The organism is Streptomyces sp. NPDC058464 (assembly GCF_042721035.1).
GTDB lineage: Bacteria > Actinomycetota > Actinomycetes > Streptomycetales > Streptomycetaceae > Streptomyces.
This window is the reverse complement of sequence record NZ_JBHXMA010000021.1, coordinates 55,120-111,738: the sequence shown is the minus strand read 5'-3', so window position 1 is coordinate 111,738 and position 56,619 is coordinate 55,120. Positions and strand designations below refer to the sequence as shown.

49 protein-coding genes (2 of these 49 cut by a window edge) are annotated in these 56,619 nt (G+C 72.9%); 21 read left to right on the top strand and 28 right to left on the bottom strand.

The features are described 5' to 3' along the window. Together pcaC and ACFWPQ_RS26660 are read right to left on the bottom strand one after the other, a co-directional pair. On the bottom strand, positions 1-43 hold the beginning of the coding sequence (gene pcaC / locus ACFWPQ_RS26665; protein WP_384039652.1) for a 4-carboxymuconolactone decarboxylase. The gene continues 1,301 nt to the left of window position 1, outside the view; the window shows 43 of its 1,344 coding nt (coding positions 1-43); the start codon lies at positions 41-43; the stop codon falls past the left edge of the window. A 133-nt stretch (positions 44-176) separates the two neighbouring features. After that, positions 177-1,121 (bottom strand): cupin domain-containing protein, encoded by a 945-nt coding sequence (locus tag ACFWPQ_RS26660; RefSeq protein WP_384039650.1) that lies wholly within the window; start codon positions 1,119-1,121, stop codon positions 177-179. A 112-nt stretch (positions 1,122-1,233) separates the two neighbouring features. Between ACFWPQ_RS26660 and ACFWPQ_RS26655 the strand changes: the two genes are divergently transcribed. The 4 genes from ACFWPQ_RS26655 to ACFWPQ_RS26640 all read left to right on the top strand — a co-directional run bounded on the left by ACFWPQ_RS26655 (position 1,234) and on the right by ACFWPQ_RS26640 (position 5,412). Next, positions 1,234-2,088, top strand: coding sequence for an NmrA family NAD(P)-binding protein (locus tag ACFWPQ_RS26655; protein ID WP_384039647.1), 855 nt, complete (start codon positions 1,234-1,236; stop codon positions 2,086-2,088). Positions 2,089-2,090: 2 nt separating this feature from the next. Further along, positions 2,091-2,555 (top strand): nuclear transport factor 2 family protein, encoded by a 465-nt coding sequence (locus ACFWPQ_RS26650; RefSeq protein ID WP_384039877.1) that lies wholly within the window; start codon positions 2,091-2,093, stop codon positions 2,553-2,555. Positions 2,556-2,764: 209 nt separating this feature from the next. Beyond that, on the top strand, positions 2,765-3,823 hold the full coding sequence (locus tag ACFWPQ_RS26645) for a glycoside hydrolase family 19 protein (protein WP_384039644.1): 1,059 nt from the start codon (positions 2,765-2,767) through the stop codon (positions 3,821-3,823). A gap of 134 nt (positions 3,824-3,957) precedes the next feature. Then, positions 3,958-5,412 (top strand): WGR domain-containing protein, encoded by a 1,455-nt coding sequence (locus tag ACFWPQ_RS26640; RefSeq protein WP_384039641.1) that lies wholly within the window; start codon positions 3,958-3,960, stop codon positions 5,410-5,412. Between the two features lie 140 nt (positions 5,413-5,552). On the opposite strand, the gene ACFWPQ_RS26635 is transcribed toward ACFWPQ_RS26640, so the two are convergent. Together ACFWPQ_RS26635 and ACFWPQ_RS26630 are read right to left on the bottom strand one after the other, a co-directional pair. Further along, a complete protein-coding gene (locus ACFWPQ_RS26635) occupies positions 5,553-9,452 on the bottom strand; it encodes a carboxypeptidase regulatory-like domain-containing protein (protein WP_384039638.1) in 3,900 nt (1,299 codons plus the stop codon). Between the two features lie 121 nt (positions 9,453-9,573). Next, a complete protein-coding gene (locus ACFWPQ_RS26630) occupies positions 9,574-9,993 on the bottom strand; it encodes a RidA family protein (protein WP_384039636.1) in 420 nt (139 codons plus the stop codon). Positions 9,994-10,109: 116 nt separating this feature from the next. Here ACFWPQ_RS26630 and ACFWPQ_RS26625 point away from each other — a divergent pair, with 116 nt between their 5' ends. The 7 genes from ACFWPQ_RS26625 (at position 10,110) to ACFWPQ_RS26595 (ending at position 17,754) form a co-directional block, all read left to right on the top strand. Beyond that, positions 10,110-10,934 (top strand): fumarylacetoacetate hydrolase family protein, encoded by an 825-nt coding sequence (locus ACFWPQ_RS26625; RefSeq protein ID WP_384039633.1) that lies wholly within the window; start codon positions 10,110-10,112, stop codon positions 10,932-10,934. Positions 10,935-10,936: 2 nt separating this feature from the next. After that, positions 10,937-11,419 carry a cupin domain-containing protein gene (locus tag ACFWPQ_RS26620; protein WP_361301763.1) on the top strand — a complete coding sequence of 161 codons (483 nt, stop codon included), beginning with the start codon at positions 10,937-10,939 and terminating at the stop codon, positions 11,417-11,419. After that, entirely contained in the window at positions 11,416-12,375 is a 960-nt protein-coding gene (locus ACFWPQ_RS26615) for an acyl-CoA thioesterase (protein ID WP_384039630.1), read from the top strand. The genes ACFWPQ_RS26620 and ACFWPQ_RS26615 overlap by 4 nt, the downstream gene beginning before the upstream one ends. Positions 12,376-12,453: 78 nt before the next feature. After that, the gene (locus ACFWPQ_RS26610) at positions 12,454-14,094 is read left to right on the top strand and encodes an AMP-binding protein (RefSeq protein ID WP_384039627.1); all 1,641 of its coding nucleotides are present in this window, start codon (positions 12,454-12,456) and stop codon (positions 14,092-14,094) included. After that, entirely contained in the window at positions 14,091-16,460 is a 2,370-nt protein-coding gene (locus ACFWPQ_RS26605; RefSeq protein WP_384039624.1) for a bifunctional salicylyl-CoA 5-hydroxylase/oxidoreductase, read from the top strand. The genes ACFWPQ_RS26610 and ACFWPQ_RS26605 overlap by 4 nt, the downstream gene beginning before the upstream one ends. 58 nt (positions 16,461-16,518) lie before the next feature. Beyond that, positions 16,519-17,253: a hypothetical protein gene (locus ACFWPQ_RS26600; protein ID WP_384039621.1), complete on the top strand. Its 735-nt coding sequence runs from the start codon at positions 16,519-16,521 to the stop codon at positions 17,251-17,253. A 72-nt stretch (positions 17,254-17,325) separates the two neighbouring features. After that, entirely contained in the window at positions 17,326-17,754 is a 429-nt protein-coding gene (locus ACFWPQ_RS26595; protein WP_384039618.1) for an OsmC family protein, read from the top strand. 93 nt (positions 17,755-17,847) lie between these two features. On the opposite strand, the gene add is transcribed toward ACFWPQ_RS26595, so the two are convergent. The 8 genes from add to ACFWPQ_RS26555 form a co-directional block, all read right to left on the bottom strand. Further along, the gene (gene add / locus ACFWPQ_RS26590) at positions 17,848-18,852 is read right to left on the bottom strand and encodes an adenosine deaminase (protein ID WP_384039615.1); all 1,005 of its coding nucleotides are present in this window, start codon (positions 18,850-18,852) and stop codon (positions 17,848-17,850) included. Positions 18,853-18,868: 16 nt separating this feature from the next. Further along, positions 18,869-19,225, bottom strand: a complete 357-nt coding sequence (locus tag ACFWPQ_RS26585; protein ID WP_384039612.1) for an ROK family protein — start codon at positions 19,223-19,225, stop codon at positions 18,869-18,871. Positions 19,226-19,459: 234 nt separating this feature from the next. Then, positions 19,460-20,044 (bottom strand): hypothetical protein, encoded by a 585-nt coding sequence (locus tag ACFWPQ_RS26580; RefSeq protein ID WP_384039610.1) that lies wholly within the window; start codon positions 20,042-20,044, stop codon positions 19,460-19,462. 56 nt (positions 20,045-20,100) lie between these two features. After that, a complete protein-coding gene (locus tag ACFWPQ_RS26575) occupies positions 20,101-22,116 on the bottom strand; it encodes an SWIM zinc finger family protein (protein WP_384039607.1) in 2,016 nt (671 codons plus the stop codon). Then, a complete protein-coding gene (locus ACFWPQ_RS26570; RefSeq protein ID WP_384039605.1) occupies positions 22,113-24,923 on the bottom strand; it encodes an SNF2-related protein in 2,811 nt (936 codons plus the stop codon). The genes ACFWPQ_RS26575 and ACFWPQ_RS26570 overlap by 4 nt, the downstream gene beginning before the upstream one ends. Before the next feature lie 95 nt (positions 24,924-25,018). Continuing rightward, positions 25,019-25,600, bottom strand: coding sequence for a sugar kinase (locus ACFWPQ_RS26565; RefSeq protein WP_384039602.1), 582 nt, complete (start codon positions 25,598-25,600; stop codon positions 25,019-25,021). Continuing rightward, complete coding sequence (locus ACFWPQ_RS26560) at positions 25,597-26,742, bottom strand: ROK family glucokinase (protein WP_089106885.1); 1,146 nt, start codon at positions 26,740-26,742, stop codon at positions 25,597-25,599. Before ACFWPQ_RS26560 ends, ACFWPQ_RS26565 begins: the two co-directional genes overlap by 4 nt. 260 nt (positions 26,743-27,002) lie before the next feature. Next, a complete protein-coding gene (locus ACFWPQ_RS26555) occupies positions 27,003-27,740 on the bottom strand; it encodes a GntR family transcriptional regulator (RefSeq protein WP_384039874.1) in 738 nt (245 codons plus the stop codon). A gap of 130 nt (positions 27,741-27,870) precedes the next feature. Here ACFWPQ_RS26555 and ACFWPQ_RS26550 point away from each other — a divergent pair, with 130 nt between their 5' ends. Continuing rightward, complete coding sequence (locus ACFWPQ_RS26550) at positions 27,871-28,881, top strand: Gfo/Idh/MocA family oxidoreductase (RefSeq protein WP_384039598.1); 1,011 nt, start codon at positions 27,871-27,873, stop codon at positions 28,879-28,881. A 73-nt stretch (positions 28,882-28,954) separates the two neighbouring features. Here the strand turns inward: ACFWPQ_RS26550 and ACFWPQ_RS26545 are convergent, their stop codons facing one another. From ACFWPQ_RS26545 to ACFWPQ_RS26535, 3 genes are all read right to left on the bottom strand, one after another. Continuing rightward, the gene (locus tag ACFWPQ_RS26545) at positions 28,955-30,136 is read right to left on the bottom strand and encodes a cytochrome P450 (RefSeq protein ID WP_384039595.1); all 1,182 of its coding nucleotides are present in this window, start codon (positions 30,134-30,136) and stop codon (positions 28,955-28,957) included. A gap of 85 nt (positions 30,137-30,221) precedes the next feature. Then, positions 30,222-30,884 (bottom strand): response regulator, encoded by a 663-nt coding sequence (locus tag ACFWPQ_RS26540; protein ID WP_384039592.1) that lies wholly within the window; start codon positions 30,882-30,884, stop codon positions 30,222-30,224. 58 nt (positions 30,885-30,942) lie between these two features. After that, positions 30,943-32,202 (bottom strand): histidine kinase, encoded by a 1,260-nt coding sequence (locus tag ACFWPQ_RS26535; RefSeq protein ID WP_384039589.1) that lies wholly within the window; start codon positions 32,200-32,202, stop codon positions 30,943-30,945. Positions 32,203-32,372: 170 nt separating this feature from the next. Here ACFWPQ_RS26535 and ACFWPQ_RS26530 point away from each other — a divergent pair, with 170 nt between their 5' ends. After that, on the top strand, positions 32,373-32,573 hold the full coding sequence (locus ACFWPQ_RS26530; RefSeq protein ID WP_384039587.1) for a hypothetical protein: 201 nt from the start codon (positions 32,373-32,375) through the stop codon (positions 32,571-32,573). Positions 32,574-32,681: 108 nt separating this feature from the next. Here ACFWPQ_RS26530 and ACFWPQ_RS26525 read toward each other — a convergent pair whose 3' ends face one another. The 5 genes from ACFWPQ_RS26525 to allB form a co-directional block, all read right to left on the bottom strand. Continuing rightward, positions 32,682-33,077, bottom strand: coding sequence for a ribonuclease domain-containing protein (locus tag ACFWPQ_RS26525; RefSeq protein WP_384039584.1), 396 nt, complete (start codon positions 33,075-33,077; stop codon positions 32,682-32,684). Between the two features lie 165 nt (positions 33,078-33,242). Further along, entirely contained in the window at positions 33,243-33,869 is a 627-nt protein-coding gene (locus tag ACFWPQ_RS26520) for a dihydrofolate reductase family protein (protein ID WP_384039582.1), read from the bottom strand. A gap of 95 nt (positions 33,870-33,964) precedes the next feature. Further along, positions 33,965-34,774 (bottom strand): AIM24 family protein, encoded by an 810-nt coding sequence (locus ACFWPQ_RS26515; protein ID WP_384039579.1) that lies wholly within the window; start codon positions 34,772-34,774, stop codon positions 33,965-33,967. A 316-nt stretch (positions 34,775-35,090) separates the two neighbouring features. Then, positions 35,091-36,203 carry an allantoicase gene (alc, locus tag ACFWPQ_RS26510; protein WP_384039576.1) on the bottom strand — a complete coding sequence of 371 codons (1,113 nt, stop codon included), beginning with the start codon at positions 36,201-36,203 and terminating at the stop codon, positions 35,091-35,093. A gap of 49 nt (positions 36,204-36,252) precedes the next feature. Continuing rightward, positions 36,253-37,593, bottom strand: a complete 1,341-nt coding sequence (gene allB, locus ACFWPQ_RS26505) for an allantoinase AllB (protein ID WP_384039574.1) — start codon at positions 37,591-37,593, stop codon at positions 36,253-36,255. A 272-nt stretch (positions 37,594-37,865) separates the two neighbouring features. Between allB and ACFWPQ_RS26500 the strand changes: the two genes are divergently transcribed. Further along, complete coding sequence (locus ACFWPQ_RS26500) at positions 37,866-38,654, top strand: IclR family transcriptional regulator (protein WP_361293676.1); 789 nt, start codon at positions 37,866-37,868, stop codon at positions 38,652-38,654. A gap of 94 nt (positions 38,655-38,748) precedes the next feature. On the opposite strand, the gene ACFWPQ_RS26495 is transcribed toward ACFWPQ_RS26500, so the two are convergent. After that, a complete protein-coding gene (locus ACFWPQ_RS26495) occupies positions 38,749-39,060 on the bottom strand; it encodes a DUF5955 family protein (protein ID WP_384039570.1) in 312 nt (103 codons plus the stop codon). 155 nt (positions 39,061-39,215) lie between these two features. On the opposite strand from ACFWPQ_RS26495, the gene ACFWPQ_RS26490 reads away from it, so the two are divergent. Together ACFWPQ_RS26490 and aceB are read left to right on the top strand one after the other, a co-directional pair. After that, positions 39,216-39,815 carry an NTP transferase domain-containing protein gene (locus tag ACFWPQ_RS26490; protein ID WP_384039567.1) on the top strand — a complete coding sequence of 200 codons (600 nt, stop codon included), beginning with the start codon at positions 39,216-39,218 and terminating at the stop codon, positions 39,813-39,815. 184 nt (positions 39,816-39,999) lie between these two features. Then, a complete protein-coding gene (gene aceB, locus ACFWPQ_RS26485) occupies positions 40,000-41,622 on the top strand; it encodes a malate synthase A (RefSeq protein ID WP_384039564.1) in 1,623 nt (540 codons plus the stop codon). A gap of 1 nt (position 41,623) precedes the next feature. Here the strand turns inward: aceB and ACFWPQ_RS26480 are convergent, their stop codons facing one another. The 4 genes from ACFWPQ_RS26480 to ACFWPQ_RS26465 all read right to left on the bottom strand — a co-directional run bounded on the left by ACFWPQ_RS26480 (position 41,624) and on the right by ACFWPQ_RS26465 (position 43,737). Beyond that, positions 41,624-41,911: a SelT/SelW/SelH family protein gene (locus tag ACFWPQ_RS26480; protein WP_384039561.1), complete on the bottom strand. Its 288-nt coding sequence runs from the start codon at positions 41,909-41,911 to the stop codon at positions 41,624-41,626. A 23-nt stretch (positions 41,912-41,934) separates the two neighbouring features. Beyond that, positions 41,935-42,174: an oligopeptide/dipeptide ABC transporter ATP-binding protein gene (locus ACFWPQ_RS26475; protein WP_384039558.1), complete on the bottom strand. Its 240-nt coding sequence runs from the start codon at positions 42,172-42,174 to the stop codon at positions 41,935-41,937. A 21-nt stretch (positions 42,175-42,195) separates the two neighbouring features. Continuing rightward, positions 42,196-43,101 (bottom strand): HipA family kinase, encoded by a 906-nt coding sequence (locus tag ACFWPQ_RS26470; RefSeq protein ID WP_384039871.1) that lies wholly within the window; start codon positions 43,099-43,101, stop codon positions 42,196-42,198. 186 nt (positions 43,102-43,287) lie between these two features. After that, positions 43,288-43,737, bottom strand: a complete 450-nt coding sequence (locus ACFWPQ_RS26465) for a hypothetical protein (protein WP_384039868.1) — start codon at positions 43,735-43,737, stop codon at positions 43,288-43,290. A 278-nt stretch (positions 43,738-44,015) separates the two neighbouring features. On the opposite strand from ACFWPQ_RS26465, the gene ACFWPQ_RS26460 reads away from it, so the two are divergent. The 4 genes from ACFWPQ_RS26460 to ACFWPQ_RS26445 all read left to right on the top strand — a co-directional run bounded on the left by ACFWPQ_RS26460 (position 44,016) and on the right by ACFWPQ_RS26445 (position 51,511). Continuing rightward, complete coding sequence (locus ACFWPQ_RS26460) at positions 44,016-45,341, top strand: glycosyltransferase (protein WP_384039555.1); 1,326 nt, start codon at positions 44,016-44,018, stop codon at positions 45,339-45,341. 144 nt (positions 45,342-45,485) lie between these two features. Next, on the top strand, positions 45,486-47,423 hold the full coding sequence (locus ACFWPQ_RS26455) for a BTAD domain-containing putative transcriptional regulator (RefSeq protein WP_384039553.1): 1,938 nt from the start codon (positions 45,486-45,488) through the stop codon (positions 47,421-47,423). Between the two features lie 155 nt (positions 47,424-47,578). Beyond that, positions 47,579-48,415, top strand: coding sequence for an alpha/beta fold hydrolase (locus ACFWPQ_RS26450; protein ID WP_384039550.1), 837 nt, complete (start codon positions 47,579-47,581; stop codon positions 48,413-48,415). 87 nt (positions 48,416-48,502) lie between these two features. Beyond that, positions 48,503-51,511 carry a BTAD domain-containing putative transcriptional regulator gene (locus ACFWPQ_RS26445; RefSeq protein WP_384039547.1) on the top strand — a complete coding sequence of 1,003 codons (3,009 nt, stop codon included), beginning with the start codon at positions 48,503-48,505 and terminating at the stop codon, positions 51,509-51,511. Positions 51,512-51,583: 72 nt separating this feature from the next. On the opposite strand, the gene ACFWPQ_RS26440 is transcribed toward ACFWPQ_RS26445, so the two are convergent. The 3 genes from ACFWPQ_RS26440 to ACFWPQ_RS26430 all read right to left on the bottom strand — a co-directional run bounded on the left by ACFWPQ_RS26440 (position 51,584) and on the right by ACFWPQ_RS26430 (position 55,574). Then, positions 51,584-52,354 (bottom strand): SDR family NAD(P)-dependent oxidoreductase, encoded by a 771-nt coding sequence (locus ACFWPQ_RS26440; RefSeq protein WP_384039545.1) that lies wholly within the window; start codon positions 52,352-52,354, stop codon positions 51,584-51,586. Positions 52,355-52,484: 130 nt separating this feature from the next. Beyond that, the gene (locus ACFWPQ_RS26435) at positions 52,485-53,921 is read right to left on the bottom strand and encodes an MFS transporter (protein WP_384039543.1); all 1,437 of its coding nucleotides are present in this window, start codon (positions 53,919-53,921) and stop codon (positions 52,485-52,487) included. A 141-nt stretch (positions 53,922-54,062) separates the two neighbouring features. Further along, positions 54,063-55,574: an IucA/IucC family protein gene (locus ACFWPQ_RS26430; protein WP_384039540.1), complete on the bottom strand. Its 1,512-nt coding sequence runs from the start codon at positions 55,572-55,574 to the stop codon at positions 54,063-54,065. Positions 55,575-55,681: 107 nt separating this feature from the next. On the opposite strand from ACFWPQ_RS26430, the gene ACFWPQ_RS26425 reads away from it, so the two are divergent. Continuing rightward, positions 55,682-56,619: the 5' portion of an IucA/IucC family protein gene (locus ACFWPQ_RS26425; protein WP_384039537.1), read on the top strand. The gene runs 568 nt beyond the window's last position; 938 of the gene's 1,506 nt are visible here — the first part of the coding sequence; its start codon is at positions 55,682-55,684; its stop codon lies beyond the right edge, outside the window.

Sequence of the window (56,619 nt, the reverse complement as noted above, 5' to 3'; positions counted from 1 at the left end):
CGTCAAAACGGTATTGCAGGGTGTTGGACGTACTCTCACTCACCCGGCTCACGCTCCCACATCTCACGATTTCTCACGTACCCGGGTGCGATCCCCGTGCAAGCCGTCCCCCGTCGTGGCGGCTTCGCGAAGATCCCCTGCACCCGGCTTCACATACGACCGCCGCGTACCGGGGCTCAGTGGAGGTGGGTGCCGCTCTCCTGAAATTCCTTGTCGCGCCCGGATTCTCGTTGCCGCCAGGCGCCGGGGGGCTCGCCGTGGTGGCGGCGGAAGGCGGCTGCGAAGGCGTAGGGCGAGCTGTAGCCGACGCTCCGGGCGATGCCCGCCATGCCGAGGTCGCCCGTACGCAGATGGTCGCGGGCGAGGGTCATGCGCCAGTCCGTCAGGTACTGCATGGGGGTCTGGCCGAGCGCCTCGTGGAAGGTCCGTGCGAAGGCGGCCCGGGACAGGCCGCTGACTGCGGCGAGTTCGGGGACCGTCCAGGGACGGCCCGCGTCCTCGTGCATGGCCTGGAGTGCGGCGCCGAGGCGGGGGTCGGCGGAGGCGCGGTACCAGCGGGGTGCGTTCGGGCTGCGGCGGAACTCGCTGCGGATGGCGAGCACCAGGAGGACGTCGAGGAGTCGGTCGAGCACGGTGGACTGGCCCGGTTCGGGGTGGGCGAGCTCGTGGGAGAGCAGGGCGATCACGTCCCTGAGCGGATCGCCGACGGCTGCCTGCAGGGTCAGGACCCGCGGCAGGGCTGTGAGCAGCCCGTTGCCGATGTCGCCGGAGAACCGGTAGGCGCCGCAGAGGAACACGGTCGCCCCGGGGGTGTCCGACTCCCCGTCGGTGGCGTGCCGGGCCCTGAACTCCTCCGGTCCGAGGCAGTCGGTGCCGGGCTCGTGGCCGATGTAGTGGTCGGTACCGCCGCGTACGAGGGTCACCTCGCCGGGCATGAGTTCCACCGCGCGGCCCGGGTCGTCGGCGTCGAACCACAGCCATCCCCGGCCCCGGACGACGGTGTGCACGGACAGCTGGATCGTGCCGGCCAGCCGCAGCCCCCACGGGGGCTCGGCGACCGTGCGGGCGAACACCGCGCCGCCGGCGCGAGCCCGCGCGAGGTGATCACGCAGTAGGTCCATACGACCAGTATCAGCAGGGCGATCTCCATCGGCAACGATCAGAGCGTTTGACGTAAAAGAACGAGCGATTCGCACATTGATCCGCTCCCACGGTCTCTCCCACGCTTGAGCCATGACTGAATCACCGCAGACCACGCTCGTTCTCGGCGGCACCGGCCGCACCGGCTCGCTCCTGGCGAAGAGGCTCGTCGAGCGGGGGCGCGGCGTCCGTACCGCGGCCCGGCACGGCGCCGACGTGCCGTTCGACTGGGACGACCCGGCGACCCACGCCGACGCCCTGCGCGGCGTCGGCAGCCTCTACCTCGTCACGCCCGTCATGCGGGTCGCGTACGCCGACCAGGCCGCGGCCTTCCTCGACCTCGCCGAGGCCGCCGGGGTACGCCACGTCACCTACCTGAGCACCTACGGCGCCGACGGCGTACCGCCGCAGATCGACATCAAGGCCGTGGAAGCCGACCTGGCCGCCCGGTCGACGCTCACCCACTCCGTCGTGCGCCCGGCCTGGGTGATGCAGAACTTCACCGACGACCACCTGCCCGTCGTCGACGGGGCGATCACGGTCCCCACCGGCAGCGGCAGGGAGGCCTTCGTGGACGCGGCGGACATCGCCGCCGTCGCGGCCGAGACGCTGCTCGCCCCCGAGGTCCACGAGGGCGCCGTGTACGCGCCGACCGGCCCGCAGGCACTCACGGTCGCCGAGGTCGCCGACATCATCACCGCCGTGACCGGACAGTCCGTCACGCATCAGGACCTCGACCCCGAGGCATGGATCGGCGGCGCCGTCGCCGCCGGAATCGTGCCCGCCGACTACGCGGTGATGCTCCGCTGGCTGACCGGCACCATCCTCACCGGCCACGGCTCCACGCCCAACGACGACATCGAGAAGGTCACCGGCCGGAAGCCGACCGCCTTCCGCGAGTTCGCGCGGCGCAACGCCCGCGCCTGGACGGCGACGGCGGCCGTGTGACCATGCCCAGCGAGAACGCCATCGAGAACGCGATCGAGAACCTCGGGGACTTCGCGGCCCTGGACCCGTTCTTCCGGATCGTCCAGGAGGGCCTGGCCGGCCTGGTCGACGGGGAGCACTTCTTCGACCTCCTGGCCGAGGACGTCGTGACCGAGTACGTGGTCTCCGTCCCCGGCTACCCGCGCCGGGTCGAGGGACGGCGCGCCGTCGCCGACCTGTACCGCGGCTACGGCGACGCGATGGTCCTGACCGGAGCGGACGAGCTGCGGGTCCACCACGACACCGGCACGTCCGTGGTCGTCCTGGAGTACGCCGTGCACGGGCGGGCGGTCCACACCGGACGCGCCTACGACAACCACTTCGTCTCCGTGATCACCGTCAAGGACCGCCAGGTGACGCACTGGCGCGACTACCTCGACCCCGTCGCCGTCTTCCAGGCCCTCGGCCGGCCGGCAGCGCCACACTGACGCGACGAACGACGTCCTGCCGATCCTCCTGGCGCGCCCCGCGCTGCCAGGAGGTGGGTCATGTACCGACAAAAGTCGTCACCCGGCCCTTGACTGGTCTGGACCAATCACGCTTTGCTGCTGGGGTCACCACTCACCCCCTACCTCCGGAGTGGCACATGAGCACAACCATGCCCGGCGGGCCCCGCAGGGTCATGCATGGCAGGTGCATGACAGCTCTGCTCGCGGTCCTGGCCTGTCTCCTCGGCGCGTTCACCGTCCTCGGCGCCGCGCGCCCCGCGGCGGCGGCGGACTGCGCCGCCGCCTGGAGCTCCAGCGCGGTCTACACCGGCGGCATGACGGCCTCCTACAACGGCGACAACTGGCAGGCCAAGTGGTGGACACAGGGCGAGACGCCCGGCGTCGCCGCGGTCTGGGCCGATCAGGGAGCCTGCGGCGGCTCCGGCGGAGGAGGCACCGGCAGCAGCTGCAACTACCCCGCCTGGGTGGCCGGACAGTCCTATGCGACCGGCGCCGTCGTGAAGTACAGCCCCAATGGCCAGTACTACATCGCCACCCATGACAACCCGGGATACGACCCCACCATCAGCACCTGGTACTGGTCCCCCTACACCTGCACCGGCGGCTCCGGTGGCGGAGGCACGGGCGGCGGCACCGGCGGATTCGTGGTCAGCGAGGCCCAGTTCAACCAGATGTTCCCGAACCGGAACTCCTTCTACACCTACAGCGGCCTGGTGGCCGCGCTCAGCGCCTACCCCGGGTTCGCCACCACCGGCAGCACCACCGTGCAGAAGCAGGAGGCCGCGGCGTTCCTGGCCAACGTCGACCACGAGACGGGCGGCCTCGTCTACATCAACGAGGTCGACCAGTCCGGGAACTACTGCGCGAGCGAGCCCTACGGCTGCCCCGCCGGCACCTACGCCTACTACGGACGCGGCCCGATGCAGCTCAGCTGGAACTTCAACTACAAGGCCGCCGGCGACGCCCTCGGCGTCGACCTGCTGGACAACCCCGGCCTGGTCGCCTCGGACGCGGCGATCTCCTGGAAGACCGGCCTGTGGTACTGGAACACCCAGACGGGCCCCGGCACGATGACCGGACACAACGCCATGGTCAACGGCGCGGGCTTCGGCGAGACCATCCGCAGCATCAACGGCAGCATCGAGTGCAACGGCGGCAACACCGCCGAGATGCAGGACCGCGTCAACGACTACCTCTCCTTCACCTCCGTCCTCGGCGTCCCCGCAGGCTCCAACCTCACCTGCTGACCGCCCCCACGAGCACGCTCTGCGGGCTGTATCCCTGCAGGTGGAAGCTGGTTGTCAGTGCCCCCGTCTACGGTTTGATCAGTGGGTTCCGCTGGACGGACGGCGGACCCGTATGGGGAGGGGTCTGGTCTGCCATGTCCACCGGTTCTGCCGCAGTGTCGACGACCTATCTGGAGCTGTCCCAGGAGGACGGCGCCGCGCACAAGTTCTACGAGGTGACCGTCGCCGACCTGGTCGTGACAGTGCGGTACGGCCGGATCGGCGCCGGGGGACAGACGCAGACGACGACGTTCGCGACGGCGGAGAAGGCCCGGGCCGCCGCCGCGAAGAAGGTCGGCGAGAAGGTCCGCAAGGGATACGCCCCGGCCGTACAGGGACAGCGCGCGCCGCGTTCGGTGACCCGGCGTCAGGTCGCCTCGGCCCCCTCCACCGCGCGCTCCACCGCGCCCGTGCTGTGGCGTTTCCGCACCGGCTCCGCCGCGTTCGGCATCCACGTCGACGACGACCGCTGCTGGGTCGGCAACCAGTCGGGCGATGTGTACACCCTGGACCACGAGGGCGGCGTGCTGGCCCGCTTCAGCCTGCCGGACGGCGTGAAGTGCCTGGTCGCCGACGATTTCTGGATCTACGCCGGCTGTGACGACGGCAAGGTGTACGACCTGTCCTCGAAGCTGCCTTTCGTGGCCTACGACATCGCGGCGGACGTCGACATCTTCTGGCTGGACATCCACGAGGGCGTGCTGGACGTCTCCGACCGCGACGGCCGGCTCACCGTCATCGACCACGAGGACGAGCACCAGTGGGCCCGCCGCAGCCAGGGCGAGCAGGCCTGGATGGTCCGCGCCGACGAACGGGCCGTCTACCACGGCCACACCAGAGGCGTCACCGCCTACGCCCCCGACGGCGGCCGGGAGTTGTGGCACACGCCCACCAAGGGCGGGGTGCTGTTCGGCTGGCAGGAGGGCGACGTGGTGTACGCGGGCACCGCGCACAAGGCGGTCCAGCGGCTGTCGAAGGCGACCGGCGCGATCGAGGTGACGTACACCTGCGACAGCGCGGTGTACTCGTGCGCGGCCTCGCCCGGCGGGCGGTTCGTGTTCGCGGGTGACGCGGCCTCGTCCGTCTACTGCTTCGACCAGGACGGCACCCGGTTGTGGAAGCTGGGCACGGGCGGCGGTTCGGCGCTGTCGATGCAGTACCACGACGAGCGGCTCTACCTGGTGACCACCGACGGCTCGCTGGTCTGCGTGGACGCGAGCGAGGCGGCCGTCACGGCGGCCCAGCAGGGCACGGTGCCGGTGGCCCGGGACGTCAAGCTGGCCGCGGCGATGCCGGCCTACGCACCGGCCACGACCGTGGGCGCGGTGGCGACGGTCGCGCAGGCGCCCACCGGGTCGATCGTCGTGGAGTGCGTCCAGGAGGCGGGCCGGATCCGGGTGCACGTCGTGTCCGACGGCTACGACCAGGCGCGGAACGTCCAGTTCCCGCGCGCGATACGAGAGCCCGGGGCCCGCTACGTCGTGGACTCCCTGCACACGGCGGCCGGCGGCTTCTACCGGGTGCGCGGTGACATCCGGCGACTGCTCTGACCGGACCCCGGACACCGCTGCGAACGTCGTCGGCACCAGGGCGCGATCCGGTGAGGCCGCGATCCGGTGAAGCGCTGTGCCGTCCGGCCGGACTCGATCGGAGTGCGGCCGGACGGCGGGTGACGGGCCGTCGGCCGATGTCAGTGCACGGTCATCCGCACCGGAACCACCGGGTACGTGTACGGCGTGTCCGTGCCGACCGCCAGCGCGGCCGTGTACGTCCCGGTCCGGTCGGCCGTCGTGACGGACGCGTCCAGCCGGACCGTGACGGTGACGTGGGCGCCCGGACGCAGCCGCAGGGTGACGGGGGCGGCCGTGAGCCAGGGCACGTCGGTGGCCGGGACGCAGTCGTCGAGGCCCGGCAGTTGTTCGACGGCCGGGGTGGCGTCGAAGACGCTGCGGGCGCCGCCGACGTGGAAGAAGCCGCACGCGCTGCCGCCCCGGTAGAGGGCGTTGGCGGAGGGCGGCAGGGCCGTCCAGGTGCGGGCGGCCGGGTCGTAGGCGTAGCCGCCGTCAGTGCGTCCGCTCATCAGGTCACTGGTGCCGCCCGAGACGAGGAACCGGCCGTCGACGGCGGTGTAGGCGGAGCCCCACAGGTCGATCGGCAGATCCGGGATCCGGGTCCAGGCGGCGGTGCCGGGGTCGTACGCGTAGGCGTGGCGCGTGCCGCCGTCCGCGGTGTAGCCGCCCGCGCAGTACAGCTGGCCGGCAACGGCGCCGCAGCCGAGCCAGGAGATGGCCTCGGGATACGGCGTCGTGGCGCTCCAGGTGTCGGCGGCCGGGTCGTAGACCTGGACCGTGGTGGTGCCGCAGCCGACCGCGGCGCAGCCGCCGACGACGTACCACTTGCCGTCCACTGTTGCCGAGGCGGCCGCGGCGTACGGTGTTGCCGCCTCGGCGACGGTGGACCAGGTGTGGAGTTGCGGGTCGTAGACCTCGGTGCCGGCGACGGGGGTGCCGGTGCCGTCCCAGCCGCCGGTGACGTAGAGCTTCCCGTCGAGGAAGGCGGCCTCGGGGGCCTCGCGCGGGGTGGCCGGGCCACCGGGGATCGCCGTCCACGCGCCGGTGACGGGGTCGTAGACGTTTCCTCCGTCCAGGAGGGAGGTGCCGTCGATGCCGCCGACGGAGTAGACCCGGCCGTCCGGACCGGTGGCGACCGCGTTGTCCATGACGGCCGTCGGGTAGTCGGCGACGGCGCTCCAGCGTGCGGCTGCGGGCGTCGCCGACCGCGTGGCCAGGGCGTTCTTGGACTTGACCGCTGTGAGCGGCAGCGGACTGTAGTCGCCGGGCACGAACTGCGCGGCGGGGTCCGCGGCCGTGGCGGTGGGGATGTCGCCGGACCGCTCGGTGAGCGTCACGGACAGCGGCGCCGAGCCGGTGTTGCGCAGGGTGAGCCGTGCGGTCGCCGTGCGTCCCCGGCGCACCGTCTCCGTGACCGACCCCGGGCCGACCGACAACTGTCCGGCGCGCAGCACCGGGTCGAGGCGGGCGGCATGGTCGGCCGTGACCCGTACCTTCCTGGTCGCCGGGGTGTAGTGGTCGGCGGTGGCCGTGATCCGCTGGTGGCCGGTCCGCGGGGAGAAGAGCGCGTAGGTGCCGTCCCCGGCCGTCGTCGCCGAGGCGCCTTCCGGGCCGTCGACCGCGGCTCCTGCCACCGGCGCGCCGGTGTTGCGGTCCGTCACGGTCCCGTAGAGCAGTCCGCCCCGGACCGGGTCACATCTCACGCCCCCGAAGGTGACGTCGTCGAGCTGCCAGTAGTAGGCGTTGCGCGCGGTGTAGCGGAACCGTACGCGTACGGCGGACTTCCCGGCCGCGTCCGGAAGGCTCAGTGCCTGGACGCCGGGTCCGGCGTTGGCAGTGTCCCGGTGCCAGACCGTGGACCAGGTCCGGCCGCCGTCCGTGCTGAGGTCCACGTCCGCCTTGGAGTCGTCGTCGAACTTCTTGTAGAAGGTGGCGAAGCGGACGGCAGCGGTGTCGTAGCCGGTCAGATCGAGTACGGGCGAGACGAGCGAGGTGTTCTCGTCGTCGCCGTAGTGGTCGCTGTCGGCGACGGCGAAGCCGCCCGAGCCGCCGGTGAGGTTGTCACGCCCGCCCGGGTCGTCGAACACCCAGGTGTGTCCGGTGGCGGCGCCGGTGACGGTCCAGCCGGCCGGTGCCGTCGTGCCGTCGAAGGCCTGGGTGGGAGCGCTGAACGTCTGCCGGTAGCCGGGCGCCACGCAGGACGCGGCGTCGACCGGGACGGCGAAGTCCCGATGCCCCGCCCCGGTCCCGGTCGTCACGTCGGCCGTCGTCACCTGGTAGCCGGTGTAGACGGGGTCGATCTGGAGGGTGAAGGCGCTGTCGGCCGGCAGCCGCAGGGTGTAGCGGCCGGTCGCCGGGTCGGTGTACGTCCGGGTCGACGGCTCGCCCGCGACCTGGACGCCCGCGGAGAGCGGCCAGCCGTGCCCGGAACCGTCCCGTACCCGCCCGGTGTAGGTGACGAGCGGCTGCTCGGTGAGCGTGAAGTCGCGGCCGACGGTGTCGCCGTCGCCCACCTCGACGCCGGCCGAGACCGCGTCGCCGTAGCCGAAGCGGGCGGCGGTCACGTCGTACGTCCCCGCCGGGAGCGTCATGTCGTACGTGCCGTCGGCGGCGGTGGTCGTGGCGTTAGCGCCCGCCGTGACGCGGACGCCGGAGAGTCCGGTGCCGGTGTCCGGGTCGGTGACCCGGCCGGTCAGCTCGCCGTAGGGGCCGGTGGTGAAGGCGGTGGTGCCGTCGGGGGTGCCGAGGCCGGTCGGGCCGTCCCAGCCGCTGCGGGCGGTGCACAGATACGCGGTGTCGCAGGAGCCGTTGGTGCCGGTGGTCACGTCGTGCAGGGCGGCGGTGCGGGTGTACGGGTAGGCGTTGGGGTAGGTCCTGGCGCCCGGCTTTCCGGCGAGGGCGTAGGTGGCGGCGATGATCGGGGCGGAGGCGCTGGTGCCGCCGTACACGTTCCAGCCCGCGTCGCCGTAGGTGTTGTAGACGCTGACGCCGGTCGCGGGGTCGGCCACCGCGGACACGTCGGCGACGGCGCGGTGGGCGCAGCCGTCGTCGGTCTGGAAGGAGGGCTTGGCCTGGTAGGCCGAGCAGCCGCTGCCCGCGCCCGTCCAGGCGGACTCGCTCCAGCCCCGGGCCGTCGAGGAGTCCCGGCTCAGCGAGGTGCCGCCGACCGCCGTGACGTAGGGGAGGGAGGCCGGGTAGCTGGTGCCGTAGCCGTTGTCGCCGGTGCTGAAGGTGATGGCCACGCCCGGGTGCTTGTAGTAGGCGTCGCCGGGTTCGTCGCCGATCGCGCTCTCGCTCGCGCCCCAGCTGTTGGAGACGTCGGCGGCGCCGAGCGCGACCGCCGTGTTCTCGGCTTCGCCCAGGCTCTCGATGCTCGGCTCGTCGGCCTCGACCAGCAGGATCGAGCACTGCGGGCAGGCGGCGCTCACCATGTCGAGGTCGAGGGCGATCTCCCCGGCCCAGCCCGAGTCGGGGATCGGGTAGTCGGTGCCACCGCGCTGGTCCACCTTGCGGAGGCAGCCGTTGTCGGTGGTACAGGGCGGCAGGCCGAACTGACTGCGGTAGACGGCCAGATCGGCCTCGGCGTTCGGGTCGTCGTAGGCGTCGACGACGGCCACGGTGGCGCCGGCTCCGGCGGTGTCGGAGGGCAGGTCGTAGGCGCTCTGGAGGTCGGCGGGGCCCAGTCCTGCCGGGGTCAGGAGGGGCTGGAGGCCCTCGGCCTGACGTAGGTCTTCACGGGCGAGCGCGAAGCAGGACACCTGGTCGGGTCGGGTCGGTCGTGCGCACAGGGCGCGGGTGGCCGGCTCCGTGCTCGTGGTGCCGGCCGCGGCCGTCCCTGCCGCCGCGGCCGTTCCCGTCGTCGCAGCCGTTCCCGTCGCCGCGGCCGTCGCCGGTGCCAGGGCGTTGGAGTCGGCCGCGACGGACGGTGCCGCCGGGGTGAGCGCCAGCAGGCCGCACAGGAGGGTGGCTAACGCCGTCGGCCGCGTCCTGGACTTCCTTCTCTTACTCGTTCTGGTCATCCCTGTTTTCACAGACCTTCCGAGAGGCGGAGGGAGCGAGGTCGACCAGGACTTTAAGGCATGCACATGTCATAGCCATTTCCATCGCTGCCCCGCGCGCACGCGCCGGGCAGCGGTCGCCTCAGCCCTGCGGGCGGACCAGCCGCTCGTCCGGGATCACGGCGACGCCGAGGATCTCGATCATCGCCTCGGGCTGCCAGAGCGCCGTCGTACCGATGCCCGCCATCGCCGGATAGACCGGGCCGGCGAGCTCGCGCCAGACCTTGCCGATCTCCTTGCCGTGCGCCTGGTAGTCGGGGATGTCGGTGAGGAAGAGCGTGATGCTCACCAGGTCCTCGGGGATCCCTCCGGCGGCACGCAGCGTGGTGAGCACGTTGCCGAAGGCCTGCCGGAACTGCTCGACGATGCCGCCCGGGACGATCCGCATGTGCTCGTCGAGCGCCGTCTGCCCGCCCAGATGGAGCGTGTTGCCGCTCAGGGTGCCGTGCGAGTAGCCGCTCGGCGCGGGGAGCGAGGGCGGGTTCACCGGGGTCGGAGCCATGGGGCGTACCTCCTGGGACTGGGTGGATGCAGGCAGCGTAACCCATCTATTGACGTTTTTCGACGGTCGTGAAAATCTCGCTATATCGCTGCTCCGAGGCCCCAGGGAGAACTCCGATGAAGCTCGCCACCGTGGCCCACGACGGCCGTACGTCGGCCGCCGTCCTCGACACCGGCGGCTGGCGGGCACTGCCGGCCGACGACCTCTCCGCGCTACTGGCCACCACGGCGCCCGACCGCCTCACGGAGCTCGCCGGGGCGGTGCTGCCCGGCGCCGTCCCCGTGCTGCCGCTGCCGTCGCCCCGCAAGGTCGTCTGCTGCGGCCTCAACTACGCCGACCACATCACCGAGATGGGCCGCGAGCTGCCGGCCCACCCCACGCTCTTCGCCAAGTACGCCGACACGCTGACCGGCCCCGAGGACGACCTGGTCCTGCCCAAGGGCCTCGACGTGGACTGGGAGGCCGAGCTCGCGGTCGTCGTGGGCGCCGAACTCCGCGCTGCGGACCGGGAGACGGCCGCGCGGGCCATAGCCGGCTACACCGTCGCCAACGACGTCAGCGTGCGGGACTGGCAGCGGCGCACCCTGCAGTGGTTCCAGGGCAAGGCCTGGGACCGGACCACCCCGCTCGGCCCGGTGGTCGTCACCCCCGACGAACTCGACCCGGTCACGGGCGTGGAGGTGATCTGCCGCGTCAACGGCACCGAACGCCAGCGCGGCAACACCCGCACCCTCGTCTTCGACGCGGCCGCCCTGCTGGCCTACGTCTCCGCGTTCACGGTCCTGCGTCCGGGCGACATCGTCCTGACCGGCACTCCCGGCGGTGTCGGGATGGGTATGACTCCGCCGGTCTTCCTCGCCGACGGCGATCTCCTGGAGACCGAGATCCCCGGCATCGGCACCCTCCGCAACCGCTTCCGCCTCACCGACACCAGGAGCTGAGCATGGAACCCGATTTCTCCAAATACGTCCTGGAAGGCGACAACTCGGTGTACGCCGACGCGTCCGGCCTGGTCGTCCCGGTCGTGACCCGGGCCGGCCTGGAGGCCGGCGCCACCGGCCAGTCGGCCGGCGCGACCCGGATCTCCGGCGTCTCCATCCAGCACACCCCGGCCACCCGGCTCTGGTTCGGCAAGGTCAGCAACGAGCCCGGCTACCGCTCGGTGACCCACCACCACGGCGAGGCCGAGACCGGCGGCTACGTCCTGTCCGGCCGGGCCCGGATCTACTTCGGCGAGAAGTTCGAGGACTACGTCGACATGGCGGAGGGCGACTGGGTCTTCGTCCCGCCGTTCATGCCGCACATCGAGTGCAACCTCTCGCGGTCCAAGCCGCTGACGTGGATGACCACCCGGACGCCGGAGAACATCGTCGTCAACCTGCCCGACGTCCCGGACGCCGACCTGCGCGACTGGCTGAACCGATGAACGACACGCCCGCCTCCCCCGGCTCCCCGGCCACCCCGCCCGCCCCCGCCGCCCCGACCTCCGCGGTCCTCACCGCCGCCCTCACCCTCAAGCCGGCCCCGCCCGAGCACTTCGACCTCGCCTTCACCGCGACCACCCAGCCCTGTCCGTGGCCGAAGGCCTACGGCGGCGACATGGTCGCCCAGGCCGCGGCCGCCGCCATGCGGTCGGTCGAGGACAAGACGCTGCACTCGATGCACTCCTACTTCCTGCGGCCGGTCGACATCGGCGCCGAGGTCCGCTACGAGGTGGAACTGCTGCGCGACGGCCGCGGCTACGCCACCCGGCAGGTCCGCGGCTTCCAGAACGGCAGGCCCGTCTACGTCTGCCTCGCCAACTTCGCGGCGGGCGAGCCGGGTTCGGCCGCCTACGCGACGCCTCCGCCCGCCGACGTGCCGGAGCCCGACGCGCTGCCCAGCTCGGCGTCGTACCTGTCCGGCAGCGGTCCGGCGGCTCCCCGGGGCACGATGACCGACGTGTCGCAGGAGTACTGGAGCGGCGGCCGCAGCTTCGACATGCGGCACGTACCCGGGCCCGTCTACCTCACCGTCGAGGGCGAGCGTGTTCCCCAACAGGCGGTGTGGGTGAGGCCGTTCGACCAGCTCCGGTCCGTCGACGGGCTGACCGACGCACAGCGCGACCTGGCCGCGCTCGCCTACGTCTGCGACTACACGATCCTCGAACCCGTCCTGCGGGTGCTCGGCCTCGCCTGGGCCGATCCGGGACTGGTCACCGCGAGCCTCGACCACGCGATGTGGTTCCACCGGCCGGGCCCGGTCGACGGCTGGCTCCTCTACGCCCAGGAGGCCGTCGCCGCCGAGTCCGGCCGCGGTCTCGCCACCGGCAGGTTCTTCACCGTCGACGGGGTCCACCTGGCCACCGTCGTCCAGGAAGGCCTGATCCGCCCCACCTCCTGAACTCCCGAACTCCTGCCCTCTGCACGGCCCGCACCCGGTGCACGGGACCCCCGGTAGCCCCCGCAGAAAGGAATTCCCATGGCCCTGTCGCCGTCCGCCTACCCGGACACCTTCGCCCGCGACCACCTCCCGCCGCACCGGCTGTGGCCGGTGATCGAGTTCACCACGGACGAACTCCGGTACCCCGAGCGCCTCAACGCCGCCGCCGAGATCATCGACATGCCCACCGCCGCCTTCGGTCCCGACCGCCCCGCCCTGCGCACCCCGGACGGCGAGGTGTGGACCTACGGCGAACTGCTCGCCCGCGCCAACCAGATCGCCCGCGTCCTCACCGAGGACCTCGGTCTGACGCCCGGCAACCGGGTGCTGCTGCGCTCCCCCAACAACCCCTGGACCGTGGCCGCCTGGCTCGGCGTGCTCAAGGCCGGCGGCATCGTCGTGACGACGATGGCGGCCCTGCGCGCCCGCGAGCTCACCCCGATCGTGGCGAAGACCCTGCCGACCGTCGCGCTGGTCGACCACCGGTTCACCGAGGACGTCGAGGCCGTCCGCGACACCGCCGCGCCGGACCTCACGATCGTGGCGTACGGCGGTGACGCACCCGACGACCTGACCCGCAGGGCGGCCGCGAAGCCGGCGGAGTTCACCGCGGTGGACACGGCGGCAGACGACGTGGCCCTGTTCGGGCCCACGTCCGGCAGCACCGGCGTACCGAAGATCACCACCCACTTCCACCGCGACCTCCTGTCCATCGACAACACCTTCGGCCGGCACGTCCTGCGGCTGCTCCCCGACGACCTGGTCGCCTGCACCGCGCCGTTCGCGTTCACCTTCGGCCTCGGCATCCTCGTCGTCTGCGCCCTGCGGGCCGGCGCCTGCGCGCTGCTGACCGAGGCCGTCGCGCCCGAGCCGCTCGCCGATCTGGTCGCCGAAGCCGGGGTCACCGTCCTGGCCACCGCGCCGACCGCCTACAAGCAGATCCTCAAGGCGGGCAAGGCCGACCGGCTGCGCGGCCTGCGCACCGCGGTCAGCGCCGGGGAGCACATAGCGGACGAGGTGTGGCAGCGGCTGTACGACGAGACCGGGATCAAGGTCGTCGACGGCATCGGCGCCACCGAGATGATCCACATCTTCATCTCCGCCGCCGGCGACGACATCCGCCCCGGAGCGACCGGACGGCCGGTGCCCGGCTACCGCGCCACCGTCCTCGGCCCCGACGGCGAGGAGGTCGGCCCCGGTGTCGAGGGGCGACTGGCCGTGATCGGACCGGTCGGCTGCCGCTACCTCGACGACCGGCGCCAGGAGGACTACGTGGTCAACGGCTGGAACGTCACGGGCGACACCTATGTCCGCGACGAGGACGGCTACTTCTACTACCGCACCCGTACCGACAACATGATCGTCTCCTCCGGCTACAACATCGGCGGGCCCGAGGTCGAGGCCGCGATCGACACCCACCCGGACGTCGTCGAGTGCGCGGTGGTCGCCAAGCCCGACCCCGAACGCGGCTCGGTCGTCTGCGCCTTCGTGGTGCTGCGCGAGGGGGTCACCGGCGACGACGCCAAGGCCAAGGACATCCAGGACTACGTCAAGTCCCAGCTGGCGCCGTACAAGTACCCGCGCGCGGTGCGCTTCACCGACGCCCTGCCCCGCAACACCAGCGGGAAGCTCCAGCACTACCTGCTGCGCCGCCTGATCGAGAAGGAGAACCCGGCATGAGGATCGCGATCGTGGGCGGCGGCCCGGGCGGGCTCTACTTCGCCGCGCTGACCAAGCAGTTGGACCCCGCGCACGAGATCACCGTGTGGGAGCGCAACGCGCCCGACGACACCTTCGGCTTCGGGGTGGTCTTCTCCGACGAGACCCTGGGCGGCATCGAGAACGCCGACACCGTCGTCCACGAGGCGATGGAGAGCCGCTTCGCCCGGTGGACCGACATCGACATCGAGTTCGACGGGCACCCGTTCACCGTCGGCGGCCAGGGCTTCGCCGCGATGGCCCGCAAGGACCTGCTGCACATCCTCCAGGAGCGGGTCGCGGAGCTCGGCGTCACGGTGCACTACCGGACCCTCGCCCCCGACGTGGACGAACTCCGTCAGACCCACGACCTGGTGATCGCGGCGGACGGCCTCAACTCGGCCGTGCGGACCAAGTACGCCGACGCGTTCGGCCCGACGCTGGACCCGCGGGCGAACAAGTACATGTGGCTGGGGACCGACCGGGTCTTCGAGGCCTTCCAGTTCTTCGTCAAACAGACGGAGTTCGGGACCATGCAGATCCACGGCTACCCGTACTCCGACGGCGGCTCGACCTTCATCGTCGAGATGGCGGAGGACGTGTGGCGCCGGGCCGGCTTCGACGCGAGCGAGGGCGAGGAGTTCCCGCCCGGAGTCTCCGACGAGCGGTCGGTGGCCCGCATCCGCGAGATCTTCGCCGCGGAACTGGACGGCCACGCACTCCTCACCAACAACTCCAAGTGGCTCAACTTCACCACCGTCCGCAACCGGCGCTGGCACCACCACAACGTGGTGCTGCTCGGCGACGCCGCCCACACCGCGCACTTCTCGATCGGCTCCGGCACCAAGCTGGCGATGGAGGACGCCCTGGCGCTCGCCGCGTGCCTGCACGAACACCCCACCGTGGACGAGGCGTTGACGGCGTACGAGACCGAGCGCCGCCCCGTGGTGGAGTCCACCCAGCGGGCCGCCCAGGCCTCCCTGGAGTGGTTCGAGAACATCGGCATGTACGCCGGCCAGGACCCCGCGCAGTTCTGCTTCAACCTGCTCACCCGCTCCCGCCGGATCACCTTCGACAACCTCCGCTCCCGCGACCCCGGCTTCGCCGAGCTGATCGAGCGCGACTTCGCCGAGGCGCAGGGGCTGCCGGAGTCCGCCCCCGCGATGTTCCAGCCGGTCACGATCGGCGGCCTGGAGCTGAAGAACCGGATCGTGGTCTCGCCGATGGACATGTACTCGGCGGTGGACGGCCTGCCGGGCGACTTCCACCTGGTCCACCTGGGCTCCAAGGCGCTCGGCGGGGCGGGCCTCGTGATGACCGAGATGGTCTGCGTCTCGCCCGAGGGCCGGATCACCCCGGGCTGCACCGGCCTGTGGAACGACGCGCAGCGCGACGCGTGGGCCCAGGTCACCTCCTTCGTCCACGAGCGCAGCACGGCGAAGATCGGACTCCAGCTCGGCCACTCCGGCCGCAAGGGCTCGACCCGGCTCATGTGGGAGGGCATCGACGAGCCGCTCGCCGAGGGCAACTGGGAGGTCGTCGGCCCCTCCGCGGTCCCCTACGGCGCCGGCTGCCATGTACCGCGGGAGATGAACCGGCAGGACATGGACGCGGTCGTCGCCGACTTCGCGGCGGCGGCGCGCAGGGCCGCGGCGGCGGGCTTCGACCTGCTGGAAGTGCACGCGGCCCACGGCTACCTGCTCTCCTCCTTCCTCTCCCCGCTCGCGAACCACCGCACGGACGAGTTCGGCGGCGACCTGGCGAACCGGCTGCGCTTCCCGCTGGAGGTCTTCGACGCGGTCCGCGCCGCCTTCCCGGCCGACCGCCCGGTGACGGTCCGGATCTCGGCGACCGACTGGGTCCCCGACGGCAACACCGAGCACGACGCGGTCGAGATCGCGCGCGCCTTCGTCGCCCACGGGGCGGCGGCCGTGGACGTGTCGTCCGGCCAGGTCGCCAAGGACGAGAAGCCGGCGTTCGGGCGCTCCTACCAGACCCCGTTCGCCGACCGGATCCGCCACGAGGTCGCCGCACCGGCGGGGGCGGCCGTGATCGCGGTCGGCGCGATCTCGTCGTACGACGACGTCAACTCGATCCTGCTGGCCGGCCGCGCCGACCTGTGCGCGCTGGGCCGTACCCACCTCTACAACCCGCAGTGGACCCTGCAGGCGGCCGCCGAGCAGGAGTACCGCGGTGCGGGCGCCGGGTGGCCGGTCCAGTTCGCGGCGGGGCGCCGCAAGCCGCCCACGTCACGGACGGACGCGGTCCGGCCGCGGCTCGCGCTGCTGCGGGAGGCCCCGCAGGACGCCGTTCACCTGCGGTGGACGCCCGGCCGCCCGACGGCGTGAGCCGGCCGTCGGGTGTGCGCCTGGGGCGTACCGCACCCGGGTGGGGACAATCGTCGCCATGACCGACCGAATGTCCGATGCCGAGAACCGACTGACCAGGATCGAGGGGCTGCTGGAGAGCGGCGAGCACGAGGTGGTGCCGGCGTGGCGCAGGGCCACGCACGGCGAGCCGCGCTGGGCGGTGACCGCCGTGATCCTGGTGGCGGTCGCCCTCCAGCTGATGCTGCCGCACCGGCTCGCCTTCCAGCCGTACTGGGCTCTGCCGGTCCTGGAGGTGGTGCTGCTGGCCGGCCTGATCGCCGGCAACCCGCGTCGGGTCGAGCCCCGCACCCGGTGGCTGCGGGCGCTGGGACTGGTCCTCATGGGGGCGATCAGCCTGGCCAACGGCTGGGCGGCGGTCCGGCTGGTGGCGGGGCTCGTGAACGGGACCGAGGGCATGGACGCCGGGCCGCTGCTGCTGACCGGGGGCGGCATCTGGCTGACGAACGTCATCGTGTTCGCCCTCTGGTACTGGGAGTGGGACCGTGGCGGACCGATGAAACGGGTCCTCGGCCGGCACCAGTTCGCGGACTTCCTCTTCGTGCAGATGCAGAGTCCGGAGACCGCGCCGGAGGACTGGGAGCCGGGCTTTCTCGACTACCTGTACCTGTCCTTCACCAACTCCACCGCCTTCAGCCCGACCGACGTGATGCCGTTGTCGCACTGGGCCAAGATGCTGATGATGCTGCAGTCCTCGGTCTCCCTGGTGACGGTGATGCTGGTGGTGGCGCGGGCGGTCAACATCCTGCACTGACGGCACTGACGGCGTTTGCCGCACGGACAGTGCTGACGGCACCGGCGGGCGGGCTGCCTTAGGTTCGTCTCCATGAGCGAAGACTCCTTGCGCCTCGTCACGGTCGAGCGCACCGGCACCGGCCGCTTCACCGCCACGAACGCCCGTGGCGGCACGATCGACTTCGGCACCGTCGACGGCACGGAATTCACCCCGGTCGAACTGCTGCTCGCCGCGATCGGCGGTTGTACGGCGGCGGACGTCGACGTCTCCACGAGCCGGCATGCGGAACCGACCGCCTTCACCGTCACCGTCAGCGGCCACAAGGTCGCCGACGAGGACGGCAACCGGATGACGGACCTCTCGGTCGCCTTCTCCGTCGCCTTCCCGGAGGGCGCGGCCGGCGACCGGGCCCGCACGATCCTGCCCCGGGCGGTCGCCGTCTCCCACGACCGGCTGTGCACGGTCAGCCGCACGATCGAGGCCGGGACACCGGTCGCCGTGTCGGTCGAGGAGGTCTGACGCCTGTCGCCCGTGCCGTGCGGGGGCCGTGGCGTGCGGGGGCCGTGGCGTGCGGGGGCCGTGGCGTGCGGGGGCCCGGATCCCGGGCGGGGGTCATGGAGCCGGGTAGCCGTCCAGCTCGGCGAGGTAGCCGTCCTTCACGGCGTCGGGCAGCCAGGCGATCTCGAAGGCGTTGCGCTGCAGTCGGACGAGCTCGGCCGGTGTGAGCGGGGTCGCCGCCTGCACCGCGAGGAGGTTCTCGGTCACGTAGCCGTTCATGTAGGCGGGGTCGTCGGAGCTGACGGTGACGCGCAGGCCGGCATCGAGCAGCTTCCGGACGGCGTCCTGCCAACTGGCGCCGCGCACGTAGCCGTTGGAGACCGGGCACACGGTCAGGCCGAGACCGCGCCGCCTGATCTCGTCCTGGAGCTCCTCGCTCTCCAGGCAGTTCACGCCGTGGTCGATGCGGTCCACGCCGATGACGTCCAGGCACTGGCGGATGTGGTCGAGGGAGTTCTCCTGGTCCAGGTCGCAGTGCATCGTCAACTGGTAGCCCTCGGCCCGGGCGAAGACGGCGGCGAACTTGGCCGGGGGGTTGGCCCGTTCGTCCGAGTCCAGGCCGACCCCGATGATCCACTCCCGGTACGGCAGGGATTCCATCAGGGTGGCCATGGCGTACTCGGCGGAGAAGTCCCGCATGAAGCACATGATCAGCTGGGCCCGCACGTCGAGCAGCCGGCGGGCGTCCATGACCGCCCGGCGCAGTCCGCGGAGCACCGTGCCGAACTCGACACCGCGGGAGGTGTGGGCCTGCGGGTCGAAGAAGATCTCCGCGTACCGGACGTGCTGGTCCTTCGCGCGGTTCAGGTACGCCCACGCCAGGTCGTAGAAGTCGGTCTCGGTCAGCAGGACCGACATGCCCTCGTAGTAGACGGCGAGGAACGAGGGCAGGTCGTGGAAGGCGTAACCGGCCCGCATGGCGACCGCGTCGGCGTACGGCAGCGTGACGTTGTTGCGGGCGGCGAGGGCGAACTTCAGCTCCGGTTCCAGGGTGCCCTCGATGTGCACGTGCAGTTCGCACTTGGGCAGGCGCGAGATGAACTCGGTCAGGTCGGTCACTGGTCCTCCGTCGGGTTCACAGCCAGGTGACGAGTCCCGCCGGCGACAGGGCCCGCTCGACCGCCAGACAGCCGGCGCCGAGCATGCCGAGGTCGGCGTTGCGGGTGGTGGTCTCGATGCGGATACGGCGGGTGGCCTGGGCGAGCGCCCGCTCGTAGACGACGCTGCGGATGCCGGCGAGCAGGTCGTCCTGGAGGATGGCGAAGGCCCCGCCGATCACGATGAGTTCGGGGTTGTGGAAGCACACCATGGCGGCGAGGACCTCGCCGATGCGTTCGCCGGCCTCCCGTACAGCGCGCAGGGCGCGGGGTTCGCCCTGCTGGGCGAGGCGTATCGCGTCCCACTTCATCTGGTCCTGGAACGACCTCCTCACCCCCCTGCTCTTCCTCGGCGGCGGCAGCTCCGACGCCCCCCTTCACCGTCCAGATCGCCGGCCTCCTGCAGACCACCGGCCAGGGCCAGGAGACCCTGGCGGCGGCCGCCCTGCTCTCCGTACTCCTTCCACTGGCCGTCCTGCTCCTGCTCCAGCGCTACTTCATCCGCGGCATCCTCGGCGGGGCGGTGAAGGGCTGACGACCCTCCCGGGGCGAAGATCACCGACGTCGGCTCAGACGGGCGGCGTGGGCCGGTCCAGAGCGTCCCGTCCGGCACGGGTGAAGAGCGTCAGCCGGTGCTGCGCGTCGTCGAAGTGCACCGTGATCTGCTCGTGCATCTCCACGACGTCGTCCTGGCTCAGCGGCCCTGCCACGGCCCTCGCCTCGTGCTCCTCGGCGCAGGTCAGGAGGTCCCGCAGGCTGGATATGCAGTCGACCACCCGTTCGGCCACCTCGTCGGGTCCCTGCAACTCGACGGCGTAGGACGTCTTCAGGGCTTCCCGGTACGCCATTCTGCCGCGCAGTCGGATCTCCTCCCGCTGCGCGGCCTCCGGGGCACCGGGCAGACAGCACCGGTGGTAGTCGAGCGCCGCGATCCGGGCCGTCTGCGACTTCTCGGCGAACTCCTCGTAGATCGCCTTGCGGTGCTCGCGACGCCAGCGATGGTGCTCCAGACGGAGATCGAGTTCCTGGAGCCTCTCCCGGTGCCGTGACTGACGTTCCTCCTGTTGTTCCAGGGCCCGTTGTTTGGAGCGCTCGGACCGCAGCGCGATGAAACCCGTCAGACCGCTGCCGATCAGGGTTCCGATCATTCCCATGAGCGAGAGGAGCAGAGAACCGGCCACATTCACTGTCTGCGCAGGCGGACCCGTGATCACTCCTGTTCGGACGACGCGCCCAGTCCCGTGAGCGCGCCCACCGGGTCCAGGTCGGGGGTGCCTCTGGGCCACCAGTCGTCGTGGCCCGGTTCCGACTCGTAGGCGTACCACAGGCCGTCGCGGCCGAAGCGGAGCTGGAGATGGCCGCGGGGGTGGGTGAGGTGGTTGCGCCAGGGGCGGAACGCCGGGAGGTCGGCGGCGAGCAGCAGGGGCCGGGCCCGGTCGAAGCGGCCGGCCGGCGGGTCCCAGGGCTCCTCCAGTACGGCCAGCCCCTCCAGGCCGCCCTGCCGCCAGGCGGCGACCGCGCGGGCCAGGTCGCCCGGGGTACGGCCCACGGCGTCCGCGAGCGTGGCGTAGAGGGCACGGGTGGACGCGGTGAGGCCGGAACCGGGGCGGGCCGCGGCGAGCCGCACCGCGTCCTGCCAGAGGGTCAGTTCGCCGACCGGGTCGCGTCCGGTGGCGAGCAGGGCGTGGGCGCGGGCGGCAGCGTCCGTGGCCAGCTGGTCCAGCGCGAACGGGTCCGGGCCGCCGGGCACCCCCGGATACACCGGGGGCTGCTCGGGGTGGGCCGGGACCGGCAACGGAGGCGGCAGCGGCGGGAGTTGGCGCGGGACGAGGGCCTCGGTGGCCCGGACGCCCGGCAGCGAGGCCGGCCGCCGCTCCCGTGCCGCGCGGGCGGCGCTGCGCCGGGACAGCGCGTCGAGCACCTCGCGCTCGCCGCGGCCGCGCAGCAGGAGCAGCACGAACGGGTCGGCGTCCAGCAGCCGCGCGGTCTGGTAGCAGAGCGCGGCCGCGTGCTTGCAGGGGTGGCCGAAGTCCGGGCAGCTGCACCGGGGTTCGAGCTCACCGGGCCCCGGCAGCAGCGCCACCCCGCTGTCGGCGAGGGTCTGCGGCAGCTCCTTGTCGAGCAGTGCGGCGATGTCGGCGGGCCGGTCGGCGGCGGCCTCAAGCAGCCGCTCCCACTCGTCCTCGCCGAAGGTGCGCAGCCGCAGCTGCACGCGGTACGGCCGGGGTCGGCTCCCCTGGACGTATGCCAGGACCAGTCCCGGGGTCACGGTGATGGCGTCCACATGCCCGCGCTCGGCGTAGCCCCGCCCGCGCCCGAGCCGCTTGACGTCCAACGCGCCCTCTTCCAGCGCCCGTACCCAGGCATTGCCCCACCAGGTCTCGGCGAAGCCGGAAGCGGCAGTGGCAGCAGCAGCGGCAGCAGCGGGGTCGCGGGGCGGGAGGGACGCGAAGGTGCGGCGGAGTTCGGTGTCGCGGTGGGGGGTGGCCATGGTGCGGGGGAGGTGGGGGGTCGCGGCGGGTGCGGGGGCCGGAGGATACGGCTCCGGATGGTCGGTGGCAGCCACGGCGGCGGGCTCGGACGCGGGCTTGGACGCGGGCCCGGACGCGGGCTCGGAGGTTTCCGGCTCTGCCTCGCCGCTCGGCATCCGGAACGCGGTCGTCAGGAACTGCTTCAGGTCACGGGCGGTGCGCCCGCGAGCCGCGGATGCCGAGGCCGGGGCCTGCGCGGGCGAAGGCGAGGGCAGGCGTCGTTCCGCAGGAGCCGGGAGGCGTTCCGAGGCCTCCGCCGCCGCGGCCTCCTCGGCCCGCCTCGCCTCCGCCCGCGCCGCCCGCAGCGCCGCCCGCGCGACATCACCGGGACGGCTGCCCGTCGGTACGGCGGTTACGGCGTCGGTGCTTGTGGCGGTGCCGATGCCGGTGCCGATGCCGGTGCCGGCCTGCTCGGTGCGGTCGGCTACGGCGTCGGGCTCGTCCTCGGGCGCGGGCTCGGTGTGCCGCTGCTCCGCCTCCTTCGTGGCGGCAGCCACCCGCAGCGCCAGTCGCGCGGCGTCCCCCGGCCGCGGCGCCCGCTCCTCGCGCTCCCCCGACGCCTCGCCCGGGGCCGCCACCACGCTCTCGTCGTCCCCGGTCTCCGCCCCGCGCCCCCGCGCCGCCCGCAGCGCACGCCGTGCCGCGTCGCCGGGGCGCTGCCCGTCCTCGGACCGCACTGCGCCCCCGCCGCTCATGACGTCCTCCGCAAGGAGACCAGGTCGGACAGCTCGCGGTCCGTCAGTTCGGTCAGGGCAGACTCGCCGGAGCCCAGGATGGCGTCGGCGAGGGCCCGCTTCGACTCCAGCATCTCGGCGATGCGGTCCTCGACCGTGCCCTCGGTGACCAGGCGGTGGACCTGGACCGGCTGGGTCTGGCCGATGCGGTAGGCGCGGTCGGTGGCCTGTTCCTCCACCGCCGGGTTCCACCAGCGGTCGAAGTGGACGACATGGCCGGCCCGGGTGAGGTTGAGGCCGGTGCCCGCGGCCTTCAGGGACAGCACCAGGACCGGGGTCGCGCCGCTCTGGAAGCGATCCACCATGCGCTCCCGCTCCGGGACCGGTGTGCCGCCGTGCAGCAGGTCCACCGGGACCGCGCGGGCCTGGAGGTGTGCGGTGATCATGCGGGCCATGCCGACGTACTGGGTGAAGACGAGGGCCGAGCCGTCCTCGGCGAGCACGGTGTCCAGCAGTTCGTCGAGCAGGGTGAGTTTGCCGGAGCGGGCGGCCAGGCCCTCGCTTCGGGACTCCTCCTTGAGATAGAGCCCGGGGTGGTCGCAGATCTGCTTGAGGGCGCCGAGGAGCTTGAGCACCAGGCCGCGGCGCGCGATGCCGTCCGCCGTCTCGATGGCGAGCAGCGACTCGCGCACCACCGCCTCGTACAGCGCGGCCTGCTCGCGGGTGAGCGGGACGGGGTGGTCGGTCTCCGTCTTGGGCGGGAGTTCGGGGACGATGCCGGGGTCGGACTTCTTGCGGCGCAGGAGGAAGGGGCGGACCAGGCGGGCGAGCCGGGTCACCGCCTCCTCGTCCTCGCCGTTCTCGACGGCCCGCGCGTGCCGGGCGCGGAAGGACTTGAGGGGGCCGAGGAGTCCGGGGGTGGTCCAGTCGAGGAGGGCCCAGAGCTCGGAGAGGTTGTTCTCCACGGGGGTGCCGGTGAGGGCCACGCGCGCGGGGGTCGGGATGGTGCGCAGGGCCTTGGCGGTGGCGGAGTAGGGGTTCTTGACGTGCTGTGCCTCGTCGGCGACGACCATGCTCCAGGGCCGGTCGGCGAGGGTGGCCGCGGTGGCGCGCATGGTGCCGTACGTGGTGAGGACGAAGCCGCCGGCGAGGCCGTCCAGGGTGCGGTCGGGGCCGTGGAAGCGGCGGACCGGGACGCCGGGCGCGAACCGGGCGATCTCCCGCTGCCAGTTGCCGAGCAGCGAGGCCGGGCAGACCACCAGGGTCGGCTCGGTGCGGGACCGCTTCAGGTGCAGGGCGATGACGGTGATCGTCTTGCCGAGACCCATGTCGTCGGCGAGGCAGCCGCCGAGGCCGAGGGTGGTCATCAGGTCGAGCCAGGCCAGGCCGCGGAGCTGGTAGTCGCGCAGGGTGGCGTGCAGACCGGCGGGCGGCTCGGCCGGCTGGATGCCGGCGGTGAGGCGGTCGCGCAGGGCCGCGAGGAGGCCGACGGGGACCGCCTCGACGGTCTCGCCGTCCACCTCGGCCTCGCCGGTGAGTGCCACGGAGAGCGCGTCGACGGGGTCGAGCAGGCCCAGTTCGCGCTTGCGGGCCTTGCGGACGAGGGCGGGGTCGACGAGCACCCAGCGGTCCCGCAGCCGTACGACAGGCCGGTGGGCCTCGGCGAGGGCGTCCATCTCGGCATCGCTGAGCGGGTCGCCGCCGAGGGCCAGCTGCCAGCGGAACTGGAGCAGTTCCTCGCTCTCGAAGAAGCCGGTGCCGTCGGTGGCCGAGCCGGGTGCGGGCCGGACCACGGCCGCTGCGGTCAGGTCCTGGGCCAGGTCCCGGGGCCAGTGCACGGCGACCCCGGCCGCCGCGAGCCTGGTCGCCGCCGCCCCGAGCAGCTCCCCCAACTCCTCCTCGGACAGGGCCAGTACGTCCGGCACGTCCTGCTCGGCCAGGCGGTCCAGCGGCGGCCACACCCGGGCGGCCCGGCGCACGGCCAGCGCGGCGTCCACCCGCGCGCGGGGGCCGAAGGCGGCGTCGGAGGCCCCCGCCCACAGCGCGGCCGCGTCGGTCACCAGGGTCGGGTCGGCCAGGCTGTGCACCTGGACGATCGCCGCTCCCGCGCGGAGCGCGCCCTCTCCGTCGTCGAACAGGTCGTACGCCGACAGGTCCAGGCGCAGCGAGATCCGCACGCCCGCGTCCATGCCGGCGGCGACCTCCGCGGCCCACTCGCGGGCGTCGGGCAGCCGCTGGGCTTCGCGGGCGGCGAAGGGCCGGCCCGAGGTGTGCGGGGCGGCCGGGGTGCGGGGCAGGGTGTCGGCGACCGCGTCCAGGAAGGAGCGGATCAGCGCTTCCGGCTGGGGCAGCAGGAGCGGGCCGGGACCGGGCAGCGGGACGGCGTGGCCCTCGGCGGGCAGCGCGGCGGCCACCGCGCGCAGGTGGGCGATGTCGGCGGGCTCCAGGGGGCCCGCCCGCCAGGCGTCGTGACCGGCCGGGGTGAGGCCGGGCAGCAGCCGGCCGCGGGCGGCGAGCCGCAGCGCGTGCAGGGCGGCGGCGCCCCAGCAGGCGGTGGCGGGGTGGGCGGCCGGGTCACGGCGGGCGCGGACGAGCAGCGGGAGGGCGTCGGCGACCGGCAGGGTGAGCGCGGGCACCTGCCGGCGGCGGACACCGGCGGCGCCGTGCCGTCGTACGACCGTCAGCTCCTCGGTCGGGGCGACGGGCAGCGGGTCTCCGTCGGGGTCCCAGAAGGCGATCCGGCCCTGGCGGGGGAGGTCGGCGGGCAGGTAGACCGCCGCGAGGCGCACCGGTACGCCCGTGCCGGCCTCGGCCGTCGTGCCGCTCATACGTTCTGCCACCTCCCGCCCACCTGTCGGATCAGACGTCTTCGACTGTACGGGCGGGGTCTGACAACCGGCCCCGGCGACCGGCCGGGGCGCCGCTACGGCACGGTGCGGGAGACGACGTAGATCATCGGGTAGTTCGGGTCGGCCGTGTTCACGACGACGTCCTGGGTGGGCGCCGGGTTCTTCTGCTTGTGCGTCAGGCCCGACCAGGTTCCGGGGCCGGTGAACTTCCAGCCGCTGATCTTCTGGTCGCGGGAGCTGATGCTGATGTCGTTCTTCTTGAGCGCGTCCCGGTTGACGCCCATGCCCTCCAGGAAGCTGTCCAGTCCGGCGCTGTTGGTGCGGAACTGGACGTAGAGACGGCTGGTCTTCCAGTTGTTCGTCTCGTAGTAGGCGATGGTGTCGGCCGGGTGCGGGACCGGGACCTGGTAGAGGCGCCGCTGCACCTTCGAGGGCCAGCCCTCGGTGAGGCCGGTCGCGGAGTACTTGGACTCCTTGTCCTTGCCGCTGTTGCGGCTCTGGGCGGCGGAGATCACCAGATAGCCGGCCGGCACGCCGATGAGCAGCCCGATGATCAGCAGCGTCAGCCCCCGGCGCTTGGCCTTGTGCCCCGGGGTCTCGGGCGGGCGCTGCGGTTCCTCCGGGGACGCGGCCTGACGGGGCAGTGCAGCGGTCATGCGGTGTCCCGGGTGCGGCGGGCCTCCGCGAACCGCTCGTAGCGCTCGTACCGCTCGACACGGCGCCGCTTGGCGCGCCGGAACCGGCGGGCGACCAGGCGGGCGAGGTCGGCGGCGCCGACCATGCCGGCCTCGGGGCCCAGCTGGGCGCGTGCGATCCGGGCCTCGGGGCGGTAGCCGCGGCCGGTCAGCTGGCGCTTGAACGCGTCCCGCGCGGGGCCGATCAGCAGGTCGTCGGCGGCGCTGACGCCGCCGCCGATCACGAAGCAGGAGGGGTCGAGGGCGGCGGCGAGGTTGGCGATGCCGACGCCGAGCCACTGGCCGATGTCCTGGAGCAGCTCGATGCACATCGCGTCGCCCTCGCGGGCCAGCTCGGTGATCATCGGGCCGGTGATCTCGTTGATGTTGCCCTTGACGTGCTCGATGATCCCGTACGCCACCGGGGAGTCGGCCGCCGCCAGCTCCTTGGCCTCGCGGACCAGCGCGTTGCCCGAGCTGTACTGCTCCCAGCAGCCGCGGTTGCCGCACGGGCAGCGGTGGCCGCCGGGCACGACCTGCATGTGGCCGAACTCGCCGGCGACGCCGTACTTGCCTCGCTTGACCTGGCCGTCCTCCAGGATCGCGCCGCCGATGCCGGTGCCGAGCGTGATCATGACCAGGTGGTCCTCGCCGCGGCCGGCGCCGAAGCGCCATTCGGCCCAGGCGGCGGTGTTGGCGTCGTTGTCGACGAGGACGGGGACCGAGAGGCGGCCGGAGAGGCGGTCGCGCAGCGGTTCGTTCCGCCAGGACAGGTGGGGTGCGAACAGCACGCGGTTGCGGTCGGCGTCGACCCAGCCGGCGGCGCCGATGCCGACGGCGTGCACGTCGTGCCGGTCGGACAGGTCCAGGACCAGTTCGACGATCGTGTCCTCGACGACCTTCGGGCTCTTGGACTTGTCCGGGGTCTCCGTGCGGAGCTTCTCCAGGATGTTGCCGTCGGCGTCCACGACGCCCGCCATGACCTTGGTGCCGCCGATGTCGATGCCGACCGTGGGCACCCGGGGTGCCGTCAGGTGGGAGCGGCGTTCCCGGGTGCCGACGGTCCGCAGGACCGGGGCTCGGCGGGAGCCGATGGGGGCGGTGAGGTCGCGGTAGGTGCTCATCGGGCTTGATTCTGCCGTACGCGTGCGTGTAGTGCCGTTCGGGGGAGATAAGGAACGGGTGGGGCGCCGTTGTCGGGTGCGGCTTGTCCGTGGCTGGTCGCGCCCATGCGGCGGAGCCGCACATGTCACAGCCCCGCGCCCCTGACCTTGTTGCAGTTCGTGGCGTAGAGCGTCCGGGTCGCCGCCTCCGCCCTCTGCCAGGTCAGCCGTCCCGCATCGCGTCATATTGTCCGGACATTGCGACCAGAACGGCGTCACTTTCAGGACCGTACAAGCAGCTGGAACTCGAAGGAGTAGCGGGTCGGGCGGTAGATGTGGTCGCCGAACTCGACGGCGCGGCCGGTGTCGTCGTACGTGGTGCGCTGCATGGTGAGCAGCGGGGCGTCCTCCGGCTCGGCGAGCCGCTCCGCCTCGGCGGTCGTGGCGCCGCGCGCGCCGATGGACTGGCGGGCGCTGTGCAGGGTGATCCCGGCGGCCCGCATGAGCCGGTACAGGCCCGTCGCCTCCAGCTGGACGGTGTCCAGGTCGAGCAGGCCGGGGGGCAGGTAGTTGGTCAGGTACGCCATCGGCTCGCCGTGTGCGAGGCGCAGCCGCTCGATCCGGTGCACCTCGGTGCCCTCGGCCACCGCGAGCGCGGCGGCGACCTCGGCGGACGCCGGGACGACGGTGTTGACCAGCACCTTCGTCGCGGGGCGCTGGCCGGCCGACTCCAGGTCGTCGTAGAGGCTGCTGAGCTCCAGCGGGCGCTTGACCTGGCTGTGCACGACCTGGGTGCCGACACCCCGGCGGCGGACGAGCAGGCCCTTGTCCACCAGGGACTGGATGGCCTGGCGGACGGTCGGGCGGGACAGGCCGAGCCGTGCGGCGAGCTCGATCTCGTTGCCCAGCAGGCTGCCGGGGGTGAGCGAGCCGTGCTCGATGGCCGCTTCCAGCTGCTGGGCGAGCTGGAAGTACAAGGGCACCGGGGAGCTCCGGTCCACACTGAGGTCGAGCGACACGGTCGGGTCCACATCTGGTTTCGGCACGGGGCCGAGCGTATCCCCGTGACGGGTTGACGGGAAGTTGTGTAGTTCGATTGTCCGGACATACGGATTGACAGCGCCCGGGGTGCACCAGCACCTTGTTCCCATGCGCATCGGGGTCATCGGGACGGGCCGCATCGGCACCATTCACGCGAACACGCTCAGCCGTAATCGCGAGGTCGGATCGCTGATCCTCACGGACGTGGATCCCCGGCGGGCCCAGGATCTGGCGCACCGGCTCGGGGAGACGGCGGCGCCGGGGACGGACGAGATCTTCCAGTGGGGCGTGGACGCGGTGGTGATCACCGCCGCCACCTCGGCCCATGCCGACCTGATCGGCCGGGCGGCGCGCTCCGGACTGCCGGTCTTCTGCGAGAAGCCGATCGCCCTCGACCTGCCGGGCACCCTGCAGGCCCTGGCGGAGGTGGAGAAGGCCGGGACGGTGCTGCAGATGGGCTTCCAGCGGCGCTTCGACAAGGGGTACGTCGGTGCGCGGGAGGCGGTGCGCTCGGGCCGGCTCGGGCGGCTGCACACCGTGCGGGCGCTGACGTCCGACCAGTCGCCGCCCCCGCCGGAGTGGCTGCCGCTGTCCGGCGGGCTGTTCCGGGACACGCTGATCCACGACTTCGACGTGCTGCGCTGGGTGACCGGCCGCGAGGTCGTGGACGTGTACGCGACCGGTTCGGACGCGGGCCCCGCGCTGTTCCGCGAGGCCGGTGACGTCGACACGGGCGCGGCGGTGCTCACCCTGGACGACGGCACGCTGGCCACGGCCACCGCGACCCGGCTGAACGGCGCCGGGTACGACGTGCGGATGGAGCTGGCCGGCGAGCGGGACACCGTGGTGGTCGGCCTGGACGACCGTACGCCGGTGGCCTCGACCGAGCCGACCGGGCCGCCGCCCGCGGACAAGCCGTGGCCCGGCTTCCTGGAGCGGTTCGGGCCCGCCTACGAGGCCGAGCTGTGCGCCTTCGTCGACGTGGTGCGGGGCCAGCTGGCCAACCCCTGCGACGGGCGCGAGGCCCTGCAGGCGCTGCGGATCGCGGAGGCCTGCGAGATCTCCCGGCACGAGCGCAGACCGGTGGCGCTCGCGGAGGTCCCGGACCGCCTGGCCTGACCTACCTGCCCGACCTGCCCGACCTGTCCGGCCCGTACGACCCGCCTGGCCCCGCCTCGGCCGTGGAGCGCGGCTACCAGCGCACCGGGAGGCTGCGCACTCCTCTCATCAGGGTGCCCGGCAGCCACTCCCCGTGCGGGCCGTCCAGGGCGAGGCCGGGGGCGCGCTCCAGGAGGGTGCGCAGGGCGATCCGGCCCTCCAGACGGGCCAGGGGTGCGCCCAGGCAGTAGTGGATGCCGTGGCCGAAGGCGAGGTGGCCACGGTGGTCGCGGCGGATGTCGAAGCGGTCGGGCTCGGGATAGCGGTCCGCGTCGCGGTCGGCGCCGGCGAGGCTGATCATCACCGGGTCGCCCCGGTCGATGGCGGTGCCGGCGATCTCCAGGGGTTCGGCGGCGTACCGGTACGTGGCGTTCTCCACCGGGCCCTCCCAGCGCAGGGTCTCCTCGACCGCGCCGTCCAGGAGGCTCATGTCGGCGCGCAGGGCGGCGAGCTGGTCCGGGTGGGTGAGCAGGGCGAGGACGCCGTTGCCGATGAGGTTGACGGTGGTCTCGTGGCCGGCGATCAGCAGGACGAAGGCCATGCCGCGCAGCTCCCCGACGGAGAGCCGGTCGCCGTCCTCGGCGGTGGTCCGGATCAGGTCGCTGAGCAGGTCGCCGCTCGGGCCGGCGCACCGCTTGTCCTCGATCAGCTCCGCCAGATAGTCGGCGAGCGCGGCGAAGGCGTCGTACTCGCTGCCCGGATTGCTGGGCGCGACCACCTCGTTGGACAGCTTCCGGAACCGCTCGCGGTCCAGCTCCGGGACGCCGAGCAACTCGCTGATCACCGTGATCGGCAGCGGGTAGGCGAGGGTGTCGACGAGGTCGGCGCGGCCGCGCGGGAGCATCTCGTCGAGCAGCCGGTCGGTGATCTCCTGGATCCTCGGCTCCAGGCCGGCCACCCGGCGGGCGGTGAACGCGCGCGTGATCAGGCTGCGCAGCCTGGTGTGCTGGGGCGGGTCGGCAAGCAGCAGGTACTTCCCGATCAGCTCCTCGTCGAGGAACTTGAAGCCGATCTTCTCGGTGTCCTTGACCAGTCTGGGGTCGGCGAGCGCCGCGCGCCCCTCCTCGTAGCCGACGACCAGCCAGGTCTCGTGGTACTGGTCGGGCAGGGGCCACCGCACCCGGTGCACCGGGCCGCGCTCGCGCAGCCGCGCGTACACCGTGTGCGGGTCCGTGCGCAGACCGTCGCCGTACTCGCCGAGGTCGGTCACCTGCATGCTCAGCTCCCCCTTCAGGAGACCCCCGAGGCCGTCCCGTACCCGGAGAACGCACGGGCCGCCCCACAGGTGCCCCGGAGGCGCCCTATTCCTCCAGCAGTCCCGCGTCGTACGCCAGCAGGGCGATCTGGACGCGGTTGTTGAGGCCGAGCTTGGCCAGGATGCGGGAGACGTGGGTCTTGACGGTGGCGACGCTCATGTAGAGGCCGGTGGCGATCTCGGCGTTGGCGAGGCCCCGGCCGACGGCGACGGCGACCTCGCGCTCGCGGTCGTTGAGAGCGGCGAGCCGGTCACGCGCGCGTGCCTGCCGGGTGTCGGCCCGGGTGCCGGCCGCGTGCGCCATCAGCTGCCGCGTGACGGCGGGCGACAGCACGGGGTCGCCGGCCGCGACCCGGCGCACCGCGGCGACGATCTCGGCGGGCGGGGTGTCCTTGAGGACGAACCCGGCGGCTCCGGCGCGCAGGGCGTGCAGTACCTGTTCGTCGGCGTGGAAGGTGGTCAGGACGACGACCTGCGGGGCGTCGGCACGCGCGCGCAGCCGCTCGGTGGCGGTGAGTCCGTCCACGGAGGGCATGCGGATGTCCATCAGGACGACATCCGGGTGGGTGCGGTCCACGAGCGCCTCGACCTCGTCGCCGTCGGAGCCCTCCCCGACGATCTCGATGTCCCCGGCCCCGCCCATCATGAGGGCCAGCCCCGCCCGCACCAGCGGATCGTCGTCGACGAGCAGCAGTCTGATCGCGGTCATGGCTCCTACGTGGTCAGCGGGTGCGGCGCGGGTACGGCGGCACGTGGTCGGTCGTCGTTCAGGCGGCGGGCCAGGGCAGCCAGGCCCGTACCTCGAAGCCGCCGTCGCCGGTGGCCCGGTGCTCCAGCCGCCCTCCGGCCAGCGTGGCGCGTTCGGTCAGGCCGATCAAGCCTTGGCCCGAGCCGGGGACGTGCGGGGCCTCGGTCGCGGGGGCGGGGTTGTGCACGGTGATGTCCAGGCCGTCGCCCCGGGCGCCGGTGACGCGGACGGTGACCTCGGCGCCGGGGGCGTGCTTGCGGGCGTTGGTGAGGCCCTCCTGGGCGATGCGGTAGGCGGTGCGACCGACGGAGGCGGGGACGGCGGCCGGTTCGCCGACGTGGTTGTCGAGGGTGACCTTCATGCCGGCCTGGCGGGACTCGGCGACCAGCGCGTCCAGGGCCGCGAGGGTCGGTTGCGGCCGCCCGCCCGCCTCGTCGCCGTCGGCGGCGCGCAGTACGCCGATGATCTCGCGGAGGTCCTGCAGGGCCTCGTGGGCGCTCTCCCGGATGACCCCGGCCGCCCGGGCGATCTCCTCCCGGGGCGCGTCCGGCCGGAACTCCAGCGCCCCGGCGTGCACGCTGAGCAGGGTCAGCCGGTGGGCGAGGACGTCGTGCATCTCGCGGGCGATGGCCTCCCGGGCCAGCCGCTGGGCCCGCTCGGCACGCAGCCCGGCCTCGGTCTCGGCCCGCCGGGCCCGGTCGCGGAGGCTGACCATCAGCTGCCGCTTGGAGCGCACGAACATGCCGAGGCTGACGACGAGCAGGCTGAACAGCACGACCAGGATGACGACGGCCAGGTAGGGCAGGTCGGGGTCGGGGCGCAGCCAGTAGAAGAGCGGGACCAGTGCGAGGTTGATGCCGGCGATCCAGGCGACGTACCGGAACGGGCGGTGCACGGCGAGGGTGAACAGCGCGACCATGGCGGCGCCGCCCGCGGTGTCGGAGGCGAAGCCGACCGGGATCATGGCGATGGCCAGGCCCGTCGGCCAGCGCCGGCGCAGCCAGACCGCGGCACAGGCCAGTCCGCCGATCAGCTGGTCGGCGACGGCGAGGCCGTGCGAGACGTTCGGGTCCTGGCGCATCGTGTTGGCGGCCGCCGCGCCGAGGAGGACGGCCAGCAGGAAGCAGCTGAAGTCGACGAGCCAGTCGCGCGCCGTACGGCGGGGCCGCCGGCCGGCCGGACCGGCGTCGGGGTCGAGTTCATGGATCACGGCGGAGGGGAAGAGCCACCGCCGCCCCTCGAACGTCCGTATGGAAAGGTCACCGCTCACGGTCGACAAATCTACGCATGACCGGGCCGCGGCACCTACCTGCGCACGGGATCGTCGACCAAAGTTGCGCTCGTGTGGACTTTCGGTGTGCCACGCGCGCGTGCGGACGGTCTTCCGGCGGGCATGACTCGCCCCGCGGCCGATGGCGTGGGGGGAGGCCGCGGGGCGAGGGTCGTACCGTGAAACGGCTGCTTGAACTGATCGGATTCGTCGCTCTGGTGCAGGGTGTGCTGGGCCTGCTGCACGAGTTCACCCACTGGCGGGTGGGCCTCCTGCAACGGCTCGGCCTCCTCGACGGCTACGGCGTCTACGCGAGCGTCGCGCTGATCGTGCTGGCGTGCGCGCTGTTCGCCGTCGCGGAGAGCCGGAGGTCCGGCTGAACGCGGACCGGACCTCCGGCTGGTCGCGCCGTTCCTGGCGATCGACCGGCCGACGCCGAGGTGGGGACATCGACGTGCCGGTGTCGCTGGGCCGACTCGGTCAGCGGCTCAGCAGTCGAAGTCGATCAGGTCGAACGTGACGTAGTGGTCCGCCGTGTAGTAGTCCTCCTCGTACGCCTTGCCGGTCACGATGCGCCGTGCGCCACGGGTGGAGGAACCGGGCGTCTTCACGGTGTACTCGTGGTAGTAGCCACTGGACTGGCTCGGCAGCACGCCCTCCTGGTTGCGGAAGACGACCCCGTCCTGCGAGTACGGGAACGGACCGCCCGACGCGATCAGGTCGAGCGTGTCGTACGCCTGCGACGGCAGGTCGCTGTAGCAGATACTGCCGACCGAGCTGGCAGCGGCGTCCGCGGTGGCGGCGGAGACGGTACCGCCGACGAGGAGGGCGGACAGCAGGGCGCCGGCGGCGCCGATGCGGGTGATTCGTGGGGGGAATCTCATGGCTCCATGATGACGCGCGTAGAGTGTGGCATGTCAATGACAAGTCCGAAGAATTTCCCGCCGGGTTCCGCGAGTTTTCAGGGAATTAACCTGGGGCCGGCGGGCCCCGATCCGAGGGAAGGACCGGGGCCGGGCCGCTGGACGTCCGCATCGGCGACCGGGCCGCTAGGCGTTCGCCTCGGCGATGTACGAGCCGTAGTCGGGTCGGCCCGCGATGTCGTACGACTGGATGGAGACGCCCGTCGCGGTGACCCGCCCGCCGGTGTGCCGGAACCTCGTCGGCACGGCGCCCTCCTGGAAGAAGCGGCGGCCGGAGCCCAGCACGACCGGGAACGTCACCAGGTTGAGGGTGTCGAGCAGGCCGAGGTCCAGCAGGGAGCGGACCAGCGCGCCGCTGCCGTGTACCTGGAGCTCGCCGTCGGTGCGCTCCCTGAGGGCCGTGACCTCCTTGGCGAGGTCTCCGGCGAGGACCGTGGTACCGGACCAGCCGGGGTCGGTCAGGGTCGCGGACGGGACGTACTTCGGGAGCGCGTTGAGCCTGGCCGCGATCGGGTCGCCGGGGTCGGTGATCCTCGGCCAGTAGGACGCGAAGATGTCGTACGTACGGCGGCCGAGCAGGAAGGCGTCGGCCCGCTCGATGACCTCGACGACGAACCGGCCGAAGTCCTCGTCGCCGTAGGTGAAGCTCCAGCCGCCGTGGGTGAAGCCCCCGCTGGGGTCCTCCTCGGGGCCGCCGGGCGCCTGGTAGACGCCGTCGAGGGTGACGAACATGGTGGAGACGAGCTTGCCCATGGCGGCGCCTGCTTCCCGGGGGTGCGGTCCGTTGTCATCGGCTCGGACCCCTGGGGCACCGGCAACTCATCGGTCGGCCGGTCTCCGGTGTGCCCTCACCCCGCGTGCGTCGAGAACAGTCCGCCGGTCGGGCCCTGCTTGTCGCCGCCCTGCGCCTTCTTCAGCGCGTTGGCGAGGCTCTCGATGGTGAGGGACTGGAGGATCACCCGGCCGTTGCCCTCCAGGGTGGCCAGGGAGAGGCCCTCACCGCCGAAGACGGCGTTCATGAGGCCCTGGCGGTTGAGGCCGCCGACGCGCTGGACGCCGTACTGGATGCCCTCCTCGAAGGCGACGACGCACCCCGTGTCGACCTCGATACGGCCGCCGAAGTCGGCGGGGTTCAGGTCGATGAAGTTGCCCGCGCCGGCGATGATCACCGTGCCGTGGCCGGTGAACTTCTCCAGGATGAAGCCCTCGCCGCCGCTCATTCCGGTGCGGCCGCCGGAGAAGGCGATACCGAACTCGACGGTGGACTCGGCGGCGACGAAGGCGTCCTTCTCGGCGAACCACGCGCGCGTGCCGGTCAGCTCCAGGGCACGCATCTCGCCCGGGAGCACGCCCGCGAAGCCGACGGTGCCCTCGCCGCCCTGGGAGGTGAAGTACTGGAACGCCATCGACTCGCCGGCGAGCATGCGCTGGCCGACCTGCATGGCGGTGCCCATGGCCTGGCGCAGCATGCCGCCCATGCCGCCACCGCCGCCCTGCTGCCGGCCGCCGCCGTTCGGCCCGCCGAGCCGGGTCTCCATGGTCACGTTCGTCGTCTTGAACAGGAACTTGCCGGCCTCGCAGTACACGGTCTGGCCGGGGTGCAGGTTGACGACCGCCATCTGCATGGCGTTGCCGACGATTTCTTGCTGAAGAGTCACGGCAGAAGAACGTAGCCGACGGTCCAGCGGTTCCCCCTGCCCGCCCACCGACCCGACTCGGTCACCTGAGCAGCGAGGCCTCAAAGGAACGGGACAAACCCTCCTCGAAGAGCATCCCGTTCCCGGACCCCGCCAACATCCCGCGTGCGACGGGGCCCCGCACACGGAGACCATCGCCGTGCGCCGGAACCCACCGGCCCCGTGGACGGCCCTGCCGCCCCCACCCCCTCCCCCTCCCCCGGACGCTGCGGCCTGTCGTCGCTTTCAGAGTTCGCCCTGTGAGAAGGCGAGTCGGGTGAGTGGGCGGGCGACAGGGTCAGGACAGTTCGCGGTGCCTGGCCGTCAGGGCCGTTGCTCCCGCTTCCGTCGGTGTGCCGAACAGCCGTAGGCGGGAGATTCCGCCGTCCGGGAAGATGTCCACGCGCGCGTGCGTGGCGACGGCGGGGGTCGGCAGGACGAAGCGGTGGTTCGTGTCCGGCTGGAGGCGGGTGCGCGGGAGGAGCTCCGTCCAGGGGCCTTCCTCGCCGTCCCGTACCGACACCGACGCCCAGCCCGCGCTGTTGCCCTTCAGGTACGCCGTGTCGATCTCGATCGCGCGGATCTGGGACTGGGCGGCGAGCCGGTAGCTGATCCAGTCGTTGCCCTGGTCGCGGCGGCGGCGCGTCTCCCAGCCGTCGTCCATCTTGCGGGAGCGGCCGGGCTGGATGGTGTTGGTCGCGGGTGAGTAGAAGAGGTTGGAGGCGTCTTCCACCCGGCCGCCGTTCTCCAGGGCGACCACGTCGAAGGTGCCGAGCACGGCGAGCCACTCGGGGTCGGGCACGACCTCGCCGTACACGCGCAGGCGCGCGATGCCGCCGTCGGGGTGCTGGTTGACGCGGAGGTGGGTGAAGCGCTGTTCGACGGAGACGGCGAAGCCGTTCGCCGCGTGGCCGCCGACGGGGGTGCGGGGGACGAGGGTCGTCCACTTCACGTCGTCGCCGAGGAGCTCCGCCGGGGACGGTGAGCCGGCGACCGACGTGGCCTCGACCGACACCGCCTGCGGGTAGTTGCCGCGGAAGTGGGCCGTGTCGACGACGATCCCGCGGACGACGCCGGCGGCGCCGAGCCGGACCAGCGCCCAGTCGTGGTCCTCGGCGGTGGGCCAGGGGTGGTCGGCCGAGGCCCCGCGGCGGCGGCGCGTCTCCCAGCCGTCCATGATCTTGCCCTTGTGCCCGAAGTGCTCGGGGTCGAACTCCGCCCGCCCCGGCACCAGCAGGTTCTCCCGCTGGGCGAAGAACTCGTCGTTGGCGGCGACGACCCCGGCCCCGAGCTGCCGGGCGGCGAGGTCGGCGTACTGGGTGAAGGGGAAGTCGGCGGTGCGGTAGTCCGCGTACGGGTCGCCGCCGGAGTAGGGGTGCGCGTCGCCGGTGAAGGTCGGGATCGCCGTCAAAGGTGTTCCTTTCGGTGTCGGCCGCTGCGGGTGCGGGAGCAGAAGGAGGTCAGGGGGTGCGGGTGAGGAGGTGGCCCTGCGGGGGCGTGAACTCGCCGTCGGCGACGATGCGTTCGCCGCGCAGCCAGGTGGACCTCACCACGCCGTACAGGGTCTTGCCCGCGTACGCGGTGACCCGGTTGCGGTGCTGCAGGCCCGCCGGGTCCACGGTGAAGGTCTCGTCGGGCGCGAGGACGGCGAAGTCGGCGTCCCGGCCGACCGCGATGGCGCCCTTGCGGTCGCCGAGGCCGACCAGCGCGGCCGTGCGGGCCGACATCCAGCGGACCACGTCCTCGAGACCATGGCCGCGCCTCCGGGCTTCCGTCCATACGGCGGCGAGGCTGAGCTGGAGGCCGGAGATGCCGCCCCAGGCGGTCGCGAAGTCGTTCGTCTTGAGGTCGGCCGTGGAGGGCGAGTGGTCGGTGACCACGCAGTCGACGGTGCCGTCGGCCAGCGCCTGCCAGAGCAGGTCCTGGTTGGCCGCCTCCCGGATGGGCGGGCAGCACTTGAACTCGCTGGCGCCGTCCGGGACTTCCTCCGCGGTGAGGGTGAGGTAGTGCGGACAGGTCTCGACGGTGAGGCGGACGCCGTCCGCCTTGGCCGCCGCGATCAGCGGCAGCGCGTCGGACGAGGACAGGTGCAGGACGTGCACGCGCGCGTGCAGGCGCTTCGCCTGGGCGATCAGCTGGGCGATCGCCGTGTCCTCCGCGTCGCGCGGGCGGGAGGCGAGGAAGTCGGCGTACTTCGGGCCGCCCTGCTGCGGGGCGGCCTCCAGGTGGTGGGGGTCCTCGGCGTGCACGATCAGCAGGCCGTCGAAGGAGGCGATCTCGGCCAGCGACCGGGCCAGCTGCTCCTGGTCGAGGTGCGGGAACTCGTCCACGCCGGACGGCGACAGGAACGCCTTGAAGCCGAAGACGCCGGCCTCGTGCAGCGGGCGCAGGTCCTTGACGTTGTCGGGCAGCGCGCCGCCCCAGAAGCCGACGTCGATGTGTGCCTTGTCGGCGGCGACCTGTTGCTTGACGCGGAGGTTCTCGACGGTCGTGGTCGGCGGCAGGGAGTTGAGCGGCATGTCGACCAGGGTGGTGATGCCGCCGGCCGCCGCCGCGCGGGTGGCGGTCCAGAAGCCCTCCCACTCGGTGCGGCCGGGGTCGTTCACGTGGACGTGGGTGTCGACCAGGCCGGGCAGCAGGACGTCGTCGCCGAGGTCCTCCAGGCGGGCACCCTCCGGGACGGGGGCGTCGTACGGCAGCACGGCCGTGATCGTCCCGGCGGACACGGCGACCGAGGCGGCCCGCGTCCCCTCCGGGGTGATGACGCGCGTCGAGCGCAGCACCAGTTCAGCGTCGGACACCCGGACCCCTCTCTCTGCCGCCGTTTTACTTCCGGGAAACGGGATTTACACCCATGTAACGGAATTCAACGTTCTGTTGAAGGAGTCTTCACTCCCGCTCCCGTGCCGTCAAGGGCACACTGCTTCTCGGGGCCCCGCAAGCTCCCACTCTGGACGTTTCCACAAAGCGGAAATATGATTCCGGCAAGCAGAACGTAGCTATGCACGATCAGGGAGTCAACCGACCGCCGGGTAGGCTTCTGCCCCTCCCGCCAGTCCGAAAGGAACGCGCCGTGCCGACGTCCAGCGCCAGCACCACCGACTCCGCCAAGTCCGGCGGCGGGGTCCAGTCCCTCGAGCGCGCCTTCGATCTGCTGGAGCGGATGGCGGACGCGGGCGGCGAGGTGGGTCTCAGCGAGCTGTCCGCGAGCAGCGGGCTGCCGTTGCCGACGATCCACCGGCTGATGCGCACCCTGGTCGTCTGCGGTTACGTACGGCAGCAGCCGAACCGGCGGTACGCGCTCGGGCCCCGGCTGATCCGGCTCGGCGAGTCGGCGTCCCGACTGCTGGGCACGTGGGCGCGGCCGTACCTCGCGCGGCTGGTGGAGGAGACCGGGGAGACGGCGAACATGGCGCTGCTCGACGGGGACGAGATCGTGTACGTGGCGCAGGTGCCGTCGAAGCACAGTATGCGGATGTTCACCGAGGTGGGTCGGCGGGTGTTGCCGCATTCCACGGGGGTGGGCAAGGCGCTGCTGGCGAATGTGCCGGACGCGGAGGTGCGGGCGCTGCTGGGGCGGACCGGGATGCCCGCGGCGACCGAGAAGACGATCACCACTCCGGAGGGGTTCCTGGACGCCCTGGCGGAGGTGCGGCGGCTGGGGTACGCCGTGGACGACAACGAGCAGGAGGTGGGGGTGCGGTGCCTGGCGGTGTCCGTGCCCGATTCGCCCACCGCGGCGGCCATTTCGATCTCCGGGCCCGCGGGGCGGGTCACGGAGGCGGCGGTCGAGAAGATCGTGCCGGTGCTGCAGCAGGTGGCCGTTGAGTTGTCTCAGGCGCTGGTGAGTTCAGGGGCCTGAGGGGTAGGACCGACAGGAACATTGGCGGGTGCGCGTGAGTGGGGGCTGAGCGCGCAGTTCCCCGCGCCCCTGGGTGGGTGACCCCAAGGGTGCCTTAACGTCTCGGTTCTCCGAACAGGTCCACCGCCTGACGTACGTCCGACAGGCCCCGGGACAACGCGCTCATCGAACCGATCGCGCCCGCTATCAGTAACAGGGAGCGGCGCAGGCGGGGGATTTCCGGGATGCCGCCCGTCGCCATCGCGGCCAGGGCCGCCAGTTCGTCCTCGGCTATCGCACGGTCCGGGAACTCGGCCGGATGCGCGGCCAGTTCGCGGCGCAGCCGCGAGACCGCCGTGCGTAGTTCCGTCACCCTCGGATCCTCGTCACTGCCGGTCACTGGCCTCTGCCCCAAGCTCCGCAACACAGCTCTCCCCCCTCGCCAGGTGCCCAGGACGGTGGTCGGGCGCCCGGGGACGCGGGTCAGTAAACGCCCTCCCGTACGGAAAGCGCTACAGCGCGGACCGAATTTCAGTCCTTCGGAAACCGCCCGTCCGCCCCGGCGTCGGGTATGCAGGACGCATGACGGACTCGGATGACCGGATCGCCGGGCTGCTGCTCGCCGGCGGCGGCGGCAGACGGCTCGGCGGGCGACCCAAGGCGCTGCTGACGCATCGGGGCCGGCCGCTGGTGGAGCACGCGGCCGGGGTGCTGCGCGCGGGCGGCTGCGGGCCGGTGCACGTGGTGCTGGGGGCCCGCGCGGACGAGGTGCGGGAGCGGGCCGAACTGGGCGGCTGTGTGGTCGTGGAGAACCCGGACTGGGCGGAGGGCATGGGGTCCTCGCTGCGGGTGGGACTGGAGTCGCTCGCCGGGGCCGGGGTGCGGGCCGCCCTGGTGTCACTGGTGGATCAGCCGGGGATCGGGGGCGCGGCCGTGGCGCGGGTACTCGGCGGATACCGGGACGAGGACTCACTGGTGGCGGCCGCCTACGACGGGGTGCGCGGGCATCCCGTGCTGTTCGGCTCGGCCCACTGGGCGGGGATCGCCGCGAGCGCGACCGGGGACCGGGGCGCCCGCGCCTACCTCAAGGCCCACGAGGACGCGATCACGCTCGTCGAGTGCCGAGACGTGGCCGAGCCGTACGACATCGACACGGAGGCGGACCTGGGCCACCTTGAGTGAACGGGATGGCACCGGGCGCCACCTTGGCTCGACTCGGAGAATCTCGACATCAACAAACCATTGAACTTCCACAATGAGGAAACTAGTATCCACTGCTCAGAAGCATCTGACCCCTGATCGGGTGCGCTTCGCTCCACCCGGAACGACTGGCACCCGGTGCCACCGCTGAAGGAAGTGACAGCTCATGTCCGCACCAGCGCCGTCTCCGCCGGCCATCGTCGACGCCGCGCCCCTGCCCCGGCAGGAGGAGGTCCTCACCGACGAGGCGCTCGCCTTCGTGGCCGAGCTGCACCGGCGGTTCTCGCCGCGCCGTGCCGAACTCCTCGCCCGCCGCGCCGAGCGCCGCGCCGAGATCGCCCGCACCTCGACCCTGGACTTCCTCCCGGAGACCGCCGCCGTCCGCGCGGACGACTCCTGGCGGGTGGCCCCCTCCCCCGCGGCGCTGAACGACCGCCGGGTCGAGATCACCGGTCCCACCGACCGCAAGATGACCATCAACGCCCTCAACTCGGGCGCCAGGATCTGGCTCGCGGACTTCGAGGACGCCTCCGCGCCGACCTGGGAGAACGTCGTCCTGGGCCAGCTGAACCTGATCGACGCCTACACCCGGACCATCGACTTCACGGACCCGTCGAGCGGCAAGTCGTACGCGCTGCGCCCGGACGAGGAGCTGGCGACGGTCGTCATGCGGCCGCGCGGCTGGCACCTCAATGAGCGCCACGTGGAGGTCGACGGCGAGCAGGTCCCCGGCGCCTTCGTCGACTTCGGGCTCTACTTCTTCCACAACGCGCAGCGGCTCCTCGACCTCGGCAAGGGACCGTACTTCTACCTCCCGAAGACCGAGTCGCACCTCGAAGCCCGGCTCTGGAACGACGTGTTCGTCTTCGCGCAGGACTACGTCGGCATCCCGCAGGGCAGCGTCCGCGCCACCGTGCTGATCGAGACGATCACCGCCGCGTACGAGATGGAGGAGATCCTCTACGAACTCCGCGACCACGCCTCCGGGTTGAATGCCGGCCGCTGGGACTACCTGTTCTCCATCGTGAAGAACTTCCGTGACGGCGGGCCCCGGTTCGTCCTCCCGGACCGCAACGCCGTGACGATGACAGCCCCGTTCATGCGGGCGTACACCGAACTCCTCGTCCGCACCTGCCACAAGCGCGGCGCGCACGCGATCGGCGGCATGGCGGCCTTCATCCCGTCCCGCCGGGACGCCGAGGTCAACAAGGTCGCCTTCGAGAAGGTCCGCGCCGACAAGGACCGTGAGGCGAACGACGGTTTCGACGGCTCCTGGGTCGCCCACCCCGACCTGGTCCCGATCGCCATGGAGTCCTTCGACCGGGTCCTCGGCGACAAGCCGAACCAGAAGGACCGGCTGCGCGAGGACGTCCACGTCGAGGCCGCCGACCTGATCGCGGTCGACTCGCTGAAGGCGAAGCCGACTTACCCCGGTCTGGTCAACGCCGTCCAGGTGGGCATCCGGTACATCGAGGCGTGGCTGCGCGGGCTCGGCGCGGTGGCCATCTTCAACCTCATGGAGGACGCGGCCACCGCGGAGATCTCGCGGTCGCAGATCTGGCAGTGGATCAACGCCGGAGTGGAGTTCGAGAACGGCGAGAAGGCCACGCCGGAGCTGGCCCGCAGGATCGCCGCCGAGGAACTCGACGCCATCCGCGCGGAGATCGGCGACGAGGCCTTCGCGGCCGGTCACTGGCAGCAGGCCCACGACCTGCTGCTCACCGTCTCCCTCGACGAGAACTACGCGGACTTCCTGACGCTGCCCGCGTACGAGCAGCTGCGCGGTTGACCTACTCCGGTGCCGGCTTGTCCGAGTGGCCCAGGGACTTCCCCGGGGCCACTCGGTCGCGTACGGCCTGCTTCACGGCCGTCGGCTCCGGGAAGCCCTGCTCGCGCCGGTCCCAGACCACCTCGTCACCGACCCGGACGACGAAGACGCCGCCCTTGCCCGGCTTCAGCGCCAGCTCCGTCAGCTCGGTCTCGAAGGTGGTCAGCAGCTCCTGCGCCAGCCAGGCCGCCCGCGGCAGCCAGCGGCACTGGGTGCAGTACTCGATCTCGACGCGTCGGCTCTCACTCATCCGGGCATCGTAACCGAACGTGATCACCCGGCGAGTTCACCGGCGAAGTGGCAGGCGGCCCGCTGTCCGGCCGGTGTGAGCACGAGCCGCGGGTCGGTGTCCGCGCAGACCGTGCGCTCCGGGTGCGCGAGCGGGCCGATCGGGCAGCGGGTGCGGAACCGGCAGCCGGAGGGCGGGTTCGCCGGGCTCGGCAGGTCGCCCCGCAGCACGATGCGCTCCCGCTCGGGTGCCGCGAGGTCCGCCGCCGGTGACGACGACAGCAACTGCCTGACGGCGGCGGCCGGTCAGCCGAGGTGGACCGACCAGTCCTGCTGGGCCGCGGGCTTGCCGTGCAGGTCGGGAACCCGCTTCAGCCAGGCCGGGCGGCCCTGCTGGGTCCTGGCCGCGCGGGCGGCCTCCTCGGCCGCGAGCTGGTCGCGGCCCGGGAAGTCGGTGGGGAGCCACTCTGCGGAGGCCCGCACCCGGGCCAGCAGGTAGCCGACGTAGGCCTCGCGCATCTCGTCGGGCGAGCCGAAGTCGGTGAGCCAGGAGTCCGGGACCTCGGTGAGGACGTCCCGGAGCAGTTTCTCGGTCACCCTGGGCGCGAGTTCGGCGTCGGCGGCCCGGGTGTCGGGGCCGTACCGGCCGAGGGCGTGATGGCGGAAGTCGTACGCCTTCCCGGGGGCCGAGGTGTCCCAGCGGTGGTGGAAGACGAGGGCGGCGCCGTGGTCGATGAGCCACAGGCGCGGGGGCGCGATGCCGAGGGTCGGCCAGACCATGAGGTTGGAACTGTGCACCGTGCGGTCGACGTTGACGGTGAGCGCGTCCAGCCAGACGATCCGGCCCGCCTCCAGCGGGTCCACCGGGAAGACCTCGGCGATCTGCGGGGTGAAGTCCTCGGCCCCGGGCAGGAAGTCCATCCCGAGGTTGACTCCGCCGCTGGCCGCGTGCAGGTCGCGTACCTCCTGGTGCGGCTCGTCCCCGGCGATCGCCGGGTCGAAGTGCACCAGGACCAGCTCGGGGAACCGCAACCCGAGCGCCCGCGCCAGCTCCCCCACGATCACCTCGGCGACCAGCGCCTTGTGCCCCTGCGCGGACCCGGTGAACTTCACGACGTACGTCCCGAGGTCGTCGGCCTCGACGACAGCGGGCACGGAACCACCGGCCCTCAGGGGTGCGATGTAGCTGGTGGCGGTGACCTCTCTCAGCATCTTCCCAGGCCCCACGGATCACTTACCTTGCGTTCAACGGCTGGGGAGTCTCGATCGGCATCCTCGTCTCCCTGTCTCTCCAGCGGTCCGTCCATGACGGTGCGGCCCTCACTGCCGGCCTCCGGCATGAAGTGAGCATAGTCATCAGGCGTGACTGCCGAAGCCCGCACCCGGTGTCCTCATGGGCTACGACGTGCTCGGTTCCGCCACCGGGCCCGTGCCGCGCAGTTGCCGGATCGTGCCGCCGAGTCTGTCACGGAACCCCTCCAGCATCCGGGGCTGGGCGCTGACGATCCACTCTGTGCCGACCAGGTACTTGCCGCCGTACCCGGAGGCGGAGTCCAGCCAGGTCTCCTTGAGTTCGTCGCTGGGGAAGGTGGTGATGAGGTAGTCGACCTTCTTGGTGTGGCACACGCCCTGGCGCAGTTCCGTCGCGTTGATGCGGATCTCGGGCCTGCAGCCGATCAGGCCTGCGATCACCTCGACCTTCGCCGGGGCCACGACACCGTTCGCGGGGGCGTCCGACACGGAGACTCCCGACCGCTTGCGCTTGGTGTCGGCACCGTCGTCACCGCCGCCGCAGGCCGCGGTCAACGGGACGATCGCCAGGCTCGCGGCCAGGGCTGCGCCGCGCATCAGGCGGCCGGTGTGCTGGGCTCGTGGCTGCTGTGGCACGTTGCCTCTCCGTTTCCGGGTGGTCCTGCCCGCGGCCGGCGGCCAGGCTTACGACAAGGGGTACGGGTGAACATCAGTGGCCGTTCACCCCGTATGTCACGGTGAGCCCGTGGGGCGGCAGGGACCCCGCCCCACGGGCCGGACCCATCCCCGGGCGCCGGCGCCGAAGGCTGCACTTCTTCTGCACAAGGGCTTCCTACGCTCCCGTGGCATCGTCCACCGAGCGCAGGGAGTCGTCCGTGACACTGATCGTCGCCGCCGCATCGCCGTTTCACGGCCATGTCCAGCCGGTCCTCACCGTCGCATCGGACCTGGTGCGGCGCGGGCACGAGGTCGTCGTGCTGACCGGGAGCCGGTTCGCCGAGGACGTACGGGCCGCCGGTGCCCTTCATGTGTCGTTGCCGCCCGCAGCGGACTTCGACGACCGGCAGCTGGACCTGTACTTCCCCGACCGTGCCGCCTTCCCGCCGGGACCGGCGCAGTTGGAGTACGACTTGAAACACGTCTTCGGTGATCCGACCGCCGCCCAGTACCGCGCCCTGCGGACTCTGCTGGCCCGTCGGTTCCCGGCGTCGGTGGTCATCAGCGATCCGTTGTTCCTGGGGGCGACGGCCCTCAGCCTGTCCGCCCCGCCCGGCCGCCGGCCGGTCACCATCGGCCTCGGTATCACCATGCCGACCCTGCTGAGCGAGGACGCGCCACCCATCGGGCTCGCGATGCCGCCCCTGGTCGGGGAGGGCGCGAAGAAGCGGCACCGGGCCATGAACGACGAGGTCAGGGAGGTCTTTTCCGGTGCCCAGCGGCATATCGAGGAGAACTTCGGGGAGAGCGGCACCGAGTTGCCCGGATTCGTCCTCGACTGCCTGGTCACCGCGCCGGACCACTATCTCCAGCTGACCGTCCCGGAGTTCGAGTACCCGCGCGGCGACCTGCCGGCGTCGTTCCGGTTCGTCGGTCCGCTGCCCGCCGTGCCACGCCCGCCGCGGCCGCTTCCGGACTGGTGGGCGGAGGTGGAGCACACGGAGCGGCCGGTCGTCGTGGTCACCCAGGGGTCGTTCGACAACCGCGATCTCGGCAGGCTCGTGCGGCCGGCCGTCGACGCCCTGGCCGACGAGGACGTCCTCGTGGTGGCCGCGACGGGGCGCCCGGACGGCCCGGCCGTGATCGAGGCCGCCGGAGCCGTACCGGCGAACGCGCGCATCGGCGGGTACGTACCCTTCGACGCACTCCTCCCCCACGCGTCCGTGCTGGTCACCAACGGTGGGTACGGCGGTGTGCACGAGGCGCTGCGGCACGGGGTACCGCTCGTCGTGGGCGGCGACGGAGAGGACAAGCCGGAGGTGGCGGCCCGCGTCCGGTGGAGCGGGGCCGGGGTCGATCTGCGCACCGGGGATCCCTCGCCGGCGGAGGTCCGCGACGCGGTGCTGGCCGTGCTCGCCGGGCCCGGGTACCGCGAGCGCGCGCAGGCCCTACGGGCCGCGTTCGAGCGCCATGACGCGCTGGAAGCCGTCGCGGAGGTGGTCGAGGCGGCCTCGGGACCGCTCCCCACGGCGACGGCCTCGTAACCGCTTCCACGACGACGGCCTCGTAGCCGCTCCCCACCTCCCGTCCCGCCGCGACCGCCCCGTGCCACGCCCGGAATGTCCAGCCCCGTGAGTGCCGCCCCGCTGGTGCCTAGCATGAGGATCCGGCAGGGGGAGGACGGGGCGATGGCATCGGTGCCACTGCGGTTCGCGGTACTCGGGGAGTTACGGGTCTGGCGGGACGGGACCGAGGTGGCACCGGGGCCGCCGTTGCGCCGTACCCTCCTCGCCCTGCTGCTGGCCCGGACGGGCACCCCGGTGCCGTTGCCGGACATCGTCGACGCGCTGTGGGCGGACCGGCCTCCGGCTCGCGCGGTGAACATGGTGCACCGCCATGTGGGCGAGCTGCGGCGGATGCTGGAGCCGGGGCTGCCGCGGCGGGCCGAGGGCGGGCTGCTGCTGCGCGGCGGTGGCGGCTACCGGCTCCTGGCTCCGTCCGACTCCGTGGACCTGCTGCTGTTCCGCCGGCTCGTGGCGAGGGCCAGGGAGCAGAGCGAGGTGCGGCAGGCCGTCGGGGTGTACGCCGACGCGCTCGCCCTGCGGCGCGGCCGGGCCGCCGGATGCCCCGCGCAGGCGCCCGAGCATCCCGTCTTCACGGAGCTGGACCGCGAGTACGACGCCGTGGTGCGCGAAGCGGCCGAGGTGGCGCTGCGCGGTGGCCGTGCGGAGCGCGTCCTGCCCGCCCTGTCCGAGAGCGCGTCCCGTCACCCGCTCGACGAGGGACTCCAGGCCCTGCTCGTCCGCGCCCTCGCGGCCACCGGCCGCCGGGCCGAGGCGCTGGACGTGTTCCGTTCGACGGCCGGCCGGCTCGCGGACGAGCTCGGCGTCGATCCCGGCCCGGAACTGGTCGCCGCACAGCGGCGGGCGGCCGCCGGACCGGAGCCCGGGGACTCCTCGTGGAGCGCGCGGGCCGAGCCGACGACCCCGGATCCGACGGCCGTTCACCCCGGCAGCCCGGACCTCCCGTCCGTCGCACCTGCCCAACTGCCGCCCGCCCTCCCGGTCTTCGTCGGCCGAGCCCCACAACTCAACCGCCTGCGCGCCCTGCTCGACGACGCCTCCGCCGGGGGCGGTGGAGCCGCGCCCGCAGTCGTGATCAGCACCATCACCGGCCCGGCCGGCGTCGGCAAGACCGCTCTCGCCGTGCATCTGGCGCACGAGGCGGCCGATCGCTTCCCGGACGGGCAGTTGTATGTCGACCTGCGGGGTTTCGAACCCGCCGGACGGCCCACGCGACCGCAGGACGCCCTGCGGGGATTCCTGGACGCCCTGGGCACGCCGACCGCCCGGACACCCGAGGGGCTCGACGCCCGAGCCGCCCTGTACCGCAGCCTGGCGGCAGGACGCAGACTGCTCGTCCTGCTCGACAACGCGCGGGACGCCGCCCAGGTCCGGCCCCTGCTGCCCGGCACACCCGGCTGCCTGGTGCTCGTCACCAGCCGCAACCGGCTCGGCGGCCTGGTCTCCGCCGACGGCGCCCACCCGCTCACCCTGGGCACGCTCACGCCGGCCGAGGCGCGCTCGGCGCTGGCCCTGCGGATCGGCGCCGGCCGGGTGGCCACCGAGCCCCGGGCGGCGGAGGAGATCGTCCGGCTCACCGCGCGGCTGCCCCTCGCCCTGGCCGTCGTGGCCGCCCGCGCCGCGGACCGGCCGACGTTCCCGCTGGCGGCGCTGGCCGCACAGCTGCGGGCCGCGCGCGGCGGGCTGGAGGCGTTCCGGGACGCCGACCCCGCGCTCGACGTACGGGCGGTGTTCTCGTGGTCGTACGACGCGCTCGGGGCCGCCGCGGCCCGCATGTTCCGGCTGCTCTCCCTGCATCCCGGGCCGGAGCTGACCGTCCAGGCCGGCGCCGCCCTCGCGGGTGTGCCGGTCTCCAGGGCCCGGGCCCTGCTCGTCGAGCTGGCCGACGCGCACCTCGTCACGGAGCGCACGCCCGGCCGGTACACCTGCCACGGCCTGCTCCGCACGTACGCCACCGAACTGGTCCGCGCCACCGAGAGCGAGGACGAACGCCGGGCGAGCCTGCGCCGGATGCTCGACCACTCGCTCTGCGGGCTCCGATGACCCGTCGAGGTCGTTGGGGGGAAAGGACCTCGCGGACCCGGCGCCCGCCCTGTCACCGGGTACGGCACCCGGTCACAAGCCAGGCACACTTCGTCCACTGCCCCCTGCCTACGCTCCCGCCACCCACCCACACCACTCCACAGGGGGCGAGTCAAGTGACGTACACGGTGATCAACGGCAACCGGCTGTTCCACACCGACGAGGGGCCGGGCGCGGACGGCGGCGGCGAGACGCTGCTGCTGGTGCACGGCGGGACCTGCGACTCGCACGACTGGTCGGCGCAGATCGGGGCGTTCTCGGCACGGCACCGGGTGATCGCCCCGGACCTGCGCGGTCACGGCCGGTCCACCGGGCTGTCGGGCGGGATGCGCCCCCGTGAACTGGCCGCGGACCTCGCGGAGCTGCTCGACGGCATCGACGCCGGTCCGGTGGTCGTCGTGGGGCACTCCATGGGTGCCGTGGTCGCCTCCGTCCTGGCCGTCGAGTACCCGTCCCTGGTGCGGGGCGTCGTCGCGGTCGAGCCCGGCTACGGGTTCGAGGCGGAGTTCGCGCCGCAGCTCGCCGCCGCCTTCCGCGTCCCCGACCCGGTCGGTACCGCCGCCGCGGTCCTGGGCGGGCTGGAGAACCCGGCCGCGACCGGCCCCGAGGCGGACGCGCTGCGGGTCTGGCATCGCCGACGGGTCCTCGCCATGGACCCGATGACCGTACGGGACGTCTTCCACGGCCTGTTCGACGAGGCGGGCGCCCCGCTGACCGTACGGCCCGGCGTCGAGAGCTACCTGGCGCGCCGGAGCTGCCCGGTGCTGTCGGTCTCGGCAGCCGCCTCGCTCAAGGCCAAGGGGATCGACGGGGACTGGGAGGCGGTCCTGAGCCGGCACCCCCACAGCGCGTCGGCCGTCCTCGAAGGGGTCGGGCACTGGCTGTTCCAGGAGCGGCCGGCCGAGTTCAACGCACTGGTCCTGGGCTGGCTGGAAGGGCTGCCGACCGTCTGACAGCGGGCAGGCCGGGCACGGGGCGGAACACACGGGGACACGGGGATGCGGGACACGGGGATGCGGGACACGGGGATGCGGGACACGGTGACTACGAGGGTGACGATGCGGTTCGAGGTGCTGGGACCGGTACGGGTCTGGCGTGACGGCCATGAGGTGGGGCTCGGCGCGGCCCAGCAACGGCTGCTGCTGGCCCAGTTGATGGCCCACGCGGGGCTGCCCGTCGCCATGGAGGAGTTGCAGCACGCTCTCTGGGGCGAGTCGCCGCCGGGCTCGCCCGCCAACGCGGTCTACCGGCACGTCGGCGTGCTGCGCCGGCTGCTGGAGCCCGGGCTGCCGGTCCGCGCCCCGGGCCGGTGGCTGGCACGGGACGCCGGCGGGTACCGGCTGCACGCGACGCCCGAGACGCTGGACCTGCTGCGGTTCCGGGAACTGGTGCGGCGGGCACGGCAGAGCGGGACCCGGGGCCCGGAGGCGGCCGTACCGCTGCTGCTGGAGGCGCTGAACCTGCGCACCGGGCCGGTCGCCGGCGGCGTCCCGGTGGAGGCGCGGTCCCACCCCGCGTTCAACGCCCTGGAGCGCGAACACCTGGCGGTGGTGAAGGAGACGGCCGACGTGGCACTGGCCACGGCCCAGGCCGGGCGGCTGCTCGCCGTCCTGCACCGCGCCGCGGCCGAGCACGCGCTCGACGAACCGCTGCAGGCCCGCCTCGTGCGCGCGCTCGCGGCCACCGGACAGCGGGCGGCGGCGCTCCGCACCTGGCAGCTCGTCCGGGCCCGGCTCGCCGACGAACTGGGCGTCGAGCCCGGCTCCGAACTGCGGGCCGCGCAGCAGGAGGTGCTGCGCGAGGACGCCCGCACGGAGCCGTCGGAGCCGGGCCGCGGCGCGCGGAGCACACCGGTCCGGCTGACCGTGGTTCCGGATGCTCCGGCGACCACCGCCGCCCGGCCGGGCGCTCCCCGGCCGGGCGCTCCCCGGCCGGCCACTCCTCATCCGGCCGCGCCTTTCGTCCGGCCCGCCCAACTGCCCGCCGACCTGGCCGCGTTCGCGGGTCGGCGGTTCGAACTCGCGCACGTGGCGGAGCTGTCGGCGAAGGACGCGTCGGGCACCCGGATCGCCGTGATCAGCGGGATGGGCGGCATCGGCAAGACCACGCTGGCCGTGCGGTGGGCGCACCGCGCCGCCCACCGCTTCCCCGACGGGCAGCTGTACACCAACCTGCGGGGCTTCGACCCGGGCGGGGTCCCGGCGGATCCGGCGCAGGTGCTGCGCGGGTTCCTGGAGGCCCTCGGCGTGCCCCCGCAGCGGATACCCGCCGGGGCGGACGCCCAGGCGGCTCTCTACCGCAGCCTCCTGGCCCGGCGCAGGGTACTGATCCTGCTCGACAACGCGCGGGACGCCGAACAGGTGCGCCCCCTGCTGGCGGGCAGCCCCGGCTGCGTCGTGGTCGTCACCAGCCGCGACCGCCTCCTCGGCCTGGTCACGGCCGAGGCCGCGCTCCCCCTGGCCCTGGACCGGCTTTCGGCCGCCGAGGCCCGCGAGTCGCTGACCCGCCGCCTCGGCGCCGACCGCGTCCTGGCCGACCCGGGGGCCGTCGACGAGATCGTCACCCGGTGCGGAGGACTCCCCCTGGCCCTGGCCGTCGTCGCCACCCGGGCCGCCGCCCACCCGCACTTCCCGTTGGCCGCGATAGCGGACGAACTGCGGACGACCCGCGGCAGCCTCGACGCGTTCACCGACGCGGACCCGGCCGGGGACGTGCGGGCGGTGTTCTCCTGGTCCTACCGTGCGCTCGGCCCCGGCGCGGCCCGCCTGCTGCGGCTGCTGTCCCTGCACCCAGGCCCCGACGTCACGCTGCCCGCGGCGGCGGCCGTCGCGGGCGACGACCCGGCCGCGGTCCGAGGCCTGCTCGCCGAGCTCACCCGCGCCCATCTGCTCACCGAGCACGCGCCCGGCCGGTACGCCTGCCACGACCTGCTGCGTACCTACGCGGCGGAGCGCGCGGCGGAGCACGAGGGCGCGGGCGAACGGGAAACCGCCGTACACCGCCTCCTCGACCACTACCTGCACACCGCGCACGCCGCCGGCGGTGTCTACTCGCCCTTCTGGCGGCTCGGTCCGCTGCCCGCCGCCGTCCCCGGGGCGGGTCCCGGGTCCTTCGCCGACGACACGCGGGCCCTGCGCTGGTACACGGCCGAGGCACAGGTGCTCTCCGCCGTCGCCGAAAGGGCGGTCGCGCGCGGGGACCACGCCCATGTCTGGGGCCTGGCCTGGGCGTTGGAGCGGTTCATGGACCGGCAGGGCCACTGGCACGACTCCGCGGCCCTGCAGCGGCTCGGCCTCGACGCGGCCGTCCGCGACGGCCACCGCACGGCCGAGGCCCATCTGCACCGCGGCCTGGCCCGGGCCTCGGCCCGCCTGGAACGGTACGACGACGCCCGCACCCACATCCGGCACTCCCTCGACCTGTTCACGGCACTCGGTGACCGGCTCGGCCTCGCCCACGCCCACCGCAGCCACGGCTGGCTCCTCGACCGCGTCGGCGACCACGACGGTGCCCTCGACGCGGCCGACCGGGCGCTCGCCCTCTACCGGACCCTCGGCGACCGTGCGGCGGAGACCAGCGCCCTGCACGCGCTGGGCTGGACCCACGTTCTGCGGGGCGAACACCACCGGGCCGCCGCCTACTTCGAGGAGGCCCTCGGCGGCCTCGCCGGACTCGACGGCACCCGGTACGGCGAGGCCGGGACCTGGGACAGCCTCGGTGTCGCCCGCCACCACCTCGGCGAGCACCGGCGGGCCGTCGCCGCGTACCAGTGCGCACTGCGGCTCTACCGCGAGGTCGGCGACCTGTTCAGCGAGGCGGGGACACTCCGTCACCTCGGCGACACCTATCTCGCCACCGGCGACCCCGGCGCGGCCCGCACGGTCTGGGAGCGCGCGTTGCGGCTTCTGACCCGGACCGACCCGACCGCGGCCGACGAGATCCGTACCCGCCTGCTGGCCCTCGGGGACGAGGTGCCCGCGCCGCGGATCGCCGTCGTGTCCGCGTCCCCCGAGAACCTGGCGGGGACCGCCGGGACCCGACCTGAGTGACGTGCTCCTTGCCCGCCCGGGCGCCGTACCGGCCCCGACGCCGTACCGGCCTCGGCCGATCGCCGACCGGCCCTAGTCGGCGGCCAGTTTCCGCAGCGCCCAGGACGCGACCGGCGTGGGCAGGGTGCGCAGCGTGCGGACCAGCGTCGCCGTGGGCCACGGGAAGTACGCCTGCGCCGGTTCGTTCTCCAGGGCTCGTACGACGTGCCGGGCCGCCCGCTCCGTACTGATCTGGAACGGCTTGGGCAGCCCGTCACCGCTGATGCGGTCGGTGGCGACGAAGCCCGGGTGCAGGGAGGTGAACCTGATTCCCTGGGGCTCCAGTTCGACGCGTGCGGCGTCGATGAGCGTGCGGGCGGCCGCCTTCGCCGCCGAGTACGGCCCCTGACGGGGGAGGCCCATCAGTCCTGCCAGGGAATTGGTGTGGGCGATCAGGCCCCCGCCGGGCTGACCGCGCAGCTGCCGGATCAGCGGGACGAGGTAGTTGACCACGACGTCGTAGTTCAGCGCCATGATCCGTGACACGTCCTCGACGTCCACCCGGTCCATGCGCATGTCCGGTCCCTGGCCGGCGTTCAGGAGCGCGACGTCGACCGAGCCGTACTCCTCGACGGCCGCCGCCACCACGGCGGCGGCCGCCCGTGGGTCCAGTGCGTCCGCCGGGATGTCCAGGCAGGCGCTGCCCGCGGCCCGGATGTCCTTCGCCACGGTGGCGAGTTCGGCCTCGCGCCGTGCCGTGATCACGAATCGGTTGGCACCGCGGGCGAGCAGGCGTGCCACCTCCGCGCCGATCCCCGACGAGGCGCCGACTATCAGAACCGTCCGGTCGGTGATGCGTGCCATGCCGTTCCTCCACTCGGTGGTGTCAGCGTAGGCAGGGTAAGTGGACGGAATGTGCGTAGGTGTGCCGCAGCGGCGGGTTGCCGCGGCACGCCGTCGGGTTCGATGCGCTCGACCCGGTGGGCGGGCGCGGTCAGCGGTGTCGGAACGACCAGGTCTTCTTCGGTACCGCCGGCACGCACAGCCGTGCGAGGCCTGCGGCGGCCAGGTAGGCGAGCGCGCCGATGGCCATGCTGGTGCGCAGCCCGGTGGTGTAGTCGGTGGCGGTGGCGAGCAGGCTGCCGCCGAGCGCGACGCCGGTGGCGCTGCCGATCTGGCGGGTGGTGTTGAACAGGGCGGAGGCGGCGCCCGAGTACGCCGCGGGTGCCGCACCCATCACGGTGGCGGTCGAACCGGTGAGGGCGAAGGAGGTACCGAACCCCGCGGCCATCATCGGTGCCACCAGCACCGGGTAGGCGGGGTCGGCGCCCGCCGCGGCCCACCCGGCCAGGCCCAGGGCCGCGAGGAGCATGCCGGAGACCACCAGCGGACGATGGCCGGTGCGGCGGGCCAGCCGCCCGGACAGCACGGAGGCGAACATGGTCATCGCCACCGCCGGGAACAGCGCCAGTCCGGTGCCGAGGGCACTGAAGCCGCGCCCGCGCTGGAACTCCAGGCTGGCGGTGAACACCATGCCGTAGAAGGCGAAGTTGAACAGCAGGCCGATGACGGCTCCACCGCTCATCGCACGGGACCGCAGCAGGCTCGGCGGAAGGACCGGAGAGCGGGCCAGCCGCTCGCGCACCGCGAACGCCGCGGCGGCCAGCACGGCCAGACCCACCCCGGCGAGCACGGCCGGATCGGACCAGCCCCGGCGTCCGGCCTCGTTGAGCGCCGCGGTCAGCAACGCCACGGCCGCCACCACCGCGCACTGCGCCGGCCAGTCCGGCGCCCGGTCGGCGCGCCGGGGCGAGCACGCCACATGGCGCAGCGTCAGCACCAGGCAGGCCACACCGACGGGCAGGTTGACGAGGAACACCCAGCGCCAGCCCAGCGTGGAGACGAGCAGCCCACCCAGCAGCGGACCGGCGGCGGCCGCGACGCCCGCCATCGAACCCCACAGTCCGAAGGCCCGCGAGCGGGCGGCCGGCGTCGGGTAGGCCTGCTGGAGCAGGGCGAGCGAACCGGGCACGATCAGCGCCGCGCCGAGCCCCTCCACCAGCCGGGCGGCCACCAGGAACGGGGCGCTCACCGCGAGCGCGCACGCGGCCGAGGACAGCGTGAACACCGCCACGCCCGCGCAGAAGACCCGGCGGTTGCCCACCCGGTCCCCCAGTGCGCCACCGGTCAGCAGGAACCCGGCGAAGACCATGGTGTACCCGTCGGTGATCCACTGGATCCCGGTGAGCGAGGCCGACAGTTCCCGGCCGATCACCGGCACGGCGACGTTGATGGCCGTCACGTCCAGGATCACCATGAAGTACCCGGCGCACACGGCCAGCAGCGGCGCCCAGGCCCGCCGCCCGGACTCCGGAGCCGGCTCGGGAGAGGACACCGGCTCACCACCACCGGCCGACTCCGCGAACGCCACGGCACCGACTCCATCCCGTTCAACGGCATATGAAATATGACGTATGGCAGCAGAAGCCACCATCATGCACATACGTGGAGTCGTTTGGGCCGTTTCGCGCGTGACGTCCCGTCGTGCCCGCCGTCGGTCCGGCCCGCGGTGTCAGGCCAGGGGATTCGGCAGCGGCAGATAGCGCGCGTCGGCGCCGTCCGCGCCGGTCCAGCGCAGCAGCAGGTTCGTCTTGCCCGGGAGGGTCGGGGACGTCAGCAGGTCGGTGACCTCCGGGAGCGTATGCCGGGCCAGCTCCCGTCGTGCCGCGGGCCACGGATCGAACCCGGGGTGGTGCTCGGCGAGCGCGGCGGCCACCTCGGTCAGGTGGTTGACGACCAGGCAGTACACCAGCCGCTCCCATCCGGCGGCCCGCTCCACGTCGGCCAGCAGCTTGACCCCTTCGGCATCCCGGTACAGCGCCTGCACCGGGACGCCGTCGGCGTCGACGGCGACCAGGGTGTTCTGCAGATGCGCCTCGATGACGACGCCGTGCTCGGCGAACGCGGTGAGGGCCGGCGGTACGACCGCCCGCAGATACGCCTCCCACCAGGCACCCGGGTCCGGAGCCGCGGCCAGCGGGTCGCCGTCGAAGCCCTCCACCAGGCCCGCGGCGAGCAACGGGGTGGCCCCCGGCAGCAGCGCCCCGCGCAGCCCGTCGCGGACGAGCACGGCGAGTTCCTCGAAGGCGAAGCGGGCGGTGCGGTAGCCGCGGTCGCCGAGCCAGCCGGCGGGCCCGCCCATCGCCGTGAACGCGGCGGTCGCGGCCACGTTGGTGCGGCGCAGTCTGCGCAGGTCGTGGGCCCACAGGCGGCGGATGTCGTTGGTGATCCGGACGTCCAGGCTGAACTTCAGGAAGAGATCCCGCTCCGGCTCGTACACCGTGCGGATCGCGGCCGTCGGCCAGGTCGTGAACCCGGTCTCGCCGAGGCGCAGCAGCCGCCCGTCCGCGAAGGCCGGGGCGAGGTCGCGGGCGACCAGGTCCAGCTGCCAGGGGTGGGCGGGCAGCAGCCGGTAGCCCCGCGGTACGGCGGCCGAGGCGTCCAGTGCGTCCAGTGCGACGGTGTCGCCCTCCTCCACCACCTGGTCCTCGCGGACCGCGAGCAGCACCAGCGGGAACCGGGCGTGCGCCTCGGGGGCGTAGGGCAACCAGGCGGCGACCGGGCCGCCGCCGCGCGCCTTGGGGGCGGGGTGGTAGGGATGGCCGGTGATGAGGGACTGTTCCGAACGCAGATACGGGTCGTCGGGCGCCGTCGCCCGGGCGCGTGCCGTGAGCAGCGCGGCGACCGCGTCCCGGCTGTCGATCATCTCGGTCGGCAGGTCGCCGTTGGACAGCCCGGTGTGGCCGCGCAGTTCCTCGGCGACGAGTTTCACCAGCTCGGTGTGGCCGATGTGGTGCCAGGTGCCGTCCGCGTACACCTCGGGCGCGGCCGGCCGGCGTTCGCCGCGCACCCGCAGCAGCCGGCCGCCGCCGGGCAGCCGGTAGACCCGCGACCGCCCTTCCCCGGCGTCCGGGAGCGGCTGGGCCACCTCCCGCAGCAGGCAGTTGAGCAGGGGCGCGGCAGCGTACGCGTCGGCGCGCTCGCCGACGGCGTCGCTGGAGGGCATGAGGTCCACTCGTTCCATTCGTTCTCTGCGTCTCGTTCTCTGCGTCCACAGAGTCCGATCGTGATCAGTATGTCGCCCGTCATTGGTCATCATGACCCTCGTACCCGTCACCGAGGAGCCCTCCCGTGCACCCTCCCTCCCCCATCGAGACCCGGCTCGCCGCGGAGCTGGCCGAGGTGCGGCCGGATCTCGTCGACCGGTACGAGGCCGAGCTGCCCGGTGCGCGGGCGGCGGTGCTGAGCCGGCTGTGGCGGGCGCTGGCCCACGAGCCGCTGCCGTGGGTGACGCGCCGGGTGCACGGGGCGCACAGCCTCGCCCTGCGGCTGGCCGACGGGCGGGCGCTGCACGGCCCGCGGGCGGACCCGTACGCCACCGACGGGTATGTGACCGCCGTACGCCTGGACGGGGTGGCGTACGACGATCCGGCGCGGCTGACGACGGATCTGGGGTGGCCGCACTCGGGTGGGTTCGCGGCCGAACTCGGGCACAGTGCCGCGTCGCTGGCGCTCTCGCGGGCCGACCGGGAGTTTCCCTCGAAGGAGTGGCCGGACCATGACTGGGAGTGGGAGCAGCGGGTCGTCGACGGGCACCCCTTCCACCCCAACTGCCGTTCCCGGCCCGGTTTCTCGGTGGCGGAGCAGCTCGCGTACGGGCCGGAGCACCGGCCGGCCGTACGGCTGGAGGCGGTCCCGGCCGCGGCCGGGGACTGCCTGCTGACCGGCGACTGGCCGGACGAACTCCGGGACGGGGAACGGCTGTTGATCCCGGTGCACCCGTGGCAGAGCGCCCATGTCCTGAAGGACGGCTCCGCCGGGCACTGGCGGGACGCGCATCCGCTGATGTCCCTGCGCACGCTCGCGCTCCCCGGCGGGCCGCATGTGAAGACCGCGCTCAGTGCCCGGCTGACCTCGTCCGTGCGGGACATCTCGGCGTACTCGGTCGGCGCGGCGGCGACGTTGTCGTCGTTCGCGACGGACCTGGCGGCCCGCACGGACGGCCTCCTGCACGTCACCCGCACCCTGGGCGCGGTGACCGCGGGCTCCCCCGACCTCGCGGCGCTGCT

Excerpts from the sequence above, each read along its gene's own strand:
- ACFWPQ_RS26660 (WP_384039650.1), bottom strand. The coding sequence starts at position 1,121 with ATGGACCTACTGCGTGATCACCTCGCGCGGGCTCGCGCCGGCGGCGCG.
- ACFWPQ_RS26655 (WP_384039647.1), top strand. The coding sequence starts at position 1,234 with ATGACTGAATCACCGCAGACCACGCTCGTTCTCGGCGGCACCGGCCGC.
- ACFWPQ_RS26650 (WP_384039877.1), top strand. The coding sequence starts at position 2,091 with ATGCCCAGCGAGAACGCCATCGAGAACGCGATCGAGAACCTCGGGGAC.
- ACFWPQ_RS26645 (WP_384039644.1), top strand. The coding sequence starts at position 2,765 with ATGACAGCTCTGCTCGCGGTCCTGGCCTGTCTCCTCGGCGCGTTCACC.
- ACFWPQ_RS26640 (WP_384039641.1), top strand. The coding sequence starts at position 3,958 with ATGTCCACCGGTTCTGCCGCAGTGTCGACGACCTATCTGGAGCTGTCC.
- ACFWPQ_RS26635 (WP_384039638.1), bottom strand. The coding sequence starts at position 9,452 with ATGACCAGAACGAGTAAGAGAAGGAAGTCCAGGACGCGGCCGACGGCG.
- ACFWPQ_RS26630 (WP_384039636.1), bottom strand. The coding sequence starts at position 9,993 with ATGGCTCCGACCCCGGTGAACCCGCCCTCGCTCCCCGCGCCGAGCGGC.
- ACFWPQ_RS26625 (WP_384039633.1), top strand. The coding sequence starts at position 10,110 with ATGAAGCTCGCCACCGTGGCCCACGACGGCCGTACGTCGGCCGCCGTC.
- ACFWPQ_RS26620 (WP_361301763.1), top strand. The coding sequence starts at position 10,937 with ATGGAACCCGATTTCTCCAAATACGTCCTGGAAGGCGACAACTCGGTG.
- ACFWPQ_RS26615 (WP_384039630.1), top strand. The coding sequence starts at position 11,416 with ATGAACGACACGCCCGCCTCCCCCGGCTCCCCGGCCACCCCGCCCGCC.
- ACFWPQ_RS26610 (WP_384039627.1), top strand. The coding sequence starts at position 12,454 with ATGGCCCTGTCGCCGTCCGCCTACCCGGACACCTTCGCCCGCGACCAC.
- ACFWPQ_RS26605 (WP_384039624.1), top strand. The coding sequence starts at position 14,091 with ATGAGGATCGCGATCGTGGGCGGCGGCCCGGGCGGGCTCTACTTCGCC.
- ACFWPQ_RS26600 (WP_384039621.1), top strand. The coding sequence starts at position 16,519 with ATGACCGACCGAATGTCCGATGCCGAGAACCGACTGACCAGGATCGAG.
- ACFWPQ_RS26595 (WP_384039618.1), top strand. The coding sequence starts at position 17,326 with ATGAGCGAAGACTCCTTGCGCCTCGTCACGGTCGAGCGCACCGGCACC.
- ACFWPQ_RS26580 (WP_384039610.1), bottom strand. The coding sequence starts at position 20,044 with ATGGGAATGATCGGAACCCTGATCGGCAGCGGTCTGACGGGTTTCATC.
- ACFWPQ_RS26575 (WP_384039607.1), bottom strand. The coding sequence starts at position 22,116 with ATGAGCGGCGGGGGCGCAGTGCGGTCCGAGGACGGGCAGCGCCCCGGC.
- ACFWPQ_RS26570 (WP_384039605.1), bottom strand. The coding sequence starts at position 24,923 with ATGAGCGGCACGACGGCCGAGGCCGGCACGGGCGTACCGGTGCGCCTC.
- ACFWPQ_RS26565 (WP_384039602.1), bottom strand. The coding sequence starts at position 25,600 with ATGACCGCTGCACTGCCCCGTCAGGCCGCGTCCCCGGAGGAACCGCAG.
- ACFWPQ_RS26560 (WP_089106885.1), bottom strand. The coding sequence starts at position 26,742 with ATGAGCACCTACCGCGACCTCACCGCCCCCATCGGCTCCCGCCGAGCC.
- ACFWPQ_RS26550 (WP_384039598.1), top strand. The coding sequence starts at position 27,871 with ATGCGCATCGGGGTCATCGGGACGGGCCGCATCGGCACCATTCACGCG.
- ACFWPQ_RS26545 (WP_384039595.1), bottom strand. The coding sequence starts at position 30,136 with ATGCAGGTGACCGACCTCGGCGAGTACGGCGACGGTCTGCGCACGGAC.
- ACFWPQ_RS26540 (WP_384039592.1), bottom strand. The coding sequence starts at position 30,884 with ATGACCGCGATCAGACTGCTGCTCGTCGACGACGATCCGCTGGTGCGG.
- ACFWPQ_RS26525 (WP_384039584.1), bottom strand. The coding sequence starts at position 33,077 with ATGAGATTCCCCCCACGAATCACCCGCATCGGCGCCGCCGGCGCCCTG.
- ACFWPQ_RS26520 (WP_384039582.1), bottom strand. The coding sequence starts at position 33,869 with ATGGGCAAGCTCGTCTCCACCATGTTCGTCACCCTCGACGGCGTCTAC.
- ACFWPQ_RS26490 (WP_384039567.1), top strand. The coding sequence starts at position 39,216 with ATGACGGACTCGGATGACCGGATCGCCGGGCTGCTGCTCGCCGGCGGC.
- aceB (WP_384039564.1), top strand. The coding sequence starts at position 40,000 with ATGTCCGCACCAGCGCCGTCTCCGCCGGCCATCGTCGACGCCGCGCCC.
- ACFWPQ_RS26480 (WP_384039561.1), bottom strand. The coding sequence starts at position 41,911 with ATGAGTGAGAGCCGACGCGTCGAGATCGAGTACTGCACCCAGTGCCGC.
- ACFWPQ_RS26470 (WP_384039871.1), bottom strand. The coding sequence starts at position 43,101 with ATGCTGAGAGAGGTCACCGCCACCAGCTACATCGCACCCCTGAGGGCC.
- ACFWPQ_RS26465 (WP_384039868.1), bottom strand. The coding sequence starts at position 43,737 with ATGCGCGGCGCAGCCCTGGCCGCGAGCCTGGCGATCGTCCCGTTGACC.
- ACFWPQ_RS26455 (WP_384039553.1), top strand. The coding sequence starts at position 45,486 with ATGGCATCGGTGCCACTGCGGTTCGCGGTACTCGGGGAGTTACGGGTC.
- ACFWPQ_RS26440 (WP_384039545.1), bottom strand. The coding sequence starts at position 52,354 with ATGGCACGCATCACCGACCGGACGGTTCTGATAGTCGGCGCCTCGTCG.
- ACFWPQ_RS26430 (WP_384039540.1), bottom strand. The coding sequence starts at position 55,574 with ATGGAACGAGTGGACCTCATGCCCTCCAGCGACGCCGTCGGCGAGCGC.